Annotated in this window: 59 protein-coding genes and 1 tRNA gene (2 of these 60 only partly in view); 26 read left to right on the top strand and 34 right to left on the bottom strand. The window is 55.9% G+C overall.

The window, feature by feature from the left end; translation table 11 throughout:
* The 3 genes from ACR0B8_RS05065 to ACR0B8_RS05055 all read right to left on the bottom strand — a co-directional run.
* A protein-coding gene (locus ACR0B8_RS05065) for a branched-chain amino acid ABC transporter permease (protein WP_170358509.1) crosses the window boundary here: on the bottom strand, window positions 1-226 show its 5' portion. The gene continues 1,088 nt to the left of window position 1, outside the view; 226 of the gene's 1,314 nt are visible here — the first part of the coding sequence; its start codon is at window positions 224-226; its stop codon lies off the left edge, out of view.
* Window positions 223-1,233, bottom strand: a complete 1,011-nt coding sequence (locus tag ACR0B8_RS05060; RefSeq protein ID WP_170348734.1) for a branched-chain amino acid ABC transporter permease — start codon at window positions 1,231-1,233, stop codon at window positions 223-225. Before ACR0B8_RS05060 ends, ACR0B8_RS05065 begins: the two co-directional genes overlap by 4 nt.
* A 206-nt stretch (window positions 1,234-1,439) precedes the next feature.
* A complete protein-coding gene (locus ACR0B8_RS05055; protein ID WP_170348733.1) occupies window positions 1,440-1,817 on the bottom strand; it encodes a hypothetical protein in 378 nt (125 codons plus the stop codon).
* Between the two features lie 422 nt (window positions 1,818-2,239).
* Between ACR0B8_RS05055 and ACR0B8_RS05050 the strand changes: the two genes are divergently transcribed.
* Complete coding sequence (locus ACR0B8_RS05050; protein ID WP_170375373.1) at window positions 2,240-2,593, top strand: hypothetical protein; 354 nt, start codon at window positions 2,240-2,242, stop codon at window positions 2,591-2,593.
* A 195-nt stretch (window positions 2,594-2,788) separates the two neighbouring features.
* On the opposite strand, the gene ACR0B8_RS05045 is transcribed toward ACR0B8_RS05050, so the two are convergent.
* The 4 genes from ACR0B8_RS05045 to ACR0B8_RS05030 all read right to left on the bottom strand — a co-directional run bounded on the left by ACR0B8_RS05045 (window position 2,789) and on the right by ACR0B8_RS05030 (window position 6,077).
* Window positions 2,789-3,160 (bottom strand): hypothetical protein, encoded by a 372-nt coding sequence (locus ACR0B8_RS05045; RefSeq protein ID WP_170375371.1) that lies wholly within the window; start codon window positions 3,158-3,160, stop codon window positions 2,789-2,791.
* A 1-nt stretch (window position 3,161) separates the two neighbouring features.
* Complete coding sequence (locus ACR0B8_RS05040; protein ID WP_425080628.1) at window positions 3,162-4,004, bottom strand: ABC transporter ATP-binding protein; 843 nt, start codon at window positions 4,002-4,004, stop codon at window positions 3,162-3,164.
* The gene (locus ACR0B8_RS05035) at window positions 4,001-4,789 is read right to left on the bottom strand and encodes an ABC transporter ATP-binding protein (RefSeq protein ID WP_480657612.1); all 789 of its coding nucleotides are present in this window, start codon (window positions 4,787-4,789) and stop codon (window positions 4,001-4,003) included. The genes ACR0B8_RS05040 and ACR0B8_RS05035 overlap by 4 nt, the downstream gene beginning before the upstream one ends.
* Window positions 4,790-4,895: 106 nt before the next feature.
* Window positions 4,896-6,077, bottom strand: coding sequence for an ABC transporter substrate-binding protein (locus ACR0B8_RS05030; protein WP_170348728.1), 1,182 nt, complete (start codon window positions 6,075-6,077; stop codon window positions 4,896-4,898).
* A gap of 166 nt (window positions 6,078-6,243) precedes the next feature.
* Between ACR0B8_RS05030 and ACR0B8_RS05025 the strand changes: the two genes are divergently transcribed.
* Window positions 6,244-7,338 (top strand): PQQ-dependent sugar dehydrogenase, encoded by a 1,095-nt coding sequence (locus ACR0B8_RS05025; protein WP_226688442.1) that lies wholly within the window; start codon window positions 6,244-6,246, stop codon window positions 7,336-7,338.
* Between the two features lies 1 nt (window position 7,339).
* Here ACR0B8_RS05025 and ACR0B8_RS05020 read toward each other — a convergent pair whose 3' ends face one another.
* Window positions 7,340-8,344 (bottom strand): GlxA family transcriptional regulator, encoded by a 1,005-nt coding sequence (locus tag ACR0B8_RS05020; protein WP_170348726.1) that lies wholly within the window; start codon window positions 8,342-8,344, stop codon window positions 7,340-7,342.
* A 169-nt stretch (window positions 8,345-8,513) separates the two neighbouring features.
* Here ACR0B8_RS05020 and ACR0B8_RS05015 point away from each other — a divergent pair, with 169 nt between their 5' ends.
* On the top strand, window positions 8,514-9,884 hold the full coding sequence (locus ACR0B8_RS05015) for a class II 3-deoxy-7-phosphoheptulonate synthase (protein ID WP_170348725.1): 1,371 nt from the start codon (window positions 8,514-8,516) through the stop codon (window positions 9,882-9,884).
* Window positions 9,885-9,936: 52 nt separating this feature from the next.
* On the opposite strand, the gene ACR0B8_RS05010 is transcribed toward ACR0B8_RS05015, so the two are convergent.
* Entirely contained in the window at window positions 9,937-10,611 is a 675-nt protein-coding gene (locus ACR0B8_RS05010; RefSeq protein WP_226688443.1) for a PAS domain-containing protein, read from the bottom strand.
* Window positions 10,612-10,842: 231 nt separating this feature from the next.
* On the opposite strand from ACR0B8_RS05010, the gene ACR0B8_RS05005 reads away from it, so the two are divergent.
* From ACR0B8_RS05005 to ACR0B8_RS04950, 12 genes are all read left to right on the top strand, one after another.
* Window positions 10,843-11,733: a YicC/YloC family endoribonuclease gene (locus ACR0B8_RS05005; protein WP_480657615.1), complete on the top strand. Its 891-nt coding sequence runs from the start codon at window positions 10,843-10,845 to the stop codon at window positions 11,731-11,733.
* A 17-nt stretch (window positions 11,734-11,750) separates the two neighbouring features.
* Window positions 11,751-12,392 (top strand): guanylate kinase, encoded by a 642-nt coding sequence (gmk, locus tag ACR0B8_RS05000; RefSeq protein WP_170348722.1) that lies wholly within the window; start codon window positions 11,751-11,753, stop codon window positions 12,390-12,392.
* Window positions 12,389-12,913 carry a gamma carbonic anhydrase family protein gene (locus ACR0B8_RS04995; protein WP_226688445.1) on the top strand — a complete coding sequence of 175 codons (525 nt, stop codon included), beginning with the start codon at window positions 12,389-12,391 and terminating at the stop codon, window positions 12,911-12,913. Before gmk ends, ACR0B8_RS04995 begins: the two co-directional genes overlap by 4 nt.
* 22 nt (window positions 12,914-12,935) lie before the next feature.
* Window positions 12,936-13,982, top strand: coding sequence for a sensor histidine kinase (locus ACR0B8_RS04990; protein WP_480657618.1), 1,047 nt, complete (start codon window positions 12,936-12,938; stop codon window positions 13,980-13,982).
* A 194-nt stretch (window positions 13,983-14,176) separates the two neighbouring features.
* Window positions 14,177-15,217 carry a substrate-binding domain-containing protein gene (locus ACR0B8_RS04985; RefSeq protein ID WP_170348719.1) on the top strand — a complete coding sequence of 347 codons (1,041 nt, stop codon included), beginning with the start codon at window positions 14,177-14,179 and terminating at the stop codon, window positions 15,215-15,217.
* An 84-nt stretch (window positions 15,218-15,301) separates the two neighbouring features.
* Window positions 15,302-16,774: a phosphate ABC transporter permease subunit PstC gene (gene pstC, locus ACR0B8_RS04980; RefSeq protein WP_170358486.1), complete on the top strand. Its 1,473-nt coding sequence runs from the start codon at window positions 15,302-15,304 to the stop codon at window positions 16,772-16,774.
* On the top strand, window positions 16,771-18,132 hold the full coding sequence (gene pstA / locus ACR0B8_RS04975; protein ID WP_170348717.1) for a phosphate ABC transporter permease PstA: 1,362 nt from the start codon (window positions 16,771-16,773) through the stop codon (window positions 18,130-18,132). The genes pstC and pstA overlap by 4 nt, the downstream gene beginning before the upstream one ends.
* Window positions 18,133-18,144: 12 nt before the next feature.
* The gene (gene pstB / locus ACR0B8_RS04970) at window positions 18,145-18,942 is read left to right on the top strand and encodes a phosphate ABC transporter ATP-binding protein PstB (protein ID WP_170375357.1); all 798 of its coding nucleotides are present in this window, start codon (window positions 18,145-18,147) and stop codon (window positions 18,940-18,942) included.
* A gap of 16 nt (window positions 18,943-18,958) precedes the next feature.
* The gene (gene phoU, locus ACR0B8_RS04965) at window positions 18,959-19,660 is read left to right on the top strand and encodes a phosphate signaling complex protein PhoU (protein ID WP_058281268.1); all 702 of its coding nucleotides are present in this window, start codon (window positions 18,959-18,961) and stop codon (window positions 19,658-19,660) included.
* A 12-nt stretch (window positions 19,661-19,672) separates the two neighbouring features.
* Complete coding sequence (gene phoB / locus ACR0B8_RS04960; protein WP_170348715.1) at window positions 19,673-20,362, top strand: phosphate regulon transcriptional regulator PhoB; 690 nt, start codon at window positions 19,673-19,675, stop codon at window positions 20,360-20,362.
* Window positions 20,363-20,472: 110 nt separating this feature from the next.
* A complete protein-coding gene (locus tag ACR0B8_RS04955) occupies window positions 20,473-21,702 on the top strand; it encodes an acyl-CoA dehydrogenase (protein ID WP_170394102.1) in 1,230 nt (409 codons plus the stop codon).
* 112 nt (window positions 21,703-21,814) lie between these two features.
* Window positions 21,815-22,582, top strand: a complete 768-nt coding sequence (locus tag ACR0B8_RS04950; RefSeq protein ID WP_480657621.1) for an SDR family oxidoreductase — start codon at window positions 21,815-21,817, stop codon at window positions 22,580-22,582.
* Here the strand turns inward: ACR0B8_RS04950 and ACR0B8_RS04945 are convergent.
* Both ACR0B8_RS04945 and ACR0B8_RS04940 read right to left on the bottom strand, forming a co-directional pair.
* The gene (locus ACR0B8_RS04945) at window positions 22,579-23,448 is read right to left on the bottom strand and encodes an acyl-CoA thioesterase (protein WP_170394098.1); all 870 of its coding nucleotides are present in this window, start codon (window positions 23,446-23,448) and stop codon (window positions 22,579-22,581) included. The two genes, ACR0B8_RS04950 and ACR0B8_RS04945, sit on opposite strands and share 4 nt — an antisense overlap.
* A 48-nt stretch (window positions 23,449-23,496) precedes the next feature.
* Window positions 23,497-24,717, bottom strand: a complete 1,221-nt coding sequence (locus tag ACR0B8_RS04940; RefSeq protein ID WP_226688448.1) for a serine hydrolase domain-containing protein — start codon at window positions 24,715-24,717, stop codon at window positions 23,497-23,499.
* A gap of 164 nt (window positions 24,718-24,881) precedes the next feature.
* Here ACR0B8_RS04940 and ACR0B8_RS04935 point away from each other — a divergent pair, with 164 nt between their 5' ends.
* Window positions 24,882-25,487: a 2-hydroxychromene-2-carboxylate isomerase gene (locus ACR0B8_RS04935; RefSeq protein ID WP_226688449.1), complete on the top strand. Its 606-nt coding sequence runs from the start codon at window positions 24,882-24,884 to the stop codon at window positions 25,485-25,487.
* Here the strand turns inward: ACR0B8_RS04935 and ACR0B8_RS04930 are convergent.
* Window positions 25,484-26,506 (bottom strand): phosphotransferase family protein, encoded by a 1,023-nt coding sequence (locus ACR0B8_RS04930; RefSeq protein WP_226688450.1) that lies wholly within the window; start codon window positions 26,504-26,506, stop codon window positions 25,484-25,486. The genes ACR0B8_RS04935 and ACR0B8_RS04930 overlap by 4 nt on opposite strands.
* Before the next feature lie 14 nt (window positions 26,507-26,520).
* A complete protein-coding gene (locus tag ACR0B8_RS04925) occupies window positions 26,521-27,339 on the bottom strand; it encodes an SDR family oxidoreductase (RefSeq protein WP_170358469.1) in 819 nt (272 codons plus the stop codon).
* A 117-nt stretch (window positions 27,340-27,456) separates the two neighbouring features.
* Here ACR0B8_RS04925 and ACR0B8_RS04920 point away from each other — a divergent pair, with 117 nt between their 5' ends.
* The 3 genes from ACR0B8_RS04920 to ACR0B8_RS04910 all read left to right on the top strand — a co-directional run bounded on the left by ACR0B8_RS04920 (window position 27,457) and on the right by ACR0B8_RS04910 (window position 29,765).
* Window positions 27,457-28,470 (top strand): NADPH:quinone oxidoreductase family protein, encoded by a 1,014-nt coding sequence (locus ACR0B8_RS04920; RefSeq protein WP_170375342.1) that lies wholly within the window; start codon window positions 27,457-27,459, stop codon window positions 28,468-28,470.
* A gap of 93 nt (window positions 28,471-28,563) precedes the next feature.
* The gene (aroQ, locus tag ACR0B8_RS04915) at window positions 28,564-29,013 is read left to right on the top strand and encodes a type II 3-dehydroquinate dehydratase (protein WP_170505288.1); all 450 of its coding nucleotides are present in this window, start codon (window positions 28,564-28,566) and stop codon (window positions 29,011-29,013) included.
* Window positions 29,010-29,765 (top strand): helix-turn-helix transcriptional regulator, encoded by a 756-nt coding sequence (locus ACR0B8_RS04910; RefSeq protein ID WP_170358465.1) that lies wholly within the window; start codon window positions 29,010-29,012, stop codon window positions 29,763-29,765. The genes aroQ and ACR0B8_RS04910 overlap by 4 nt, the downstream gene beginning before the upstream one ends.
* A gap of 402 nt (window positions 29,766-30,167) precedes the next feature.
* Here the strand turns inward: ACR0B8_RS04910 and tsf are convergent, their stop codons facing one another.
* From tsf to ACR0B8_RS04885, 5 genes are all read right to left on the bottom strand, one after another.
* A complete protein-coding gene (gene tsf / locus ACR0B8_RS04905) occupies window positions 30,168-31,043 on the bottom strand; it encodes a translation elongation factor Ts (RefSeq protein ID WP_170348704.1) in 876 nt (291 codons plus the stop codon).
* A gap of 76 nt (window positions 31,044-31,119) precedes the next feature.
* Window positions 31,120-31,920, bottom strand: a complete 801-nt coding sequence (gene rpsB / locus ACR0B8_RS04900; protein WP_170348703.1) for a 30S ribosomal protein S2 — start codon at window positions 31,918-31,920, stop codon at window positions 31,120-31,122.
* 165 nt (window positions 31,921-32,085) lie between these two features.
* Window positions 32,086-32,940 carry a lyso-ornithine lipid O-acyltransferase gene (gene olsA, locus ACR0B8_RS04895; protein ID WP_170394088.1) on the bottom strand — a complete coding sequence of 285 codons (855 nt, stop codon included), beginning with the start codon at window positions 32,938-32,940 and terminating at the stop codon, window positions 32,086-32,088.
* Entirely contained in the window at window positions 32,927-33,682 is a 756-nt protein-coding gene (olsB, locus tag ACR0B8_RS04890) for an L-ornithine N(alpha)-acyltransferase (protein WP_226688451.1), read from the bottom strand. Before olsB ends, olsA begins: the two co-directional genes overlap by 14 nt.
* Window positions 33,683-33,780: 98 nt before the next feature.
* On the bottom strand, window positions 33,781-33,963 hold the full coding sequence (locus ACR0B8_RS04885) for a DUF3553 domain-containing protein (protein WP_170348700.1): 183 nt from the start codon (window positions 33,961-33,963) through the stop codon (window positions 33,781-33,783).
* A 42-nt stretch (window positions 33,964-34,005) separates the two neighbouring features.
* On the opposite strand from ACR0B8_RS04885, the gene ACR0B8_RS04880 reads away from it, so the two are divergent.
* Window positions 34,006-34,602, top strand: coding sequence for a histidine phosphotransferase family protein (locus ACR0B8_RS04880; RefSeq protein ID WP_226688452.1), 597 nt, complete (start codon window positions 34,006-34,008; stop codon window positions 34,600-34,602).
* On the opposite strand, the gene ACR0B8_RS04875 is transcribed toward ACR0B8_RS04880, so the two are convergent.
* The 9 genes from ACR0B8_RS04875 to ACR0B8_RS04835 form a co-directional block, all read right to left on the bottom strand.
* Window positions 34,599-35,861, bottom strand: a complete 1,263-nt coding sequence (locus tag ACR0B8_RS04875) for a glutamate-5-semialdehyde dehydrogenase (protein WP_170358456.1) — start codon at window positions 35,859-35,861, stop codon at window positions 34,599-34,601. The two genes, ACR0B8_RS04880 and ACR0B8_RS04875, sit on opposite strands and share 4 nt — an antisense overlap.
* A gap of 46 nt (window positions 35,862-35,907) precedes the next feature.
* A complete protein-coding gene (gene proB, locus ACR0B8_RS04870) occupies window positions 35,908-37,014 on the bottom strand; it encodes a glutamate 5-kinase (protein WP_170358454.1) in 1,107 nt (368 codons plus the stop codon).
* Window positions 37,002-38,036, bottom strand: coding sequence for a GTPase ObgE (gene obgE / locus ACR0B8_RS04865; RefSeq protein ID WP_226688453.1), 1,035 nt, complete (start codon window positions 38,034-38,036; stop codon window positions 37,002-37,004). The genes proB and obgE overlap by 13 nt, the downstream gene beginning before the upstream one ends.
* Window positions 38,037-38,073: 37 nt before the next feature.
* Window positions 38,074-38,610 (bottom strand): GNAT family N-acetyltransferase, encoded by a 537-nt coding sequence (locus ACR0B8_RS04860; protein WP_170358452.1) that lies wholly within the window; start codon window positions 38,608-38,610, stop codon window positions 38,074-38,076.
* Complete coding sequence (locus ACR0B8_RS04855; protein ID WP_480657626.1) at window positions 38,607-39,215, bottom strand: LysE family translocator; 609 nt, start codon at window positions 39,213-39,215, stop codon at window positions 38,607-38,609. Before ACR0B8_RS04855 ends, ACR0B8_RS04860 begins: the two co-directional genes overlap by 4 nt.
* 93 nt (window positions 39,216-39,308) lie before the next feature.
* Window positions 39,309-39,578, bottom strand: coding sequence for a 50S ribosomal protein L27 (rpmA, locus tag ACR0B8_RS04850; RefSeq protein ID WP_010440093.1), 270 nt, complete (start codon window positions 39,576-39,578; stop codon window positions 39,309-39,311).
* 11 nt (window positions 39,579-39,589) lie between these two features.
* Complete coding sequence (locus ACR0B8_RS04845; protein WP_170375320.1) at window positions 39,590-40,210, bottom strand: 50S ribosomal protein L21; 621 nt, start codon at window positions 40,208-40,210, stop codon at window positions 39,590-39,592.
* 210 nt (window positions 40,211-40,420) lie between these two features.
* On the bottom strand, window positions 40,421-41,221 hold the full coding sequence (locus ACR0B8_RS04840; RefSeq protein ID WP_480657629.1) for a DUF2059 domain-containing protein: 801 nt from the start codon (window positions 41,219-41,221) through the stop codon (window positions 40,421-40,423).
* The gene (locus ACR0B8_RS04835; RefSeq protein ID WP_480657631.1) at window positions 41,221-42,063 is read right to left on the bottom strand and encodes a DUF2059 domain-containing protein; all 843 of its coding nucleotides are present in this window, start codon (window positions 42,061-42,063) and stop codon (window positions 41,221-41,223) included. The genes ACR0B8_RS04840 and ACR0B8_RS04835 overlap by 1 nt, the downstream gene beginning before the upstream one ends.
* A gap of 123 nt (window positions 42,064-42,186) precedes the next feature.
* On the opposite strand from ACR0B8_RS04835, the gene ACR0B8_RS04830 reads away from it, so the two are divergent.
* The 5 genes from ACR0B8_RS04830 (at window position 42,187) to ACR0B8_RS04810 (ending at window position 47,201) form a co-directional block, all read left to right on the top strand.
* A tRNA-Ser gene (locus ACR0B8_RS04830) sits at window positions 42,187-42,276 on the top strand.
* Between the two features lie 1,034 nt (window positions 42,277-43,310).
* Complete coding sequence (locus tag ACR0B8_RS04825; RefSeq protein ID WP_226688455.1) at window positions 43,311-44,402, top strand: ABC transporter ATP-binding protein; 1,092 nt, start codon at window positions 43,311-43,313, stop codon at window positions 44,400-44,402.
* Window positions 44,402-45,331 carry an ABC transporter permease gene (locus ACR0B8_RS04820; protein WP_170348689.1) on the top strand — a complete coding sequence of 310 codons (930 nt, stop codon included), beginning with the start codon at window positions 44,402-44,404 and terminating at the stop codon, window positions 45,329-45,331. The genes ACR0B8_RS04825 and ACR0B8_RS04820 overlap by 1 nt, the downstream gene beginning before the upstream one ends.
* A gap of 3 nt (window positions 45,332-45,334) precedes the next feature.
* Window positions 45,335-46,144, top strand: a complete 810-nt coding sequence (locus ACR0B8_RS04815; RefSeq protein ID WP_170348688.1) for an ABC transporter permease — start codon at window positions 45,335-45,337, stop codon at window positions 46,142-46,144.
* Window positions 46,145-46,163: 19 nt separating this feature from the next.
* Window positions 46,164-47,201 carry an extracellular solute-binding protein gene (locus tag ACR0B8_RS04810; RefSeq protein WP_170348687.1) on the top strand — a complete coding sequence of 346 codons (1,038 nt, stop codon included), beginning with the start codon at window positions 46,164-46,166 and terminating at the stop codon, window positions 47,199-47,201.
* 74 nt (window positions 47,202-47,275) lie between these two features.
* On the opposite strand, the gene argE is transcribed toward ACR0B8_RS04810, so the two are convergent.
* From argE to ACR0B8_RS04775, 7 genes are all read right to left on the bottom strand, one after another.
* The gene (gene argE / locus ACR0B8_RS04805) at window positions 47,276-48,424 is read right to left on the bottom strand and encodes an acetylornithine deacetylase (RefSeq protein ID WP_170577565.1); all 1,149 of its coding nucleotides are present in this window, start codon (window positions 48,422-48,424) and stop codon (window positions 47,276-47,278) included.
* Between the two features lie 141 nt (window positions 48,425-48,565).
* Entirely contained in the window at window positions 48,566-49,504 is a 939-nt protein-coding gene (locus tag ACR0B8_RS04800) for a LysR substrate-binding domain-containing protein (RefSeq protein ID WP_226688456.1), read from the bottom strand.
* Window positions 49,505-49,529: 25 nt separating this feature from the next.
* Entirely contained in the window at window positions 49,530-51,026 is a 1,497-nt protein-coding gene (locus ACR0B8_RS04795; protein WP_170358441.1) for an aldehyde dehydrogenase, read from the bottom strand.
* A gap of 15 nt (window positions 51,027-51,041) precedes the next feature.
* Window positions 51,042-51,716, bottom strand: coding sequence for a DUF1028 domain-containing protein (locus ACR0B8_RS04790; protein ID WP_425080652.1), 675 nt, complete (start codon window positions 51,714-51,716; stop codon window positions 51,042-51,044).
* An 89-nt stretch (window positions 51,717-51,805) separates the two neighbouring features.
* Entirely contained in the window at window positions 51,806-52,222 is a 417-nt protein-coding gene (locus tag ACR0B8_RS04785; RefSeq protein ID WP_170330089.1) for a RidA family protein, read from the bottom strand.
* A 17-nt stretch (window positions 52,223-52,239) separates the two neighbouring features.
* Complete coding sequence (locus tag ACR0B8_RS04780; RefSeq protein ID WP_226688457.1) at window positions 52,240-53,520, bottom strand: flavin-containing monooxygenase; 1,281 nt, start codon at window positions 53,518-53,520, stop codon at window positions 52,240-52,242.
* Between the two features lie 287 nt (window positions 53,521-53,807).
* On the bottom strand, window positions 53,808-54,635 hold the full coding sequence (locus tag ACR0B8_RS04775; RefSeq protein WP_226688458.1) for a helix-turn-helix transcriptional regulator: 828 nt from the start codon (window positions 54,633-54,635) through the stop codon (window positions 53,808-53,810).
* Between the two features lie 153 nt (window positions 54,636-54,788).
* Here ACR0B8_RS04775 and ACR0B8_RS04770 point away from each other — a divergent pair, with 153 nt between their 5' ends.
* Window positions 54,789-55,287: the start of an aminotransferase class III-fold pyridoxal phosphate-dependent enzyme gene (locus ACR0B8_RS04770; RefSeq protein ID WP_226688459.1), read on the top strand. 854 nt of this gene lie beyond the right edge of the window; 499 of the gene's 1,353 nt are visible here — the first part of the coding sequence; it begins with the start codon at window positions 54,789-54,791; the stop codon falls past the right edge of the window.

Here is a 55,287-nt window from a genome sequence, read left to right as displayed (position 1 = left end):
AGACCAGCACAACGGCAAGCCCGCCCAACGCAACAAAGCCCATGACCCCGACGTTGAACAAACCGGCGAAACCCCATTGCAGGTTCACCCCAAGCGCCATGATGGCCGAGATCAGTCCCATGTTCAGGATCAATATCGCGGCGTTCCAGCTTTGCGTGAATCCGGTCAGCAGGATCAGGCCACCAACAACAGCGAAAAGCAGCGTATTTTTGACAGGCTCGGTCATACCGCTTTCCCTTTAAACAGACCCGTAGGTTTGAACAGAAGCACGATCAGCAAAATGACAAAACTTACGGCGAATTTGTAATCGGTGGACAGGAATTGCACCAATCCCGACGGCTCCAGGTTTTCCGGGGCAAGATAGGTCAGCACCTTTTTCCAGGCGTAAGTGATCGTGACTTCGGAAAAGGCGATGATGAACCCGCCGGCAATGGCACCCACAGGGCTGCCTAACCCGCCGACGATGGCCGAGGCGAAAATCGGCAGAAGCAGCTGGAAATAAACGAAAGGTTTAAAGCTCTTGTCCAGCCCGTACAGGACCCCGGCCGTGGTCGCGAGCGCCGCCACGATGATCCATGTAATCATCACCACCCGCTCGGGGTTGATACCGGACAGCAGGGCGAGATCTTCGTTATCCGAATACGCACGCATCGATTTGCCAGTGCGGGTTTTGTTGAGGAACCAGAACAACAGCACAACGGCAACAACTGCAACGATGACGGTAATGCCCTGAGATGTCTTGATCGCCAGCCCCTCATTCAGCCCGGTCATGGCCTTGAATTCACGTGCGGAGATCACAAACCGCTGACCGTCCGAAAACCTCTGATCGTCCGGGCCGATGATGAACCGCACCAGACCGTTCATGATGAACATCACGCCCATCGACACAATAACCAGAATGACCGGCTTGGCCTTTTGCTCGCGATAAAATCGATAGACCATTCGGTCGGTGATCAGCACCAGAACGATACAGCCCAATATGGCAAAGGGCAGGGCCAAAAGGGCGGTCGGCAGCGGACCAAAACTGACCCCAACGGCCTGCAGCCCCCAGGTGACCAGAACCGCGATCATCGCGCCAAAGGCCATCGTGTCGCCATGCGCAAAGTTGGAAAACCGCAGGATACCGTAGATCAGCGTGACCCCCAGCGCCCCCAGTGCCAGCTGGCTGCCATAAGCAATTGCAGGCACCAACACAAAATTCGCAAGCGCGACAAGCGCGTTCAGTATGTCCATCTCACCTTCTCATTCCGCCGGGTGCGGCCTTATGGCATACCCGCGCGCAAAGACACAATATTTCAACGGTTATGGACGGTCGAATTCCGAAGAAAAACTGCATATGGGCAGCGTTCCTTTCGGGCAATCAAGGCGCGCCTGACAGGATCATGTCCGTCAGACGCGTCGCTGGTTCAGCTTTGCTGTTCTTGCGATAGTAAATGTGGTCAATTTTTGAGCGTACAGACCCCGCGTTCGTTGCGCTGTTGCCCGCCAGAGGCGCGAACTTCAAGGTGGCCGGTCTCTGATGCAACCGTGTATCCCACACTTCCGTTGCTTAGAATTTGTAGAAATTCCTGCGCGCCGAGGCCGGGGATCACAAGGACTTCATGCTCTTGACCCTCGGCCAGCAGCAAGCCCTTGGATTGCCCTTCGATCTGTTTCAGCACGACCTGGTGGGCTGGTTCAATTGGATTGCACCCACCGGGGTTGCAGGTTTCGGTAATCTGGCACTCGTAAACAAATTCACCTTGCGCGGGGGCTTGCGACACGGCCTGCGCGGTCGCAGGCAGAACGATGGCGGCAAGCGCAGCCAGATATTTCATAATATGTCTCCTGAAGGGGGCACTTGCCCGAAATATTTGAGAATCCAATCAGGATTCCCGCTGTTCGCGCGTTCGTGATTAGGCGCGGATCGTGGCGGAAATTGAGCCGAGACAGGGCGGAATTCTGAACGGGCTGATTTTTCCATTCCGCGCGTGAAAGAAGTAACCAGCCGGGAACAAACCGTTTTATTGGAGGTTGTTTATCCGACCAGTGGCGCAAAGCTGCAAACGCCATTTTCTCGCCACGATTGATTGCCTGAAAGCACGCGGTTTAACCGTGTCAAAGAGGCGTTGACACGCGATCACAGCCTTTCACCTGGGATCAACTGAAAGTGAGGGCCGTCGTGCAGCCTGTTGAAGTTATTGAGCTAATTGATGATCTTGCCCTGTGCCCGAGGGCGCTGAATAAAGGGAGGTACATCATGAAATTCTACGCAGCAGTGATATTGAGCGCGGTTTTGCCGGCAATAGCGTATGCCGCATCAAGCGACCCTCTGGACGGGGCGGATTTCGTCGTTAATTGCGTATCGGACAATACTGGCGGCGCGGTGACATTGGCGAGGTCCGGAGCCACGGATAAGGGATTTATCGTCACTGATGACATCCGCGGAGAGGCCACGATCATTGCCGGTCTGAACTCACTGACATTCCTGCACATCATGGACCAAGACGTTGTGACTTTTGTCGTGGATTTCGAGGACCTGAACTACGACATGTCGATCAAAGGCCCGCATGCCGCACAGGATTTCGGGTCTTGTGGTGATCCGATTGGGTGAACGATACTAGGAGTTCAGTGGTTATATACGCGCAAGTCTATGCATTCCTTTCTCGACAAATCAACGCGTAAGAATGTCAAACATGCGAGGCTACCGAAGCGAAATCAGGTGGCCTTGTTGCGATTTTGCTGGAGTGAATCTGCAATTTAACAGGATCAATAAAAGTAATCGGCGCGGAATTTAATCTAACCCAGTTTAGTTTGAACAATTGCCGTGCCATTGCGCGACAACGAAGTCTCCCATTATCGCCGTATGCCGAGAGTGGACTGCCGTCCCGTCTGTCAACACTGTTGTGGATTGAACTACTCCGGACTCAAGTGGCTCCACGAAGGAAAATGCTTGAGTGCCGGCGACGGGAACAACTTGGACTAGCCCTACATTTCCCTGCATGAACGCCTTGCCTTGCCCGTCCAAAAAGAAGGTCAGGTCCATTTCTTTTTTTTGACAACCTTCATTGGGCGAGCATTCAATGTCGAATTTACAAACATATGAAGATACTTGCGCTGCCAAGCTTTGAGGCGCCAACAAAAATGCCGCAACAAGAATCTTGGTGGCTAGGTTTTTCATTCTACCCCCCCAAGAAACTCTTCCGCACCTCAGGATCAGCCAGCAATTCCTTACCCGTGCCGGTATAGGCATTCCGTCCCTGCACCAGAACATATCCCTTATCCGCAATCTCAAGCGCCTGACGGGCGTTCTGTTCGACCATCAGGATAGGTAACCCGGTGCGGGATACCTCGATAATCCGATCAAACAGCTCATCCATCACGATGGGTGAGACACCGGCGGTGGGTTCGTCCAGCATTAGCACTTTGGGTTGGGTCATCAGCGCTCGGCCCACGGCAACCTGCTGGCGTTGACCGCCCGACAGCTCTCCGGCCGCCTGATTGCGCTTGTCGCGCAGGATCGGGAAGAGGTCATAGACCTGCTCCATCGTCTGGCTGATATCGTCGCGGCGGATGAAGGCACCCATTTCTAGGTTTTCCTCGACCGTCATGGACGTGAAGATATTTGACGTTTGCGGCACAAAGCCCATCCCCCTGATCACACGATCCTGCGGTGAAAGCTTGGTAATGTCCTCTCCGTCCAGTCGGACTGCGCCGGCGCGCACGTCCAGCATTCCGAACACGGCCTTCATCGCGGTGGACTTACCCGCGCCGTTGGGGCCGACAATCACGGCAATTTCGCCCTTGTCCACGGCGATGGTACAGTCGTGCAGAATGTCGGGACCCTTGCCGTAGCCACCGGTCATGGTGTCACCGATCAGGAAGGGGCCGCCGCTGACCTTGTGGGTTTCTCCGCTGGTTGGATGCGCGGGGGTCATTGTGCCAATGCCCTTGGTATTGGCAATTGTTGCGTCCTTGTTGCCGTGATCGTCCTGATAAGGGTTGTCGCTTGCGCCCGCGGTCATGTCTGGGCCTCCAGCTTGTCTTTGTTCTTCAAGCCGGTGCCCAGATAAGCCTCGATCACGTGTTCGTTGGCCTTGATCTCGTCCAGAGTGCCCTCGGCCAGCACTTTGCCCTCGGCCATGCAGATCACCGGGTCGCAAATTTTGCCGATGAAATCCATGTCATGCTCGATGACGACAAAGGTATAGCCGCGTTCTTTGTTCAGGCGCAGGATGGTGTCGCCGATGGTCATCAGCAGGGTGCGGTTCACGCCTGCGCCGACCTCGTCCAGAAACACGATCTTGGCGTCGACCATCATGGTGCGGCCAAGTTCCAACAGTTTCTTTTGCCCGCCCGAAACCTGACCTGCCTTGTGGTCGGCCAGGTGTTCGATGGTCAGGAACTCCAACACCTCGTCCGCCTTGGCGCGCAGGGCGCGTTCCTCGTCGGCGATGCGTTTGCGGCCAAACCAGGTGTTCCACAGTGATTCACCCGATTGCGCGCCGGGCACCATCATCAGGTTCTCGCGGCAGCTCATTGACGAAAACTCATGCGCGATCTGGAACGTGCGCAGCAGCCCTTTGTGAAACAGCTCATGCGGGGGCAGGCCAGTGATGTCTTCGCCATCCATGGAGACCTTGCCGCTGGTCGGCGGCAGTACACCCGCGATCACGTTGAACAGGGTTGTCTTGCCCGCACCGTTCGGTCCGATCAGGCCGGTGATCGAGCCCTTTTGGATTTCCAGCGAAGCACCGTCCACCGCGTGGAACCCGCTAAAATGCTTATGCACGTCCTCAACGACGATCATGGTTTTCCCTTGCCTTTTCCCCGAAAACAGAGGTGCAGCCTTTTGTCACTGAAACAGCCCGGACACAAGGCCCGGGCTGTTCGGTTTTGCTCTGTCAGATGAGGATTTAACGGTAGTTAACCGTCTTCATCTCACCATCGATGACTTCGATTTCGCGGTATGCACCGGCGCTTTCGCCGGGGCCGATCAGCTCAACACCCGAGGCGCCGACATAGTCGATGTCTTGGCCCGCTGCGAGCAGCTCCAGACCCTTGGCCAGCTCACCCGGATAGATCTTTTCACCCGGTTCGTTGGCAACATCCATGATCTTGCCGCCATAGTCCGCCGGGTTACTGGAACCCGCGGCCTGCATGGCCAGCAGGAACAGCGCCGCTGCGTCATAGGATTCGGGTACAAAGATCGACGAGCCGTCAAAACCTTCGGCTTCGGCCATGGCAAAGAACGAATCCGCAGCTTCGCTTTTCGATCCCGGGGCCTGACCATACGAGCCGTTCAGATCCGGACCGACGTTTTCAGGCAGCGAGTCACCGATCATGCCACCCGGCAGACCAAAGGTGTCAAATGCGCCGCTGTCCAGCGAGGACTGGATGATGCCCAGACCGCCCTGATCCAGATAGCCCGCAACGACCAGAATGTCGCCACCTGCCGATGCCAGCGCGCCGACTTCGGCCGAATAGTCGGCTTTGCCGTCTTCATGCGCGGCAACGATGGTTACCTCACCGCCCAGCGCCTCGAACGAGGATTTGATCGCCTCGGACAGGCCCTTGCCGTAGTCGTTGTTGGTATAGGTCAGAGCGATCGAGTTGACGCCGCGCTCTTTCAGGATGTCGGCCATGATTTCGCCTTCGCGCGCATCCGATGGGGACGTGCGGAAGAACAGGCCGTTATCTTCCATAACTGACAGGCCCGGAGAGGTGGCCGAAGGTGAGATCATGACCATACCGTTCGGCACGGCGACGTTTTGCAGAATGGCACCGGTTACGCCCGAACAGTCTCCGCCAACAAGGCCGTTGATGCCTTCGGCAACCAGACGTTCCGCATTAGCGGTGGCCAGAGCATTGTCAGCGCAGCCCGTATCAGCACGTACGGGCGTTACGGTGGACCCGTCCAGCAGTTTGCCGGATTCCGAAACCTCTTTCATCGCCAGCTCAGCGCCGGACGCCATTGCTGGCGAAAGCGATTCAATCGGGCCGGTGAAACCGAACATAATGCCCAGTTTAACGTCTTCGGCCATGGCGGTGCCGGCCAACAGTGCGGTTGCTGCGGTTGCAGTAAGCAGCTTTTTCATGTGGTTACTCCCAAATTGGAACGTGTTCGTTCTGGGCACGACCCTAGGCAAGCTGTTCGGAAAAGAAAAGTCCTCACGCAATTGTGTGGTTGCCACCTGAAGTTCTGATTGTTTTGTTGGGTTTGTCCCGTTTCTGGCGGCTGGCATGCTGCAGGTGGAGAGCTGAATGTTGAGAGTTTTCACGATTCTGTTTCTTGTCTTCAAGGCGGGGCTGCTCAGTGCCGACGTACTGCAAACTTCTTCTGGCCCTGTGCGAGTGACGCCGATGGTCGAAGGATTGGATGCCCCGTGGGCAATTGGTATTTTGCCGAACCAGGGGGTTTTGATCACCGAACGGGATGGCAAACTGCTTTATGTTGCGGATGGGAAAGCCAAATCCGTCAAAGGTGTGCCCGACGTTTTGGCCAAAGGGCAGGGCGGTTTGTTGGACGTGACGGTCGCCCGTGATTTTAGCCAAACACGCGAGATATTCCTGACCTTTTCCAAACCACAGCGCGGTGGTGCTGGAACTGCCCTTGCGGTGGCCCGATTGTCTGAACGCGGTGATCGGCTGACCAACCTGCGTGTGATCTTCGAGGCTGTCCCGGGTGGTTCATCAGGGCGTCACTACGGTTCCCGCGTGGTGGAAGCTAAGGACGGAACTTTGTTCGTCACAATCGGCGACAGGGGGGAACGCCCCAAGGCGCAAGACAGGTCCAATCATAATGGCACGGTGATCCGCGTGAACCGTGACGGATCGGTTCCCGGTGACAATCCCTTTGTTCAGGCAAGCGGTGTGCGGCCTGAGATCTGGTCCTATGGCCATCGCAATCCGCAAGGGGCCGGTTTGGACGCAAGGGGCCGCCTTTGGATATCGGAGCACGGGGCAAAAGGTGGGGATGAGGTCAATCTGGTTCAGCCAGGGTCGAACTACGGTTGGCCAGTCATCTCCTTTGGCGTGCATTATTCCGGCGACAAAATAGGAGAAGGCACCGCGAAGCCGGGTATGGAACAACCAGAGCATTATTGGGACCCTTCCATCGCCCCTTCGGGTCTGATGGTTTATTCCGGCAAGCTTTGGTCGGACTGGAAAGGGGATATCTTCGTTGGGTCGCTCAAATTCGACTATATCGCGCGGCTGGCGGGATCGCCGCTGCGCGAGGTTGAACAGATCAAGGGCCCTGAAACGAATCGGGTGCGCGACATAGTCGAGGCCCCTGACGGGTCAATCTGGTTCATTTCCGTGGGTGAAGGGGCCGTCTATCGTATGACCCCTGAGTAACTTACACCGACAACCGGTCGCCCTGCGCTCCACGCTCGCGATAAGGCGTGGTATTGTAATGCGCCCGGTAGCATTTTGAGAAATGGCTGGGCGAGGCAAACCCGCAGGCCAGCGCCACATTGATCACACTCATATCGGTTTGCATCAACAAGTTGCGGGCTTTGTGCAGGCGCAGCTCCATGTAATACCGTTTAGGCGAACGGCTCAGGTAGCGGCGGAACAGACGTTCCAACTGCCGCGTCGACATGCCGACATCCTTGGCCAGAATCGAGGGTGAGATCGGTTCCTCGATGTTCTTTTCCATCATCAGGATGACCTGGCTCAGTTTCGGGTGGCGCACGCCAATCCGAGTTGGTGTCGATAGACGCTGGGTGTCTTGGTCGGTGCGGATCGAGGAATAGATCATCTGATCCGCAACGGCATTCGCCAAATCCTCGCCGAAGTCATCAGCAATGATTTTAAGCAGCAGGTCGATGGAAGACGTGCCGCCTGCCGTCGTCATCCGGTTGCCGTCGACGATAAAGACGGACTTGGTCAGTTCAACCTCGTCGAATTCCTCGACAAAGCTGTCGGAGTTTTCCCAGTGAATGGTTGCGCGTTTGCCATCCAACAGCCCGGCCTTGGCCAAAGTATAGGCCGCTGTGCATAGGCCACCGATGCGCAAGCCGCGCCTTGCCTCGCGGCGCACCCAGTTCAACACCTTCTTTGTGGTCGCCGCCTGAACGTCGACCCCACCGCAGATCATGACAACATCGTCGCGCTGCAGCTCAACCAGGTCTGAATCCAGCGCAAAGGTAGTTCCGGCCGAACAGCTGACTGTTTCGCCACCTTCACCCATCAATGTCCACGTATACAGCGTTTTGTCCGCCATACGGTTGGCTATGCGCAGGCTGTCCAATGCCGAAGCAAACGACAGCAGAGAAAATTTGTCCAAAAGGACAAATACGAAATTGCGGGAGTTGGCCGCAGTGTCTTCCACCGTGACAACTTGGCGTTGCTCTTGCATGGCGAGGTGTCCTTGATTCGGCGCCCGGCGACTTTTTGTCCGACGTCAGATTTGGCAGCCACCTTGATCAAAGCTTGTTTGCTGCGTCAAGAGGGCCAAATCGTATATGGTCAGTCTTCAATGCATTTTGTATAGAAGCAACCTGAATACTTCAGCGGAGATCAAAGCTATGACTGAATGGCAAAAAACGAACTGGCGCAACAAGCCCCGGGTTCAAATGCCAGACTATACCGACGCGGCCGCGCTGGCCAAAGTCGAGGCTCAGCTTTCACAGTATCCCCCGCTGGTCTTTGCGGGCGAAGCGCGGCGTCTGAAGCAACATCTTGGCGCCGCCGGTCGCGGAGAGGCCTTCCTGTTGCAGGGCGGGGATTGTGCGGAAAGCTTTGAACAATTCAGCGCGGATGCGATCCGTGATACGTTCAAGGTGATGCTGCAGATGGCAATGGTTCTGACCTATGGTGCCAAGGTACCAGTGGTCAAAGTGGGCCGCATGGCCGGCCAATTCGCCAAACCGCGCAGCGCCCCGACCGAGGTGGTGGATGGCGTTGAGCTGCCCAGCTACCGTGGTGACATCATCAACGAACTGGCCTTCACACCCGAAGCACGGATTCCGAATCCGGGCAAGATGCTGCAGGCCTACACTCAGGCGGCTGCGACCCTGAACCTTTTGCGCGCTTTCTCGACCGGTGGTTTTGCCGATATGAGCATGGTGCATTCCTGGACTTTGGGCTTCACCGATGTACAGGACGTACAGAAATACTCGGAAATCGCCGACCGTATTCAGGACACTATCGACTTCATGGGCGCGGCGGGGATCACGGCGGACACAACGCATGAGTTCTCGACCGTTGAGTTCTACACCAGCCATGAAAGCCTGCTGCTGGAATACGAAGAGGCGCTGACCCGTCTTGATTCCACCTCTGGCAACTGGCTGGCCGGTTCGGGCCATATGATCTGGATCGGTGATCGCACCCGTCAGCCGGACGGGGCGCATGTAGAATTCTGCCGCGGCGTCCTGAACCCGATTGGTCTGAAATGTGGTCCCTCGACCACGGCAGAAGACCTCAAGGTTCTGATGTCCAAGTTGAACCCGGAAAACGAGGAAGGTCGCCTGACCCTGATCGCGCGCTTTGGTGCGGGCAAGGCGGGTGAGCATCTGCCGCGTCTGGTCAAGGCCGTCAAGGAAGAGGGCGCCAAGGTCACATGGGTCTGCGACCCGATGCACGGCAACACGATCAAATCGGCGACGGGCTACAAAACCCGTCCGTTTGATTCAGTCCTGCGCGAGGTGCGCGACTTCTTTGGTGTGCATCAGGCCGAAGGCACCATCCCTGGGGGCGTGCATTTTGAGATGACCGGTTTGGACGTGACCGAATGCACCGGTGGGGTGCGTGCCGTGACCGAAGAGGACCTCTCGGATCGTTACCACACTGCGTGCGACCCGCGACTGAACGCGACGCAATCGCTGGAACTGGCCTTTTTGGTTGCCGAAGAACTGACCAACCTGCGCCGCGATCGCAACAAACGTGAAGCCAGCTAAGACTTGCTGTCTTTAAGGTTAAAAGGCGGGCTGCACTGGCCCGCCTTTTTTGTCAGTCGTCCCGTGACGCAACCAGTCGTAGATGTGATCCGGGTTTCTTGAATTCTGCTTGCTCTTCCGCAAACCCGGCCGAGATTTGCTGCGCCGGTTGTTGCGGTGCCTGAACGTCTGAAACAGCCCGCACTCTGGTGTCGGGGATTGAGAAACGGCGAGGCGTCGCGCCGAGTGCGCCGTCGGACATCATGACACCCAACACACGGCTGACATCGCCAAGATCGCTTTTCAGGGGCAACAGGATCATACGTGCCTGCAACTGGCTGCGGCCCAGTTTACCGGCGGCGACCAATCCAAGCTCGGCAATTGCCGGCTGGGCAAAGACCTGCTCCAATACGTCCGATATCTGGCCACGAGCGCTGGGTTCGAAAAACGCGGTTAACGGCATGCCGCGCACTTCCATGCCTGCCAGCTGTGTTAGGTGGCTTCCAGCCAGACGAAACCGGGCCAGACCGGGCGCGATACGTTCCAGAATGAACGTGTATTCCAGAACGTTCTCAAGCCCGCGCGGATCTATCTGCGCACGTTTGGGGACACCGTCGCCGGTTAACAGCGCGGTCCAGTACGCCTCGACCTGTCGGATGGGCGAGAGGCTGCGCCCGCTGTCAAAACGATCCATTGCGACGATCTTTCCAGAGTTCGATCCGAACCTGTTACCGAAAAACGTTTTCATTTACACCACCCTAGCGTCAATCGCCCGTCATTTATCTAAAATTCCAGATATCGGGACCCTTCAGGTCCGATCATCCCTGACCAAAGCCAAATTGACACGAGTTGAGTCAATTTTGGAGGAATTCTTTAACGAATGGTTAACTTCTGGACGAAGGCCGAAAACCAGCAAACTCTTGCCCTGCGCCCGCCGATGGCATTAGGTGCGACAACCGAGCAGACAAGGACAGCCAACATGATCAGATCCATGACCGGATTCGCCGCAGGCAAAGGGGCGTATGGACCGCATAGCTGGACGTGGGACCTGCGCAGCGTGAACGGCAAGGGTCTGGACATACGGCTGCGCATGCCCGAGTGGCTGACCGGGCTTGAAACCGCCTTGCGCGGCCAGCTGTCCAAATCACTGAGCCGGGGAAATGTCACCTTGTCCTTACGGTTAAACCGCGAAGAAACTGCCCCTGATCTGGTTCTGAATGAAGACGCCATGGGCGCGGCACTTGCTGCGCTGGCCCGTACGCAGGAAATGGCGGCAGAAAGCGGCGTCGCGCTGGCACCTTCGACCGCGGCGGACCTGATAGGGCTGAGAGGAATGTTGGAGGCTGGCAGTGAAGTGGACGACCCCGCGCCTCTGGTCAAGGAATTGACGAACGAATTTGCTGACCTGTTGGCGGCTTTCGTCGACATGCGCCAGACAGAAGGCAATGCTCTGGCAGACATTCTGGACGGGCAGCTTGCTCAGGTCGCCGACTTAACGGCGCAAGCGGCCGAGCTTGCAGAACAACGCAAGGACAAGACCGCCGAGGCACTGCGCGAAAATCTGGCCCGTGTGCTGGACAATGCGCAAGGGGCTGACCCGGACCGGGTCGCGCAGGAATTGGCGCTGATCGCGGTCAAATCCGATATCACCGAAGAAATTGACCGCCTGAAAACGCATGTGAACGCCGCACGCGATCTGCTGTCGCAGGATGGGGCCGTGGGGCGCAAGCTGGATTTCCTGATGCAGGAGTTTAATCGCGAAGCCAACACGCTGTGTTCAAAGGCACAAAGCGCCGAGCTGACCTCGGTTGGGCTTGAGCTGAAGGCCGTAATAGATCAGATGCGCGAACAGGTGCAAAATGTTGAATGACGATGGGAACAACTGACATGGCAGATCGCCGCGGCCTACTTATCATCCTGTCTTCGCCTTCCGGGGCGGGGAAGTCCACTTTGGCCCGCAGGCTTATGGCCTGGGATGAAGGTCTGGAGTTCTCGGTTTCGGCCACGACCCGCGCACCTCGTCCGGGCGAAGAACACGGACGGGAATATTACTTTCTGTCAGAGGATGAATTCAGACAGCAGGTTGCCAAGGGTCAGATGCTGGAACATGCGCACGTGTTTGGGAATTTCTATGGTTCTCCGGCAGGCCCGGTGCAGGACTCGATAAATGCGGGCCGCGATGTTCTTTTTGACGTGGATTGGCAGGGTGAGGTTCAGATCCGCAATTCGGATCTGGGTAAGCACGCATTGTCGATTTTCATCCTGCCACCCTCGATCCCTGAATTGCGCCGCCGCCTGGAAACCCGCGGGCAGGACAGCGAGGACGTGATCGCCAAGCGGATGCTCAAAAGCTGGGATGAAATCAGCCACTGGGGCTATTACGACTATGTGCTGGTCAACGATGACCTGGATACAACCGAGGAAAAGCTGAAAACCATCGTCAGCGCGGAGCGTATGCGCCGTATCCAACAACCAAGACTGCAAGACCACGTACGCACCTTACAGAACGAATTTGAAGGTTTGTCATGATCATCTATGCCTTGGGCGAACACGCACCACAGATCCACGACGATACTTGGGTTGCACCCGATGCCAACTTGATTGGCAAAGTAGTGCTGGAAGAAGGGTCCTCGGTTTGGTTCGGCTGCACCATCCGCGCTGATCATGAAGAGATTCGCGTGGGCGAAGGCAGCAATGTGCAGGAAGATTGCATCATGCATATCGACGCCGGTTATCCTCTGACCATCGGTAAGAATTGTACCATCGGCCACAAGGTGATGCTGCATGGGTGTACGATCGGGGAAAACACGCTGATCGGCATGGGAGCCATCGTGTTGAACGGGGCAAAGATTGGTAAGAATTGTCTGATCGGGGCAGGGGCCTTGATCACTGAAGGCAAGGAAATCCCCGACAACTCGCTGGTCATGGGAACGCCGGGCAAGGTCGTGCGGGAACTGGACGAAGCCGCGGCGCAGAAAATCACGCTCAGCGCGTTATATTATCAACAGAATATGCGCCGGTTCCGTGACGAGATGAAGCCTGTGTCCTAACTTGCCGGGAAGGGTCTGAAGAATGTCAGACGACCTGCTTGCCGAATTTGTCTCGGCCATTCCGATGCCGGCTTTGATGGTCGACCAGACCGAACGGATCATTGCCGCCAATGACGATGCCAAAACCCTGCTGACGCAGAATATCGTCGGTCGGCATTTCGCGACGATTTTGCGGCAACCTGGCGTGATTGACGCAATTGAACAGTGCCTGCATACCAATGGTCCGGCAAAGGCGCGCCACCTGTCCAATGACGGAGCGCAGGACACCACGTTCGAGGTCGAATGCCGTTATCTGAACGGTGTAGGGGCGGTGTCCGGCGGTGCCATGCTGGCGACTTTCCAAGATGTCTCGCATGTCGAGCAGGCCAGCCAGATGCGGCGGGATTTCGTGGCGAATGTCAGTCATGAGTTGCGCACACCACTGACAGCGTTGATGGGCTTCATCGAAACGTTGCGTGGTCCGGCGCGTGATGACGCCGCCGCGCGCGCGCGGTTTCTTGAGATCATGGCCGACGAAGCCAATCGTATGAACCGATTGGTGGGGGATCTGCTGTCACTGAACCGTGTCGAAAGCGAAGAACGTGTGCGGCCCAAAGATCAGCTTGAATTGACGGGGCTGTTGCAATCAACGCTGAACTCACTGCGCCCGCTGGCCGAGAGTGCCAACGTCGAGGTGAGCTTGAACGCGCCAGAAGGGCCTGTCTCGCTGATCGGGGATGGCGACCAGCTGCGTCAGGTCTTCACCAACCTTATCGAGAACGCCATCAAATACGGTGGCAGTGGGGGCAGCGTCGACATTAGCGTGGAATCATCCGAACGCGATTCCGTCATGCGTGGCCCGGCTGTCAGGGTATTGGTCAGTGACAAGGGGCCCGGCATTGACGCGATACACCTGCCCCGCCTGACCGAGCGATTCTACCGTGCCGACAGCCACAGATCGCGACAACTGGGCGGAACCGGGCTGGGCCTTGCGATTGTAAAACACATAATCAACCGCCATCGCGGGCGTTTGCGGATGCAAAGCGAAGTTGGAAAGGGTTCAACCTTTACCGTAATATTGCCGCGATAACAAAAGCTTGCCAGACGTGGTCTGCCTGTCATGTAAAAAGCGCATTGCAGCTTTGCGTTCCAACGTCCTGTTTTCATGCGATCTGTCATAAAGCTGTTACATACCTGTCACAAAAGGCTTACGCGCGACTTTTAGACGTTGGCGCAAGATCATCATGGGGATGATCACAAACTGATATGATCAAGGAGACTGGAATGTCCTTTGTAAAACTGTCGGCTTCGGCGCTTGCTATCGCTGCCGTATCGGCCACCGCTGCTGCTGCGCGTGACCAGGTTCAGGTTGCGGGTTCTTCGACCGTGCTGCCCTATGCTTCGATCGTTGCAGAAGCCTTCGGTGAAAACTTTGACTTCCCGACACCAGTAGTCGAGTCGGGTGGTTCGTCTGCGGGCCTCAAGCGGTTCTGCGAAGGTGTTGGCGAAAACACCATCGACGTGGCAAACGCATCGCGCGCGATCCGTGAAAAAGAGATCAAAGCCTGTGCCGAAAACGGTGTGACCGACATCATCGAAGTGCAGATCGGTTATGATGGCATCGTGTTCGCCTCGGACATTAACGGCAACACGTTCGAGTTCACGCCGGAAGATTGGTACAAAGCCCTGTCCGCGCAGATCGTTGTGGACGGTGAGCTGGTCGACAACCCGAACAAAACCTGGGCCGACGTGAACCCGGATTTCCCGGCGCAACCCATCGCAGCCTTCATCCCGGGCACCAAGCACGGCACCCGTGAAGTGTTCGAAGATAAGGTGATCCTGGCCGGTTGTGAGCATCTGGGCGACTTTGACGTCTACAAAGCGGCCAACGGCGACGACAAAAAGGCGGCTGAGAAAGCCTGTATCGCTCTGCGCACCGACGGCGTTTCGGTCGACATCGACGGCGACTATACCGAGACCCTGGCGCGCATCGATAGCAATAAGGACGGCATCGGCGTCTTTGGTCTGGCGTTCTACGAAAACAACACTGACAAGCTGCAGGTTGCGACCATGTCAGACGTTGTTCCGTCGACCGAATCCATCGCATCGGGCGAATACCCGGTGTCGCGCCCGCTGTTCTTCTACGTGAAAAAAGCGCATATCGGCGTGGTTCCCGGCCTGAAAGAATATGCTGAGTTCTTTGTCGCGGATGAGATTGCAGGCCCCGATGGCCCGCTGGCCGAGTACGGCCTGGTCTCTGACCCGGAGCTGGGCAAGGTTCAGGAAACCGTTGCAAACGAAGCCGTTCTGGGCGGTGGTTCCTAATCCATATCGAAAACCGAACCGGGGCGTTTTCTTCACGCCCCGGTTCTTTTTGACTCAACTCACTGCCATCCTCACGGAGTTCTCATGGCGTTATCCTGGCTGTTGCTAATCCTGCTTGCGCTGGCAGTGATCGGATATTTCACGGGCCGTTCCCGAGCCCTGGCTAGCGCGGGGGGTAACGCCCGCGAACTGCATTCGTTGCCGTCTTATTACGGCTACAATGTTGCCTTTACGGCGCTTGTACCGGCCTTGGGCGTACTGATCATCTGGCTTTTGGTGCAGCCAATGATCATCGACAACGCAATATCCGGTTTGATCCCTGACAACGCGATCGCCGAAGGGTCGGATCGCGGCCTTGTTATGAGCGAGGTGCGCCGCGTGGCTGACGGCCTGAACGGTGCTGTTACCGCTGGCACGATGACCGAGGCACAAGCGCAGAACGCGAATGCGGATATTGATACACTGACCGCGGCCCTGAAGGACGCGGGCCAGGTTCTGACGCAAGATATCACCCAGCCAATCTTGATGGCCGCTCAGAAATACCGCAGCATGACCAGCAGCGGGTCTGTGGCGATGCAGGTCGTAGTACTGGCGCTGGCCTTGTTGGGTGCGGCCTTTGCTTATGTTAGCACGAATAAGGAATTCCGCGCGCGCAACGTGGTCGAGCAAGGCGTTCTGGCCTTGCTGCTACTGGCCGCGTCGATTGCTATTCTGACCACCGTAGGCATCGTCTTGTCGATGTTCTTCGAGACGCTGAACTTCTTCCAACTACACTCGTGGAAAGACTTTTTCTTCGGCAGCACCTGGGCCCCGAATTTCCGCGGTGGGAGTGAGCTGTCGATCCTGCCGCTTTTGTGGGGTACGCTCTATATCTCGGTGATTGCCCTGTTGGTGGCGGTGCCGATTGGCCTGTTTGCGGCTGTGTATCTGTCAGAATATGCCTCGACCGTGACGCGGTCGGTCGCGAAACCTTTGCTGGAAATCCTCGCGGGTATTCCAACCATCGTTTACGGCCTGTTTGCCTTGCTGACCGTGGGGCCTGCGCTGGTGTCCCTATTCGGAAATGGCGGCGCGTTGGGGCTGGGGTGGATGGCAAGTTCCAATGCCGTTCTGACCGCTGGTTTGGTGATGGGCATCATGCTAATCCCGTTTGTCTCATCACTGTCTGATGACATCATCAACGCGGTGCCACAGTCGATCCGCGATGGCTCGCTTGGACTGGGCGCGACGAAATCTGAAACCGTGCGTCAGGTGGTTCTGCCCGCCGCGCTGCCGGGGATCGTGGGCGCGATCCTGTTGGCCGCCAGCCGCGCCATTGGTGAGACGATGATCGTGGTGATGGCCGCCGGTGCAATCGCCAAATTCTCGGGCAACCCGTTCGAGGCAATGACCACCATTACAACCCGGATCGTCAGCCAGCTGACCGGCGACACCGACTTTGCCAGCCCCGAGACTCTGGTGGCCTTCGCACTGGGTCTGACACTGTTCATCATTACGCTGGGGCTGAACATCTTTGCCCTCTACATCGTACGCAAATACCGGGAGCAGTACGAATGACCGATATTTCCCAAACACCTGGCGCTGCTCCTGCGGCGAAACCCAAGGGCGGTTCGCTGTTTGAAAAGGACGCGCGCACCAAGCGGCGCAATGCGGCTGAAAGTCGGTTCAAGATGTACGGTGTCGCCGCAATCGGTATCGGGTTGCTGATGCTGGTCGTGCTGGTCACGAATATTGTGACCGCTGGGACAGGGGCCTTCCAGCAGACCTATCTTGAACTGAATGTCGAGCTAAAGGCCGACAAGCTTGATAAGAAGGGCAACCGCAATATTGAGGACATCAAGAAGGTTTCGACCTTCGGTTACGCGCCCCTTATTGCATCGGCTCTGGAAGCCGAAGTTCAAGAGCTGGGCATTCAGACTGATCTGAAACCCAAGGCAATGGGTAAAATCCTGTCCAAGGCAGCGCAAGCCGAGCTGCGCAATTACGTCATCGCCAACCCAGATGAGATCGGCAAAACGGTCAGTTTCCGCTTTTTGACCAACAGCCGCGTCGATGGCTATTTGAAGGGCCGCGTCACACGTGAGTCGATTGCCAACGATAAGAGCATCACGGTCGAACAACTTGATTTCGTTGATCAGTTGCGGGATGCGGGCGTGCTGTACAAAGCCTTCAACCCTGATTTCATCTTTGGCTCGGACGCATCTGATCAGCGGCCCGAGGCTGCGGGGATCGGTGTATCGATGCTGGGTTCGCTGTTCATGATGTTCGTGGTGCTTGCGCTAGCGCTTCCGATTGGCGTTGCGGCCTCAATCTATCTTGAGGAATTCGCACCGCAGAACCGACTGACTGATATCATTGAGGTAAACATTTCGAACCTCGCTGCCGTGCCGTCCATCGTGTTTGGTATTCTGGGTCTGGCCGTGTTCATCAACTATATGCACCTGCCGACATCCGCTCCTCTGGTCGGTGGTCTGGTGCTGACGCTGATGACCTTGCCGACGATCATCATATCGACCCGCGCGTCGCTGAAGGCGGTTCCGCCGTCGATCCGTGATGCAGCGTTGGGGGTAGGGGCCTCGAAAATGCAGGCGGTGTTCCATCACGTTCTGCCTCTGGCCGCGCCCGGCATCTTGACTGGCACGATCATCGGCCTGGCGCAGGCGCTGGGGGAAACCGCACCCCTACTGCTGATCGGAATGGTGGGCTTTATCGCCTCGAACCCACCGGATGGCATCGTCGCGGGCTTCCTGTCGCCAAACTCGGCCATGCCGGCGCAGATCTATGAATGGTCCAAGCGCGCCGACCCGGCCTTTTATGAACGCGCATGGGGGGGCATCATCATTCTGTTGATCTTCCTTGTGACAATGAACACCATCGCGGTACTTCTGCGCCGCCGCTTTGAACGCCGCTGGTAAAAGGGGCCCAAGATGAACCAGATGACAAGTGTGGAGAGAACCGTGGACTCCAAAAACATCAAGATCGCCGCGAATAACGTTCAGGTCCATTACGGCGATACGCACGCCATCAAAGACGTGAATGTTGAAATCGAGGACAAAACCGTCACGGCATTCATCGGGCCGTCGGGCTGCGGCAAGTCCACTTTTCTGCGGTGCTTGAACCGGATGAACGACACGATCGACATTTGCCGGGTGCAGGGCGATATCCTGCTGGATGGCGAGGATATCTATGACAAGCGCGTCGACCCAGTACAACTGCGTGCAAAAGTGGGCATGGTGTTTCAGAAACCCAATCCGTTCCCAAAGTCGATCTATGACAACGTGGCCTACGGTCCGCGCATTCACGGTCTTGCGAAAAACAAGGCGGAACTGGATGAAATCGTGGAAAAATCTCTGCGCCGCGGAGCGATCTGGGACGAGGTAAAGGACCGCCTGGACGCCCCTGGCACCGGTCTGTCCGGCGGTCAGCAACAGCGCCTGTGCATCGCCCGCGCTGTGGCGACGGAGCCCGAAGTTCTGCTGATGGACGAGCCATGCTCGGCCCTGGACCCGATTGCAACAGCACAGGTCGAAGAACTGATCGACGACCTGCGCGCGCGCTATTCAGTGGTGATCGTCACACACTCGATGCAGCAGGCCGCGCGGGTCAGCCAGAAGACTGCGTTTTTCCATCTGGGTAATTTGGTGGAATTTGGGGAAACCGGACAAATCTTTACCAATCCCGTCGATCCCCGCACGGAAAGCTACATCACCGGCCGGATCGGCTGAACACAGGTATTCAGATATGAGCGAACAACATATTGCATCCGCCTTCGACCGCGACCTAGAAGCCATTCAGGCCCATATCATGAAGATGGGCGGTCTGGTCGAAGCCGCCATCATGAACTCGGCCCGGTCCCTTGAAACACGAGACGAGGAACTGGCCCAGCAGGTCCGTCAGGGTGACAAGGCCATCGACGCTCTGGAAGAGTTGATCAACGAAGAAACCGCCCGCCTGATCGCGCTGCGTGCGCCGACCGCCAGCGATTTACGTCTGGTGCTGTCAGTTCTGAAGGTATCTGCCAACCTGGAACGCATCGGCGACTATTCCAAAAACATCGCCAAGCGCACCACGGTTCTGGCCAGTGGGGGGGATATCAACGGCAGCGCGGCTGCCTTGCGTCGTATGGCGCGCGAGGTTGAACGCATGCTGCGCGACGCACTGGACGCATATATTCAGCGTGATGCCGAACTGGCCGCCGAGGTGATCGACCGCGATGAAGAGGTCGACCAGATGTATAACGGTCTGTTCCGCGAATTGCTGACTTTCATGGCCGAGGACCCGCGCAATATCTCGTCCTGTATGCACCTGCATTTCATCGCCAAGAACATCGAGCGTATGGGCGACCATGTCACCGCGATTGCAGAACAGGTCGTGTATTTCGTCACCGGCGAGCGCCCGACCGAGGCGCGCCCGAAAGCCGATATAACCTCTCAATCCGCCTAGGAGTTCAGACGAATGTCCGCTGATCAACCAACCGTTCTGGTGGTCGAGGATGAACCGGCCCAGCGTGAAGTGCTGGCCTATAACCTCGAAGCTGAAGGGTTCCGCGTATCCAAGGCCGCCAATGGCGACGAAGCCATGCTGTTGGTCGATGAGGAACAGCCTGACATCATCGTATTGGATTGGATGATGCCGAATCTCAGCGGGATTGAGGTCTGTCGCCGTCTGAAGATGCGCCCTGATACACGCGCTATTCCGATCATTATGCTGTCGGCGCGCACGGAAGAGATCGATAAGGTGCGCGGTCTGGAAACCGGCGCAGATGATTACGTTGTCAAACCGTATTCAGTGGTAGAACTAATGGCGCGGGTGCGCACGCAACTGCGCCGGGTCCGCCCGGCAACGGTTGGTATACGTCTTGAATTTGACGACATCATTCTGGACGCGGAAACGCACAAGGTGAGCCGTAACAGCAAACCATTAAAGCTTGGCCCGACCGAGTTTCGCCTGCTGAGCACATTCATGGAAAAACCCGGCCGCGTCTGGAGCCGCGAGCAACTGCTTGACCGGGTTTGGGGCCGCGATATCTATGTCGATACGCGCACCGTAGACGTCCATATCGGTCGGTTGCGAAAAGCGCTGACGCAGCATGGCGGCAAGGACCCGGTTCGAACCGTTCGCGGCGCCGGTTACGCTCTGGGTTGAAGGCCGGGCAGGGGTATGAGTTTTGCTCATAGTCAGATGCCAAACTCTTACTGTCTTTTGCTGAAAGGCCGGGTTAGTTTGCCGCGAAGCTGATTGAGCGGAGAAGCACCATGAACGCCCCTGACACCAAGCCAACTCTGCGCGCCAAAGATGCGCCTGATATGGGTAAATTCACATGGGATGATCCTTTTCGTTTGTCCGATCAACTGACGGAAGACGAACGTATGATCGCCGCCAGCGCCAACGCTTATGCGCAGGAAAAGCTGCAACCAAGGGTGACCAAGGCCTATCAGAACGAAGAAACCGACCCCGAGATATTCCGCGAAATGGGTGAAATGGGCCTGCTGGGCACCACGATCCCCGAGGAATACGGCGGACTGGGGGCAGGGTACGTGTCCTACGGTCTGGTCGCGCGCGAAGTTGAGCGTGTAGATTCGGGCTATCGCTCGATGATGTCAGTGCAAAGCTCATTGGTGATGTACCCGATTTATGCCTATGGCAGCGAAGAACAGCGCCGGAAATACCTGCCGAAACTGGCCAGCGGTGAATGGATCGGGTGTTTCGGTCTGACCGAGGCTGATGCAGGATCGGATCCGGCCGGTATGAAAACCCGGGCCGAGAAAATTGATGGCGGATACCGTTTGACCGGCAGCAAGATGTGGATCTCGAACTCTCCGATTGCGGATGTGTTCGTGATTTGGGCCAAGTCTGATGCCCATGACGGTAAGATCCGTGGCTTTGTCTTGGACAAAGGTCTTAAGGGACTGAGCGCTCCGAAAATTCAGAACAAGCTGAGCCTACGGGCGTCGATCACCGGCGAAATCGTTTTGGACGGCGTCGAGGTCGACGAAAACGCGCTGTTGCCGCATGTACAGGGGCTGAAAGGTCCGTTTGGTTGTTTAAACCGTGCGCGTTATGGCATCAGCTGGGGCGTGATGGGGGCGGCTGAAAACTGCTGGCACGCCGCGCGCGAATACGGGTTGGATCGAAAACAATTCAATCGTCCGCTAGCGCAGACGCAGTTGTTTCAACGCAAGCTGGCAGATATGCAGACCGAAATCTCATTGGGTTTGCAGGCAAGCCTGCGCGTTGGCCGTCTGATGGACGAAGCGAATGCCGCACCCGAGATGATTTCGATCGTCAAGCGCAACAACTGCGGCAAAGCGCTGGATATCGCGCGGATGTCGCGGGATATGCACGGCGGTAACGGTATCTCGCTGGAGTTCCATGTCATTCGCCACATGGTCAATCTTGAGACTGTGAATACCTATGAAGGGACCCATGATGTGCATGCGCTGATCCTGGGGCGGGCTCAAACCGGGTTGCAGGCATTCTATTAAGGTTATCGTGTAATTGGTATTATGTTAATAAGATGATATGCCTGATATGCAAATTACACCATTTTAACAATGGATTACGACGGTTCACTGAACCGTCGTTTGAATAAGCTGAATGGAACTGCGCGGAAAAACTGTGGTTGTCACCGGTGCCGCTCAGGGTATTGGCAAAGGTCTGGCTGAGCGGTTCGCCAAAGACGGTGCCACTGTTGTCTGTTCAGATATCGACCAGCGCGGCGCAAAATCCGTGGCCTCACAGATCGGAGGTCACGGACTGGCATGCGATGTGTCGAGCGAAGACGATATCAAAACTCAGATCAACACTGTTGAAAACGAAATTGGACCCATTGATCTTTTCTGTGCCAATGCCGGTATTCTGACACTTGGCGGTCTGGATGTTCATGACCAGGATTGGGATCGCATCTGGAAAATCAATGTCATGTCCCACGTCTGGACCGCGCGCCATATGGTGCCGCGTATGGTTGCGCGTGGTGGTGGTTATATCATGATCACGGCGTCTGCGGCTGGCTTGCTAAATCAACCAGGCGCCGCACCGTATGCCGTCACAAAGCATGCGGCAGTCGGATTTGCCGAGTGGCTGTCAATTACATACGGCCAGAAAGGTTTGCGTGTGTCCGTTCTATGCCCACAGGCGGTTCGCTCCGAAATGACGCGCGGGCATGAAACTTCGGTCGCTGCAATAGACGGCATGTTAGAGCCTGAAGAAGTGGCTGATGCCTGTCTTTCAGCTATTCAGTCCGAGCAATTTCTGGTCCTGCCGCATCCCGAGGTTCGGGATTACATGCAACTTAAAGCTGGTGACTACGATCGCTGGCTGTCCGGAATGCAAAAGCTAAATCAGCGGTTTATCGAAGACACCTAAGGTTTGTGCCGCACCTTGCGCATCAAACCTTCTTGCGCCACCGAAGCGACCAGTGTGCCGTCTTGGGCATAAATGGACCCACGATTGAAATTACGTCCCTGCCCGCTCCAGGGAGAATCCATTGCGTATAGATGCCAGTTTTCGAAATGTATCGGCGCGTGGAACCACAAAGCGTGATCCAGGCTTGCTCCGTTGACGTCTCCGGCAAACCAACTAAGCCCATGCGGGCGCAGGCCGGACGTCATCAGGTACATGTCAGACGCATAAGCCAGAATCAGATGTTGCGTCACCGGATCAGTTCCGGCGGCAGCTTTCATGCGAAACCAGATCTGGTTTCGGTCGTCTGATTTTTCGGGGGAAAATGGATTTTGGTGATCCACTTCGCGCACCTCGATTGGACGTTCTCGCAGCAGTTCGTCGCGTAATTTTTCGGGAACCTGGTCCACGTATCTTTGGCGCAATTCCTCGCGGGCCGGATAAGCTTCGGGTGCTTTGGTCTGCGGCATGGCGTGCTGGTGATCCCATCCTTCGTCCTGAACATGAAACGAGGCTGACATGTTGAGGATTTGTTTGCCGTGTTGGATCGCAACGACGCGACGTGTGGTCATGGAACCTCCATCACGCGCTCTATCAACTTGATAAATAACAGGAATAGACGGATCACCAGCGCGAATGAAATAAGCGTGCAGTGAGTGGCACAGGCGATCTTCGACAGTTCGATAAGCCGCTGCTAGGGCCTGAGCGATCACCTGACCTCCGAATATGCGCGTTGGTGTTTCACCTCCGGATCCTGTGCCACGGAACAGATCAACCTCAAGCCTTTCGATGTCCAAAAGGTCAAGAAGAATACGTTCTGCTTCGGTCATGTTGCGGTCTCCGGGTGTTTTAAGTCTTGGGTATCAGCGGTCAGAACGTCATTCAATCAATGCCCCGAGGACAAGCGCCTTTAGCTCTGCCCGCGATGGGTATGAACTGGAGGGTGACAACTGGGTGAAGAAGACTGTGGTCAGGTCGTTGACCCGGTCGATCCAAAAGTATGTCGACGCCATGCCGCCCCAGCCAAAATCCCCCAATGAGCCTGGCACTCGGGTTCGACCGGGGTTTATCACCACAGCACCGCCCAAGCCGAATCCTGTACCCTCCATGGGCTGTTCTGCGAAACTTTGCGGACCCATCGCGGCGATGTCGCCTGGCAAATGGTTGCGCAGCATGTAGTCGACGTTTTTAGGACCTAAAAAGCGATGGCCCGCGCCCTGCCCGCGATTTCGCAACATCTCCGCAAACCGTGAATAGTCGTCGATCGTGCCAACCAAGCCGCCACCACCCGAAAACGTCGTGGCGTTTTCGAACGGAGACCCTTTGGCCTGATCAACCAGCCGCAGGGTCTCGGCACCGGTTTGTGCCGAATTCAAGGCCATCGCGTCCCCGGCCAACGGAGTGTACAGCGACGCAAACCGATCCCCTGCCCCTTTTGGCACTGAAAATCCGGTGTCCTTCATTTCAAGCGGTTCAAGAACTTCCGTCGCGAAAAACTGATCCAGGGTTTGGCCCGAAACAACCTCGATCACGCGGCCAATAACGTCGATGCCCACGGAGTATTCCCAGCGAGCCCCCGGTTGGAACGCCAGAGGCAGAGCAGCGAGGTCGCAAACGCGGTCGGCCAAAAGACCCTGATCTGGTTTGAACATAAGGTCCTGTTCATCCATCGCTTGTGGCAGCACTCCGGGGTTGAAGGGATAGCTGAACCCACTTGTATGCGTCAGGAGTTGATGCAGCGTCGGCGTAGGTGCGTCTTCGGTTTGATCTAGCCGCGCGGCCCCCGGAATCAGTGCCTGCATTTTGGAAAATTCTGGCAGAAATTCTGATAGTTGCGCATCGAGGTGAAACAAACCCCGCTCGGCCAGCATCATCAGAGCGACAGTGGTGATCGGTTTGGTCATTGAATAAATGCGCACAACTGTATCGCGCTGAAAATCCAGATCATCTTCAAGGCTTCTTTTGCCGCAGGCGTTGAAAAACACCTCGGAGCCTTTGTGTTTCACCAACAGGGAGTTGCCCGCGTATTTTCGCTCATCGACATAACGCTGCATCCAGTCGGCAATGCGGCTCAGGCGGTTCGCGTCGAAGTTTGTCATTGATGATTAACCCTTTGGTACATGGGCGCGATCTTGCGGGCTTACGTGCTGAATTGACAGGGAAATCGACCACACGGACTGCAAGCCTGATACACTAGGGTCGTAGCGGATTCGCTTGTCACGAGTTGGTTCATTTCCAGTGTTCAAATTCTCGGAGGAGCAACATGGCGCAACATATAGATTTCGTTTATGATTTTTGTAGTCCCAATGCATTTTTGGCGTTTAAGACCTTGCCGGATTTGGCAAGCGAATACGGTGTGCAGGTGAACAATGTGCCGGTCCTGCTGTCGACGGTTTTCAAGGTGACCAACAACCAAAGCCCGTTTCAGGCTTTTTCGGAAAACCGTCAGAAATCGGCCTATCTGACTCATGATCTGCATCGATTTGCGCGCACGCGGGGCCTGAGCTTTCACATGAGTCCTCATTTTCCGATTAACACCAAATTTGCCATGCGTGGGGCTGTGTTTGCGTCCGGAAAACCCTGGGAAGACAAATATATGAACGCTGTTTTCGATGCGATTTGGGTGCATGGTCAGAAGGTCGATGAACTGGGTGTTCTGTCGGAAATCATGCAAGAGAACGATCTGCCAGCGCGTAAAATACGCGAGGCGATGACCAGCGTCGACATCAAGCAACAACTGAAAGACCAGACCAAGGCTGCCGTAAAACGCGGTGTGTTCGGCGTTCCCAGCATGTTTGCGGGGTCCGAAATGTTCTTTGGCAAGAATAGTCTGGGAAATCTAGGGTTGGAGCTGTCAAAGACCCCTTAGCTTTCTATGGCTTCCAGCCCGTGGCGTGCGAATATTGGAACATACGAACCAAGTATCATCGCCCGTTCCGGGTCGGAAGCATTTCCGTCCTGCGCGCGTTTAAAGACCCCCTGCAAAATCGCGGCCATACGAAAGAAGTTGAAGGCTAGATAAAACCCGAAATTGTCGATCCCGGAAAGGCCACGACGCTGGCAATACTGATCGATAAATGCCTGATCTGAGGGCAGGCCTAGACTTGCCCGATCAATTCCGGCCAGACCCCTGCCCTCGGCACCCGGCGGCATCTGCCACTGCATGATCACTGCCGCCAAATCTGCATACGGATGCCCGATCGTCGACAATTCCCAATCCAGAACCCCGATGCACTGTGTGCCGTCTTTCTCAAACATCAGATTGTCGATACGGTAATCACCATGCACCAGCGTTCTTTGGCCGTCATCTACGGGTATCGAACCTTCAAGGGCGGTCATCAGCGCATCCATCTCGGGGATATTTGCGGTCTCAGAGGCGCGGTACTGTTTGATCCAGCGCGCAATCTGGCGTTCAAAGTAGTTTCCGGGCGGGCCATAGTCAGATAGTCCGGCGGCATCGATATCCACCTCGTGGAGGTCAGCCAGTACACGGTTCACTTCATCCAGCACGGCGGAGCGGGTGGCATCGGTTTCCCCGCTCAATGTAGGTTCTAGAAATACGCGCCCTTCCAGATGCTCCATAACATAAAAAACCGACCCGATGACATCACCATCCTCGCACAGCAGGTACATTTTGGGGACCGGTACGGCACTGTTGGCCAACGCGCTTTGAACACGGAATTCCCGATCCACCGCATGGGCAGATTTCAATAACGCACCCGGAGGCTTGCGACGCAGAACATAAGACTGATCGGGGGTCCTCAGCAAAAAGGTCGGGTTGGATTGTCCTATCGCAAACTTTCTCGCCTGCAACGGCCCACAATAGCCCGGAAGATGCGACTTGAGGTACGCATCCACAGCCGTCAGATCCAAACTCGTACTGTCCATCTACGCCTGAATCCTCACAAAGCTTCGGCAAATATGTTCCCGGCCGTCTCGACGTTGATCCCACCGGACACCGGGATCACTGCACCGGTGACATAGCTGCCGCCACGACCGCATAGGAATAGCATACAGCCGGCAATATCCTCATCACGCCCAACCCGACCCAAAGGAACCGAGTTACCAACCCTTTCGCGTGTCTCTTCATCGGCCGTGGCAAAGGCAGTCATCTTCGAGACGAACGGCCCCGGTGCCAGCGCGTTGACCGTGATGTGGTAGGGCGAAAACTCCTTGGCCATGATCTTGGTCAGGTGCAGCACTGCCGCTTTCGAAGCCGAGTAGCTATAGGCCCCATCGCCCATTGGCACCTCACCCATGACCGAACCGACATTGACCACTCGCGCCGGGTCGTCAACTAAGCCAGACTGCATCAGCATCGGCAACAGTTTTTGGGTCAGCTCGAACAAACCCGCGACATTGACCGTCATAACTTTATCCCAGGCCTCATGTGGGAATTGTCCCATCGGCGCACCCCAGGTTACGCCTGCATTATTCATCAGGATATCAAGGCGATCTGTTCGCTTGTTAACCTCGGATACAAGCGCCGCGATTCCATCTTTGGTTGCAACATCACCGCCGAACCCTTCGGCATGACCGAGCGCATCCAAAGCGTTCAGCTCAGCCGCAACGGCTTCGCAGGCGTCTGCTTTGCGGGATGCGATCAGAACACGCGCCCCTGCCCGCACCAATGCCTCGGCCGCCATTCGCCCGATGCCTGTTGCGCCACCGGTGACCAGTGCGGTTTTGCCTTGCAATGAGAATAACGTGTCGGGGGTCATGGTCTGCTCCTCGGTAAAGTGGCTATAGGCACGTCTGGGAAATGGTTGATTTCTTGACAACTCATTGGTCCGCGCCAAAGCTCCTCATATCCGAATAACAGGGATAACGGGATTAATATGCAAGCTTTACTCAGCGTCGCGCCGGGCGGGCCAGATACACTAGAGCTGACCAGCCTGCCTGATCCAGTACCGGGTAAAGGCGAATTGCTGATCGGGGTTAGGGCCGCAGGCGTTAATTTCCCCGACACACTGATCATTCAGGACCTCTATCAGATCAAGCCACCCCGCCCCTTTGCGCCGGGCGGTGAAATCGCCGGGGACGTTCTGGCCATTGGCGAAGGTGTGACCGGTTTCAACGTTGGAGACCGTGTTCTGGCGCTGACCGGGCATGGCGGGTTTTCAACACATCTAACAATCCCCGCTGCAACCGCCATTAAATTCCCAGGCTCGATGCCATACGAGGATGCGGCCTGCTTTGTCTTTACCTACGGCACGTCCTATCACGCGTTGAAAGACCGCGCTGCCCTGCAGCCCGGGGAAACCCTGTTGGTGCTGGGCGCTGCTGGAGGGGTCGGGTCTGCCGCGATCGAGCTGGGCAAGGCCATGGGTGCACGTGTGATTGCCGCAGTCTCATCGCCAGACAAAGCGGATTTTTGCCGAGATTTGGGGGCGGATGAAACGCTTATCTACTCCCGTGAGATGAACAAAGAGGCACAAAAAGAATTCTCATCGGGAATCAAAGATTTGGCAGGGCCGTTAGGTGTAAATGTCGTTTATGATGCTGTAGGTGGAGATTATGCGGAACCTGCGCTGCGTAGTATGGCCTGGGCCGGGCGATATCTTGTGATCGGTTTCCCGGCGGGCATTCCCAAAATACCTCTGAACCTGCCATTGCTGAAAAGCTGCCAAATTGTAGGGGTTTTTTGGGGCGCATCGGTGCTACGTGATCCTGTAGGGCATTCTAAAAATGTGAATGATTTGTTCAAGTTATACGTCGATGCTCGTATAAAACCGCGGATCAGCGCCAAATATCCGTTCGACCTTGCCTCCAAAGCTCTGACTCATCTGGCCAACCGTTCTGCCCTTGGTAAAATCGTGGTGACAATGCCTGCAAGGGCTGAACATGATTGACGGTTTCTTTAATCGCTCGCCCTATACGCGCGTTGGCCGGTGGACATTCCCACCTGTTCGCGTTTAAGAAACTGGTATGGGAACAGTGAAATAATGCACAAAGCTCTGATTTTGAATGGTCCGAACCTGAACCTTTTGGGCACCCGACAACCTGAGGTTTATGGAAGCACCACGCTGGAGATGGTTGAGAATCTGTGCGTCAGCCACGGATCTTCCATCGGTCTGGACGTGTCGTGCTTTCAGTCAAACCACGAAGGTGCCCTGATTGATGCCATCCACGCGGCCAAGGGGGATCAGGACGGTATTGTTCTGAACGCAGGTGCTTATACGCATACCTCAATCGCCCTGATGGATGCGATTGCTTCCGTTGAACTTCCAATGATCGAGGTCCACCTGTCCAACATCCATGCCCGCGAAGAATTCCGGCACGTTTCGTATATCTCGAAGGTGGCGATCGGCCAGATTTGTGGCTTTGGCCCGCAAGGCTATGTGATGGCTCTGGACGGATTGGCGACGCATCTGAAAGGCGGGTCGACTGCATGAAGCTGAGCGAATACCTGCACTTTCTCAGCTATACCAAAACTTTGGAAGAGCTTTGGGACGCCCATTGCCGTCAGATGGCCGAATACGGGTTTGATCGGCTGATCTATGGCTACACCCAATACCGCACCGAGACATCGCTGGGTGATCCAGAGGATTTCGTGATTCTGACCAATCATGGAAAGTCCTATCTGGATGGATTCCTGCGTGGTGGCCTGTATTTTCATGCTCCGATGTTGAAATGGGCGCTAAGCAACGAAGGTGCCGCCAGTTGGAATATTGCCCAGGATTTGGTGTCCAACCGCGGATTAACACAGCAAGAACTGGACGTTCTGGAATTCAATCGAAAGCACGGCGTTGCGTTCGGATATACGGTCAGTTTCACCTCGGTTTCGATGCGTTCCAAGGGGGCGATTTCCCTTTCCGCCGGAAATGCGACCAGCCAGGACGAAGTGGATGCGATGTGGGATGAGCATGGTGACGATATCCTGCTGATGAACAATGTTGCGCATCTTAAAATCCTCACCCTGCCCTATAACGCGCCGAACCGAGCGCTGACCAAGCGCCAGCGTGAAGCGTTGCAATGGGTCGGTGACGGCAAGACCACCCAGGACATTGCCCTATTGATGGGGCTGACATCGGCTACGGTCGAAAAACATCTGCGATTGGCGCGCGAGGCGCTGTCGGTGGAAACCACAGCTCAGGCCGTTCTGAAGGCGTCACTACAGAATCAGATGTTCGTTATGGAGGCCTAAGGTATGGAGGCCTAAGGTCCGAAAATTGACGCTGAGGGGCGTCAATTTACCCTAGGTAAGGAAATCATGACTTTCCAATCTGGGGGGCTGGTTGCAAAGTGAGAGTGTTCCGTGAGTGGTGGCTTTAGCCAGGGAACATTTGGTTGGATCTTTGTAATACCAAGGCTCTCCAATCGCTCTGACATAAAGGCGCCTATTTGTCCGCGTCAGTTTGTCGGAATTTTGAGGGGCCTCGACCATCCCCATCATGCGGGGCCCCTCATACCTTTTCAGAAAGGTTCAGGACGCGAGTGCGTCCTTTTTTATTGGCTAATGGCTTGAGTGGCCTAAAAAAAACCGGCCACGACTTGCGCGACCGGTATCTTTGGCTCCCCGAACTCTGCAGAGTTTGGGAGTGCTTTTTTAGCCTTGTGCGGCTTTAGCAACTTCTGCTGCGAAGTCTTCTTTTTCGACAACGATGCCTTCGCCAACTTCCAGACGGACAAAGCCGGTGATGGTTGCGCCTGCCTCTTTCGCCGCTGCTTCAACGGTCAGGTCAGGGTTCACAACGAAAGACTGGTTCAGCAATGTGGATTCAGCGACGAATTTCTTCATGCGACCAACGATCATCTTTTCGATCACCTGCTCCGGCTTGCCGGATTCGCGGGCAATGTCCATCTGAACCTGCTTTTCTTTTTCAACAACAGCCGGGTCCATGTCTGCCTCGGACAGGGCCGCCGGGTTCACAGCTGCGATGTGCATTGCAACTTGTTTGCCGATGGCTTCATCGCCGCCAGACAGAGCAACCAGAACACCGATTTTGCCCATGCCGTTGGTGGCCGCATTGTGGACATAGGACACAACAGTGTCGCCCGACAGCTTGGCCATACGACGGACCGACATGTTCTCACCAATGGTGGCGATTTTGTCGGTCAGGGTGTCCGCAACATTCTTGCCACCTAGATCAGCAGCCAGCAGCGCCTCGACATTGTCGACGCCTTCTGCGGCATACGCGATCTTGCCAACCATTTCCTGGAACTCGGCGTTTTTCGCGACAAAGTCGGTTTCCGAGTTCACTTCGACAGCAACACCGTTGCCACCGTTGACGTGAACAGCGACCAGACCTTCTGCAGCGGTACGGCCCGATTTCTTGGCCGCCTTGGCCAGGCCCTTGGTGCGCAGCCAGTCAACGGCTTCGTCCATGTTACCTTCGGTTTCGGTCAGCGCTTTTTTCGCGTCCATCATGCCTGCGCCGGTCGAGTCGCGCAGTTCTTTAACCATTGCTGCTGTGATTGCCATCTCTTGGCTCTCCTCAATTCAAACGGAATTGGGGCAGGTCTACCCTGCCCCATATGTCATTTAGGTGACGGGCAGCTTACGCTTCGGCTTTGGCTTCCGGCGCGGCTTCTTCTGCGGGTGCTTCTTCCGCAACGGCTTCTTCAACCGGAGCTTCTTCGAACGCACCCAGATCAACGCCTGCTGCACCCATCTGCGCGGTCATACCGTCCAGAGCGGCCCGTGCGGCCAGATCGCAGTACAGCGCAATCGCGCGCGCCGCGTCGTCGTTGCCGGGAATGATGTAATCAACACCGTCGGGCGAGCAGTTGGTGTCGACAACGGCCACAACCGGGATACCCAGTTTGTTGGCTTCGGCGATGGCCAGTGCTTCTTTTTTGACGTCGATGACGAACAGCAGATCAGGAACACCGCCCATTTCGCGGATACCGCCCAGCGAAGCCTGCAATTTGCCCTGGTCACGTTCCATGCCCAGACGCTCTTTCTTGGTCAGGCCCTCGGCGCCCGATTCCATGGCTTCGTCGATCTGGTTCAGACGGTTGATCGACTGAGAAACGGTTTTCCAGTTGGTCAGCGTGCCGCCCAGCCAGCGGTGGTTCATGTAGTACTGAGCCGACTTTTCAGCTGCTTCAGCGACGGGCTGAGCTGCCTGACGCTTGGTGCCGACAAAAAGAACGCGGCCACCTTTTGCGACGGTGTCACGAACGGCTTGCAGAGCCTGATCCAGCATCGGAACGGTCTGAGTCAGGTCCATGATGTGGATACCATTGCGCGAGCCGTAGATGAACGGGCCCATGCGGGGATTCCAACGCTGTGTCTGGTGACCAAAGTGAACGCCAGCTTCCAGCAGCTGACGCATGGTGAACTCGGGAAGAGCCATGCTATTTTCCTTTTCCGGTTTACGCCTGGGCGGGGGTGAAAGAAGCGGATGCTCCAACCGGCGGTCTTAATGAGGATGTCTCCCTCAAAAAGCCCAAACCCCGCCTGCGGGTTTGAATGGCGCGCGTATACGGCAGGTTTTCAGGTAGTGCAAGGGCTTTCGCCCTTATTTTTCAAGCCGCGCGAGTGCGTGCGCGTGGCGTACAGCTTCTTCGCAATGCGCCGCCAGCGTCTTGCGACTTTCAAAATCGCTGACCTTGGCAGGGGCGTGATAGATCAGTTCGACCGCCCCTTGCTTGCGCGCACCCAGCGTTTTCAAAAGGTGTGGGGCGAAATCCATATCTCCCCACCAGCCATAAAACCGGTCGGGTTGCCCTTTAGGCGCGTGATACACAACCGAGACTGGCTGCACATACATGAAATCTCGCAATTCATCTGCGAAGAACGCGGCGAAAAGAGTTGTTTTAAAAGGTAAAACGCGCTGCCCGTCGGTCGAGGTTCCTTCGGGGAAAAACAGCAGCTTATGACCAGCTTTCAAGCGAGTTTCGAATATTCTTGTCTGTTCTCTTGCTTTCTTGCGGTCCCGCTCGATGAACACGGTTCCTGTTGCACGGGCAAGCCAGCCGATACCGGGCCATTTGGCCACCTCGGCCTTGGACACGAAATAGACGCGCTTGCGTGCATTCAAGGCGAAAATGTCCAGCCATGACGTGTGATTTGCAACCACAGCGCCGCGCTGTTGCATCAATTCGCCCGAGGTTCGAAACCGTATCCCGAGGATCCGAAACGCATTGCGGCAGACAAATTGCGAAATAAACGGCGTTACGGGGCGGCGCACGCCGTACAACGGACGCTCGATCAAGCGCACCACTAATAGAACTAGCAAACCTCCAAACACCAATACGGCCAGTGGTAATCCGCGGAGAAAAACCAACATCCACCCCACCAACCCCAGTTTGATGGGGTCTGGTTCATCCTCGCTGTTCCAAAGCGGTTCGTTCACCAATTTATGCCCCGCCATAGATGCGTTTCTGCCGCTCGTTCATGCGGGCCGTATCGAGGATCAGGCAAACATCAGTGGTGTTGAATGAATGGTCGATGAACGCGCCTTCTCCCACGAAACCTCCTAGGCGAAGATAGGCCTTGATCAATGCCGGAACCTGAACTATCGCAGCTCGGCGATCCAGATCGGCGGGCGCAACAAGATCCATGGATTCAAATACTTCTGGTTGTGCCCTCACCCTCAAATCAGGCGGCGCGAGATGGTTGTGATGCAGCATCGACAAGGGCTGCGCCAATTCCTGAACATCCGTTCCGTGAAAGCTGGCGACACCGAACAGAACTTCGATATCACGCTCGTTTACATAGGCCGCCAATCCGTTCCACAGGTGATACATCGCAGTGCCCCCGCGATAGTCACGGTGGACGCATGAACGGCCGAGTTCCAACAGCTTGCGACCGCTTTGCTTCAAAACAGTCAGATCGTATTCATCTTCGGAATAAAACTGCCCCAGTTCTACAGCACGTTCGCCCGGTAATAGCCTGTAAACGCCAACAACTTCGCCTGTCAGGTCGTCTATCGCCAGCATGTGATCAAAATACGGATCGAACTTGTCGCGCTCCAGTCCGGCGTCATGATCCACCATCTCTCCGCCACCGCCCAGTTCGCGAACAAACACGTCATAGCGCAGCCGTTGGGCAGCGCGCAGTTCGTCCTCGGTCTGTGCAAGTTTGATGGTAAAGGAAGGGCCTGCGTCCGGCATTGATGGTTCCGTTCTTGTTTGCGCGCTGATACCGCAGTTTCCGTAGGGATGGCAACAAGAGCGGATTTGCGGGGCCGTTAACCTTTCCTAAACCAGTTTCACAGATCAAAGACCGGCATCAGGGCGATGCGCGTTCCGTCAATCACCACTTTCCCCTGCTCGCGAAAGTTCACGGTGATCTTGCCCCCGATGTTGGACTGCACCTGTCCAACGCCCCAATCGGGGTAATCGGGGTGGCGGACGTACATGCCCGGTGCAAGAATAGCATTAAGGTCTGTCATGCGAGGGCTCCGGTCCGGCGGCAGATGCAGCAGGAGGTACGCATGAGCGACACCACAGTCAACCTGGCCGAGTTGATCGGGTCCCGGATCTGTCACGATTTGATCAGCCCCATCGGGGCGATCACCAACGGTCTGGAGCTGCTTGAGATGGTTGGCGCAGTCCAGGGGCCTGAGATGGAACTTATCTCGGGCAGTGTTGGCAGTGCCGGGGCGCGGATTCGGTTTTTCCGCGTGGCGTTTGGTTCAGCCAGCGATCAGCCCTTGGGCCGAACCGAGGTCTCGGAACTGTTAAAGGATGTCGAACGCGCAGGCCGCGTGCGCGTCAACTGGCACCTGACCGAGGCGGTGCCGCGTAATCAGGTCAAACTGGCATTTCTGGCGTTGATGTGCTGCGAAAACGCCATGCCTTTTGGGGGCGAAGTGACCATCGGTCAAAATGGTGAAAGCTGGACGGTCACAGGATCAGCCGACAAGCTGAATGTGGATAATGACCTTTGGAAAAACCTGCCGACCGGGCGATACCCCAATAAAGTCACGCCCGCACAGGTGCAGTTTGCTCTTTTGCCAAAGACTGCCACGTCGGTGGGGCGGCGGGTTGTGGCGGAAACCACCTCAACCCGCGTTGTGATCCGGTTTTAAGACCGGGTCGTTCCATTCCCGCGCACAAGATACTGAAAGCTGGTCAGCTGCGCCGCACCCACCGGGCCACGCGCATGCATCTTACCGGTCGCAATGCCGATCTCAGCGCCCATACCAAACTCACCCCCATCGGCAAATTGGGTTGAGGCATTGTGCATCAGGATTGCACTGTCGAGCCGTTCGAAGAACCGTGCAGCGGCGGTCTCGTCCTCGGTCATGATGCAGTCGGTATGGTCCGAGCCATTGAGGCGGATATGCGCGATGGCTTCGTCAATATCAGCGACCGGTCTCGCCGCGATGATACTGTCGAGGAATTCCTTTCCCCAATCATCGGCCGTCGCAGCCACGGTGCCATTCTGGGCCAGCGCGCCTTCGGCGTGAACCTCAACACCTGCGGCCATTAGCGCAGCGATGACGTCGCGTCCCAGTGTTTCCACCACATCCTGATGGATCAACAGGCATTCGGCTGCGCCGCAGATTCCGGTCCGCCGGGTTTTGGCGTTCATCACCACGTTCAGCGTTTTCTGCGGATCGGCGGCTTTGTCGATGTAGATATGCACGATGCCTTCAAGATGCGCGAAAACAGGCACGCGCGCCTCGCGCTGCACCAGCCCCACCAGGCCTTTACCTCCGCGCGGGACGATAACATCGACATAATCCGTCAGGGTAAGCAATTCCTGAACCGCGGCGCGGTCTCGCGTCGGCACCAGTTGGATGGAATCCTCGGGCAGGTTGGCGGCCTTTAGCCCTTGGACTAGACAAGCGTGGATGGCGCCCGAAGAATGAAAGCTCTCGGACCCGCCACGAAGGATCACCGCGTTGCCCGATTTCAGGCACAGCGCGCCGGCATCTGCTGTCACATTGGGGCGGCTTTCATAGATCACACCGATCACACCCAAAGGCGTGCGCACACGCTGGATATGCAAACCCGAGGGCATGTCCCATTCGGTCAGCACCTCGCCCACAGGATCAGCCTGATCCGCGACCGTGCGCAGCCCGTCAACCATGCCCTGAATGCGCGCCTCGTCCAGCATCAGGCGATCCATCATTGCCGGGCTCAGACCTTTTTCACGACCGAATTCCAGGTCTTTCTTGTTGGCCTCGATGATTCTGGCACGGTTGGCCCAAACCGCATCAGCGGCGGCGATCAGGGCTGCATGTTTCCGTTCGGCGCTGGCAAAAGCCAATTCGGCCGAGGCTTTCTTGGCGCGTTTTCCAAGATCGGCCATCAGTGTGGGGATGCTGTCGAAATCCTTCATCTCAGATGCCTTTCAGTCGGTCTTTTGGTGTTCTAACATCGCTCGGCTACCGCGCCAAATCGTCTCGGTGGATCAGCACGGCCCTGCCCGGATAACCCAGAGTCGCCTCGATTTCCGAGGACTTTCGCCCCTTGATCGCGTCTGCTTCTTGCGCGGTGTAGCGGCTGAGGCCCTGTGCCAAGCGCCGCGCTTCTGGGTCCAGAATGGCCACAGGATCGCCACGGCCAAAGTCTCCGGTCACTTCGACGATCCCGGCAGGCAACAGGCTTTTACCGTTGCCAAGTGCCCGGGCTGCGCCGGCGTCCACCACGATTTCACCACGCGGTTTCATCGCTGAGATCCACCGTTTCCGGGCCGCATGTGGGTCCAGGGTCGCGGTGAACCAAGTGCAATTCGCGCCGTTTTCAAGTGATTTCAGAGGGTTAAGCGGCGATCCTTCAGTAATCGCCATATCACACCCTGCGGCTGTCGCCATCTTAGCAGCCAGCAGCTTTGTCTTCATTCCGCCTTTGGACAGGCCTGACCCAGCGTCACCCGCCATCTGTTCGATCTTAGGCGTAATTTCTTCGATCACGTCGTAACGGGTGGCCGAGGCGTCCTCATTCGGGTTGCCGGTATAGAAACCGTCCACGTCGGATAGCAGGATCAACTGATCCGCGCCCACCGTGACAGCGATTTGTGCCGCAAGGCGGTCATTGTCGCCATAGCGGATTTCATCCGTTGCGACCGTATCGTTTTCGTTGACGATAGGCACGACACCCAAACCCAGCAAAGTTTCAAGCGTCGCGCGTGAGTTGAGATAGCGGCGGCGGTCGGCGCTGTCCTCCAACGTCACTAAGACCTGCGCGGTAGTAATCTTGTGCGGCGTTAACGCCTCCTCGTACGCGCGAGCCAGCCGGATCTGACCTACAGCAGCGGCAGCCTGAGATTTCTCCAGCGGCAATGCCTCCATCGGCAACCCCAAGACCCCGCGACCCAACGCGATAGACCCGGATGACACCAAAATGACGTCCGTTCCCTGCCCCTTTAACCAAGCTACGTCCTGCGCCAAGGAGTGCAGCCAGTCCGAGCGCAAAAGGCCCGTGTCCCGATCCACCAGCAAGGCGGACCCGATCTTGACCACCAGACGCTTGGCTGAGGTCAGGGTTGCCACGTCTTCGCCTCCTCAACGGGCTTTTGCCGCAGGCGGTTTTCGTCAATCTGGGTACGCAATGCGCGCAGAACCTCGGTCACGCCCAGATGCGCCACACCGGACATTGTCATGACGGGGCCGCCGACGGCCTCTTCCAGCTCGGCCTTAGCCGCTTCGCGTTCTTCGTCATCCAGTGCGTCGACCTTGTTCAGCACCGTAATACGAGGTTTCTCAGCCAGTTCGCCGCCATAAGCCTCAAGCTCGTGAATAATGGTCCGGTAGTCATCAGCCACGGTCTCAGACGTTCCATCGACCAGATGCAGCAGAACGGCGCAGCGTTCCACGTGACCGAGAAAACGATCTCCGATCCCGCGGCCTTCGTGGGCGCCTTCGATCAGGCCGGGAATGTCAGCCACGACAAACTCGACGTTATCAACGCCGACCACACCCAGGTTCGGGTGCAGCGTGGTAAAGGGATAATCCGCAATTTTCGGACGGGCGTTGGATGTTGCGGCCAGAAAGGTCGACTTTCCAGCATTGGGCATGCCCAGCAAGCCCACATCGGCGATCAGTTTCAGCCGTAGCCAGATCGTACGGTCGATCCCCGCCTGCCCCGGATTGGCCCGGCGCGGGGCCTGGTTGGTGGCAGATTTGAAGTGCAGGTTGCCGAAGCCGCCATTGCCGCCTTTGGCCAGCAAAACCCGCTGACCGACCTCAGTCAGATCGCAGATGATGGTTTCTTCGTCTTCGTCCAGAATCTCGGTACCAACCGGCACCCGCAAGACAATGTCGTCGCCGTCCTTGCCGGTGCGCTGCTGACCCCGACCGGGTTGACCGTTTTTGGCAAAGAAATGCTGCTGATAGCGGAAATCGATCAGGGTGTTCAACCCGTCAACGACCTCGGCCCAGACAGACCCGCCCTTACCGCCGTCGCCGCCATCGGGACCGCCGTATTCGATGTACTTTTCGCGCCGAAAGCTGACGCAGCCGCCACCTCCGGCACCGGACCGGATGTAGACCTTTGCAAGATCGAGAAATTTCATGTGTGTCCCCTACTGCAAAGGCCCCATCGGCCACAAGTCAGAGTTTCTTAGTATACGTCCAGGTGGGCACATTCGCATCACGCGCCACCGAATAGGTTTCGGCATCACCCAGATATTCAAACCCGCAATGGGTCAACACCCGCGCCGAGGCCGGATTGTCCTGAAAAACGCTGGCAAACATGGTGGCGTTTTCCAAGGGGTTGGCATTGACCAGCGCTTCGACCGCCATCGAGGCAACGCCCGTGTTCCAATAGACCGGCGCGACCCAATAGCCCACCTCGGACTGGTTGCGATCCAGGCGCGTCAGCGAGATCAGGCCGATCAGCTCGGGACCGCCATCTTTGGTGGCATCCATTGCCCAGACGTCTTCATCGCGTTCTTCGGACATCGCGCGCGTCACAAAAGCTTCGGTCGAACCCGGTGGCAGCGGATGTGGAATTGCTGTGGTCATGCGCGCCACGCGCTCATCACCTGCATAATGTTCAATGAGACCCAAATCCGACCGGCGCAATGGTCGTAGATCGAACCGCTCGGTTTCAATGACCGGCTGGTTTATTATTGCCTCAAGCTTCATGAGTGCGTTCCTCCTCCGAACAACACGAATAATACGGACGCAACGGTGAGACTGGCTAACGTCCACATCAGATATTTTTCAATTGGCCGTCCTTCAACCGCGTGGGCAATTCTATCGCCCGCAAATGTCCAGATTGGATGAAGAACCAGCTGACAAAACAACAAACAGAGAGCAATTGTTACTGTCGCCTCAATACTGGGCGTACCTGCCGCCACAAACCCGGTAAACCCTGCAACAATCATCGCCCAAGCCTTTGGGTTTAAGGGATGAACGATCAAACCAGCCAAGAACCCGGGTGCATTGCCATCTGCCTGCTGGCGCGACAGGCGAGTATTGGCGATCTTCCAGGCCAGCCACATGATATAAGCCGCCGACGCGTATTTCAGCGCCGTAAATACCCCGGGCGCCTGATCAGCCAGTTGCAGCAGGCCAAAGCCTACAGGCCAGATGATCAACTGCTTACCCAGAATGACGCCTCCGACAAATGGAAGCGCCGCCCGAAAACCATAGCGCGCACCAGTTCCCAGCAGGACCATATTGGCTGGTCCTGGGGTGCCGACCTGACTGGCGGCGAAAATCAGGAAACTTGTGGTTGCGACGGGCATAGGTGCGTTCAATCAAAACTACGTTAAAACGAGAAAGGGGACCGGCATTTTCTGCCGGTCCCCCAAGAATTTTCAAACCTTATGGGTTTCGGCTTACTCTGCGGCCTCCGCCACTGGCAGGACCGAAATAAAGGTGCGGTTTTTGAGGCCTTTGTGGAACTTCACAGCGCCGTCGACAGTTGCAAAGATTGTATGATCTTTGCCCATGCCTACGCCTTCGCCCGGCCAGAACTTGGTGCCGCGCTGACGCACGATGATGTTACCTGCGATGGCGGCCTGGCCACCATACAGTTTCACGCCAAGGCGGCGACCAGCTGAGTCGCGACCGTTACGGGAGGAACCGCCAGCTTTTTTATGTGCCATTCTCTCTCTCCTTAGCCTTTAGCCAGTTCTTTGGCCTGCTCAACCCATTCGGGTTTCACTTTGATGGTGTCGATAGCAGCAATCTGCTCGTCCGACAAGGCGGCCAGAGCGGCAAAGCTCTCGATACCGGCGTCGGCCAGCTTTTTGGCGGCGGCGGGACCGACACCGTTCAGGGCTGTCAGATCATCAGCGGCAGCAGCAGCAGCAGCAGGTGCCTCTGCTTTGGCTTCAGCTTTCTTGGCAGGCTTTTTCGCTGCCGGAGCAGCTTCGCCAGCAGGTGCCGAACCAGTTGCAGCTTTGATGCCCGATTTGTCAGCGCCCGATGCCAGGATGTCAGTGATTTTGACCAGAGTCAGTTTCTGACGGTGGCCAACGGTACGCTTCGAGCTGTGCTTACGACGACGCTTGACGAAGTTGATGACCTTGTCACCTTTGATCTGTTCGATCACTTCGGCCTGAACGCCTGCGCCTTCAACGAAGGGTGCGCCAACAACCGGTGCGTCACCGCCCAGCATCAGAACATCGTTGAATTGAACTTTTTCACCTGCGTCGGCAGCCAGCTTTTCAACACGGAGCACATCGCCCGCCTGAACCTTGTACTGCTTGCCGCCAGTCTTGAGGACCGCAAACATGCGTCTTTCCTTTTCCAAACCGCGTTCTGTGGTCCCCGTTTGGGTGTTTTGGCTTTCGCCACCTCGAACAGCGCGCCCTTTTTCCGGGCTGTGTGACGACCCGTGGGAAAAGCCCTTTGGGTCAATAATAACGAGACCCGGCGCGGAAGAACCGGCCGGGATGCGCGCTTATCCAAAGATTGCGGGGGAAAGTCAACATCAAATGCGACGCTAAAGGTCCGATCCTTTCAGCACCTGAGCGACCGCCTGACCCAGCTGATAATAGATCGTGTCGAACATCCGGTTAAAGCTTTCAAACAGGGCCGTATTGATCGCTTTGCCCGTTTCAGTGCGTGAAAAGGCGATGTTCTCGCGCATTTGACTGTCGGTCAGTGGCTTGTATGCCAGCAGAAAAAAGGAATACAGCCACATTCGTGTGTCTTCGGTCATGCTATCTTTTTCCTCAAGCAGCTGTGCCAGAAGCTCCCCGTCGTCCCCACCAACCCCCAGGCTCATCCCACGGAAAAAATTGTAATCTGCACTGATGGAGTTATGCACATTCTCGTCAATCAGGTTGTTGACCTGAATATACTCGTCGACCAGCCGGTATAGCTCCGTGCTGCGATCACCGTTTTTGTAGGCGTCCTGAGCCATTTCTTCGATGGCTTCATCTGCCAAGGCGACACGGGCGGATAATTCCAGCGAGGTGATAGCCTGCCCCAAATCGCTTTCGAAAAACAGGATGGCGCGGTCCATCTGGCTTTCGGTCAGGGTTTCCGCGAATACACTTTCGACCTGATCACGCATTCTGTCCGCGTCGTAAATCCGGTCTACCTGATCCAGAAAGACCGAGCCACCATTGTTGTTCAGAAAGGTTTGCTGAAGGTCCTGCCCAAGTGTACTGCCTTCGTCCCGCAGGATGTCGATGACCGCGTCCACTTGCAGGGCCTGCATAAGTTGTTCGACCTTTTCCTCGGCCTGCAAAGGCGTGGTCCAAACGAACAACGCCAGGAACGTCGCGATAAAACGCATCAGATATCCTGTGCCGGGTGCAAGTCCGCCATCCGAGTGGCAAGAATTTCGAATTTCATGGCCATGATTTCATATTGAACGGCATTCAGCAGTTCATAGACCTCTTGCATCAGCGGCTGCTCTAGCGCATCGGCATAAGCGTTCACATCGGCATCGGAAAAATTCTGATACGTATAGGCAGCCCCGGCCAGGGCCGATAACTGCAACGCCTGTCGCATGCCTGTTTCGTTCTGGCGCATCATGAGGCGCAGTTGATCAGCATCCAACTGAAGATCAATTACCCCCGAAGCACTGGCGGCCAGCAGAAACCGCAGTTGAATCTCTTGCAGGGCTCGCAAGGCGGTCCCGCTTGAATCAATGGCCCTATTCATGCGTTTGAGGCTTTCAACACGGTGCGAGCCGTCTTTGATCAACTCAGCCACAATCTCTTGCCCCTGCTGCTGCTTGGCCTCGTCATCTTCTAGCATATGCGAGGCGTTTTCCGCTTCGACCAGACGCTGCCCCAGGTCCGAGGCATAAAATTCCACTGCATGAAGCAGCGCCTCGTCTCTGAGTGTCTGCTCCAGAATCGACACGGCGGTTTCATGCATGTCGTCAGTGTCGAATACTTCTTCGGTCAGTCGGGCCCAATCGGAGCCGAAACCATCCGGGTCTATGCCCAGCATCTGCGGCGCCGACGCAGAAGAGAGCGCGATACTTTCCAGCGCCACGTCAAAACCAGTTGTGGTCAGAAACGCTTCGATCCTGTCTCGCCCGGCGGCAAAGGACGACACAGGCGCCATGGCCAGTGTCAGAAGCAATAAGAATAGGGTCAGAGCGGAGCGGCGAAGAGAATAAGTCATACTTCAAAGCCTAGGCGTTTTGTGCCGTCTGGCAATGGAAAATCCCGTCATAGTGAATTTCGGGAATTTTCTGCTTGCACCCCCGCGCGTTCCTCACTAAATCCCCCCCTCACAGACCCCCGCGGAGAGGTGCCGGAGTGGTCGAACGGGGCGGTCTCGAAAACCGTTGTGGGTGCAAGCCCACCCAGGGTTCGAATCCCTGTCTCTCCGCCACTATCTTCTTGAAATTGAAAGCTAGTAATAGAAATTCAGGGTGTAGTGTGCTTTCTGCCCTAGTCGACAGGTACGGCCATTGGTGTCCTACTGCGCCCCATTTTAGGACTTCCGGCTATGCCAATTACGGCCCTTTAGCGCAGACTATGACACATTGACACCCTTCCAAGCTGCAATCAGGCAAACGAAATAGGGATCCTGCGTCTGCGGGATCCCTTTTGAATGTTGCGGGGTTAAAGGCTTCAGCGAAAGCCGTTGTCGCTGTTCTGCCTTAACCTGAGCGACTTTTTCCTGTGTCAGGTATCTCAGGTAGTAACGGCCTGTGGTAATTCGTTTGTGACCGCTGCAGTAAGACATGCCTCGCGTAGAGCGGTCTGAGTTGTCTCTCTTTACGAAGGATCCGATATAGACACCAAAATCCTGTCAAGCTCGCTGTGAACTGGCTCCCATCCCGTGGCTAGTTTAAGAGCGCTGACATCCGCACAGAACTTTGCGATGTCACCAATACGTCTGGGCGCGTAGACCGGTGTGATCGAAGGCGCATGGCGGGCGTTACTTATTGAACTCCCCTTCCCGACCAATATTAGTTAAGGGAACCTTGGCAACCGCCAGAAATGTTCTGAAAGCTAATTTGCCAGACAGTTCATAAAACTACGTTTAGGTGCGTGAAACGCTCTGCCCCAAGCCGCAGGTTACGCACCAATCAGACAAACTACTTTCAGCCATCAGACGCGAAATTGAAGGTGGAAAACAAAAGTTCTGAAATTTAGGACACTGAAAATCTCTCGCGTTAAATAGCGGTTGCTCCCATTTTTGACGAGATCACCGCAGGAAAAAATGCGACACTTCACATATGTTCACTGAGCTTTTCTTTTTGCTGAAAAGCTGCTGAACCACGATAGCGCATTGATTTATAAGCGATAATAGAAATGATTAGGCAAATCCTAATGTTTAGTGAGGAAGTCAATTCTTAGGACGGCAACGCAGCCCGTATATACCTGAATGGAATTTCGCGATGCTCAGGGGAGGCGCAATTGTCTGGCAAAGAAAATACCGCGATTGACGTGCGGGACGCGGTAAAACGTTATGGCGATTTTACGGCGCTCAAAAAGATCTCGCTGTCGATCATGGACAATGAGTTCTTTACCCTTCTGGGTCCGTCTGGCTGCGGCAAGACAACTCTCCTCAGAATGATCGCCGGGTTCGAGGCCGTAACCGAAGGTGCGATCTACCTATACGGAGATGAAATCGAGAACCTGCCTCCCAACAAGCGCCCGGTGAACACAGTTTTCCAAAACTATGCTTTGTTTCCGCATATGACCATTTTGGACAATGTTGCATTCGGCTTGGAAATGCGTGGGGCCTCGAAATCCGAAGCGCGTAAGAAAGCGGGTGAGATGCTGGAATTGGTACAGCTCTCTCAATTCTCGGCCCGCAAGCCCAGCCAGTTGTCAGGTGGCCAGCAACAGCGTGTTGCGCTGGCACGTGCCCTGGCGCCTCAGCCCAAGGTTTTGTTGTTAGACGAACCCCTGTCTGCACTGGATTTGAAGCTCCGCAAAGCAATGCAGCTTGAGCTGAAGCATCTGCAACGTGAAACCGGGATCACCTTTATCTTCGTGACCCACGACCAAGAAGAAGCGTTGACCATGTCCGATCGCATCGCGGTTATGTCCGCTGGCGAGCTGCAGCAACTGGGGTCTCCGACGGACATTTACGAGCGTCCGCACAACATGTTTGTGGCCGATTTTATTGGCGAGACCAACCTATTGGAGGTTTCCGTTGACGATATCTCGAATGGCCGTGCGACCTGCCACCTTGGCGGCGGGCATGAGTTGACCTGTAACTCGGTTGAGGGGGTTGGCGTCGGCTCCAAGGTTCACATGTCAATCCGGCCAGAACGGTTGTTTATGTCGGACAGCCCTGCCGAAACCGAAAGCCTGAAAGGGCGGATCAAGGAAAACATCTTTGTCGGCACAGATATCACAACCATCGTGGATTTGCAGGATGGCCCAGATTTTGTCGTACGCACCTCAAACTCAGACCGCGGCAACAAGCGGATTTTTGAGCCGGGCACCGAAATGTATGTCAACATGGAGCTGGGGGCTGGTCGCCTCCTGGTCGACTAATGGCGGCGGGTGCGGCAAGCGGCGGCAGCGCAACGACAGATACCTATAAAGAGGCGCGAACATGGCTTCTGCTGCCCGCATGGGTGACACTGGCCATTCTGGTTCTGGCGCCGGTCATCATGATGCTGATCTACTCTTTCCTGACAAAAGAGTTCCGGGGCGGCGTCATTTGGGAATTCTCGCTGGCGGCTTATGATCAGTTCTTCTTTGATCGAGGATTGTTCGGTGACGACCCCCCTAAGATAGAATGGACCTATATCACGATTTTCTGGCGCTCGATTTGGCAGGCAGGTGCTGCTACATTGCTCAGCCTCGTTATTGGCTTTCCAACGGCCTATTTCATCGCCACCCGATCCGAAAGCATGCGTCCGGTTTGGGTGTTCCTGATTACCATCCCCTATTGGGTGAACCTGTTGATCAGGACTGTGTCGATGAAATTCCTTCTGCGCGATCAGGGGCCGTTGAACGACTTTCTGATGAATATCGGCCTGATCGACAGCCCCCTGCATATCGTTAACACCAATTTTGCGGTGCAGCTCGGCCTGTTCTATTCATACCTGCCCTTCATGGTGTTGCCGATCTATGCAGCGGTAGAGCGGTACAACTTTGCCCTGTCCGAAGCCGCGGCCGACCTATACGCGTCGAAATGGACCACACTGCGCCGCGTGCTGCTTCCTGCGGTCAAACCAGGCGTATTTGCGGGTTGTATTTTGGTGTTTGTTCCGTCGATGGGGTCGTTTCTTGCACCCGACCTTCTGGGTGGCGCCAAAAACTTTATGATCGGCTCGCTGATTGAGGAGCAGTTCAAAGGCAACGCCGGCAACTGGCCGTTTGGCGCGGCCGCGTCGATGATCCTGCTGACAATGGTTTTGATCATCCTGATGTTCTCGGCCCGCCAGCAGGCCAAAGCCGACAAGGCGGGGGGCTGACCAATGGCAAGCAAGCAATTCGACATCAAGTCTTACACTGGCTTCAAGGGGATCACCCTGCTGTGTCTGGTCATTCTCTATGCGCCGCTGGTTGTGGTCACGATCTACAGCTTCAACGCGTCCCAATCACTGACCAACTGGGAAGGCGTTTCGCTCCGTTGGTATGCGGATGTTTTCACCGGGCCTGAAAGCGGTAAGTTCAAGACGGCTGCCAGGAACAGCTTTATCATTGCGATCATTGCCTCAACCACGGCAACCGCAATTGCAACGTTGGCCGCAACTGGCATGGTTCGAGGTGGCAAGTTCCGCTTTCGCACATTGTCCTTTGGGTTGATCAGCCTGCCGCTGATGGTGCCCGAGATCGTTCTGGCCGTCGCGACCCTGATCTTCTTCAATTCGATCGGATTCGAACGCGGGCTACTTACCATCCTACTTGCCCATATCGCCTTTTGTATTCCGTTTGCCTATCTGCCGATCTCGGCCCGTATGCAGGGGATCGAGGACAGTTATGAGCAGGCCGCACTGGATCTCTATGCTACTAAACGGCAAGCATTCACTAAGATCCTCCTCCCGCTAATGATGCCCGGCATCATATCAGGTTTTCTGCTGGCCTTCATCGTCAGCCTGGATGACTTCATCATCACCAACTTTGTGAAAGGTGCCGGGGTCGAGACTTTGCCAACGGCGATCTTTGGCTCGGTCAAACAAGGGATCAAACCGAATATCATGGCGATTTCGACCATGTTGCTGAGTGTGTCCATTCTCATGGTCACGATCAGCTATTTCGTCAGCAAGTCTGACAACACAAAATAACCAACAGATGGAGAGACACATGAAACATATGATGAGAAGCGGCGTTGCTGCCATTGCTTTGGCTATCGGCGCGAACGCTGCCGCCGCCGATGGTGAACTGGTTCTGTACCATTGGTTTGAGTACATCCCGCAAGAGCTGCTGGACAAGTTCACCGAAGAAACCGGCATCAATGTCACCATGGACACCTACGACTCGAACGAGGCGATGCTGGCCTCGCTCAAGGCCGGTGGTATCGGGACCTATGACGTATCGGTTCCCGGCGATTACATGGTGTCGATTATGGCAGGCGAAGGCATGTTGGACACAATCGCCGACGGTGAATTGAAGAACAAGGGCAACATCGCCGAGGAATGGGCCGATCCCGGTTTTGATCCCGGTCGGCAGTCCTCGATCCCGTATCAGTGGGGCTCGACCAGTTTTGCAGTCAGCCGTGATGCGTTTGACGGCGATATTCAAACCACCGATATTCTGTTCAATCCGCCAGCTGAGCTGCAAGGTCGTATCAACATGTTGGACAGCCAGGGCGAAGTGATGGCCATGGCCGCGTTGCATATGGGTATCCCGCAATGTTCCACTGACCGCGAGCAGTTGAAAGCGCTGAATGCCATGCTGCAAGAAGCTAAGCAGCACTGGGCGTCGTTCAATTCGGATACCGCGAAGGAGGTTCTGGTTTCCGGTGACGCAGCCGTAGGCCAGATCTATGACGGGTTCTCTGCCAAGGCGCGCGAGGAAGGCGCCAATGTGGAATACGCCTTTCCGACACAAGGTTACATCGCCTGGATGGACAATGTCGTTCTGCTAAAAGACGCCCCCAACCGCGAGAACGCGCTGATATTCATGGATTTTCTGCTGGAGCCCGAGAATATCGCAGCAGTGTCCAATTTTGCGCAGTACAACGCCGGTGTGAACGGTGTGGGTGAATTCCTAGACCCGAAGCTGGCTGAACAACCCGAAAAGAACCCTCATGCCAATGCAGGCTCGGGCGTGTTCATCGAAGTATGTGATGAGGAAACCCAGGCGGTCTATGACCAAATCTGGACCAACTTGAAGAAGTAATTCAGGCCCTATTCCTGACGCGAAAGCCCCCGTTTTTTCCGGGGGCTTTTTCGGTTTCATTAACTGGCTGTTGTTTAGCGGCTGATGTCTTCGAGGATGCGATCCATCATCACGTCGCACGCGTTCAGCTGCTCGATTTCAAGGTATTCATCCGGCTTGTGTCCCTGACGTTCCATGGAACCCGGCCCGCAGACAACAGTTGGAATCCCCAACTCGCTGAAAAACCCAGCCTCGGTGCCAAAGGCGACTTTGGTGGTTGCGTTACTTTGCGCAAGTTTCTGGGCGTAAGCGATGACACCCTCGGTCTCGACAACATCCAGTCCGGGATAGGCGTTATACTGTTCGACCTCAATGCGCGCCTCCGAACATAGGGCCTGATACCGGGCCCCTACCCTGACCGCTGCGTCTTGGATCTGTGACAGAATATCCTTGCCATGATCCAAAGCAAGATGACGGTATTCAAAGGTCAACTCAGCGCGGTCGGGCACAATATTCAGGGCTCTGCCGCCCGACAGTATACCCACGTGGAAGGTCGTATAGGGCACCGAGTAAGCCGGGTCGCTGTTACCACTCTTGGCGTAAACGTCTTGTAGCGCACGCAACTCGGCGACAAAATCGGTTGCAAGATGCAGTGCATTGACAAATTTAGGGGCCAGCGCGGAATGCCCGCTTTGACCGTGGCAAACAGCGCGCAGCGCAGCTTTGCCTTTGTGCCCGATAGCGACCTGCATTTCTGTCGGTTCGCCGACGAAACACGCGCGGGGCTGACCCAGCATTGGGGCGAGCCGATCCAGCATGTGTTGAATACCGACGCATCCCACCTCTTCGTCATAGGACAACGCGATCTTAAGCGGTTCTCGCAGGTCAACCCCGGCAGTCCGGTCTGCCAAAGCCATAACCGACGCCACATAACCCTTCATATCTGTGGTGCCACGACCGTAAACACGGTTACCTTCTTGCGTCAGGCAAAACGGGTCTTTGGTCCAGCTTTGGCCTTCGACTGGGACAACATCCGTGTGCGCAGACAGCAGAACTCCGTCACCGTCAGGGCCTTTTTCCGCGTAGAGCCCAGTTTTGTCGCCGCCGGGATCGGTGATGCGATGAACCGCAAAGCCGCGCGCCTCTAGAAACTCTTCGACATAAGCGGCAAGTTCGAGGTTCGAGTTCTTGCTGACAGTATCGAAGCCAACCAGTTTATCGAGAATACCCAGTGTAGACGTCATGCGACTTGAACCTGCTTTTCGGATTGCCGACCGGTTTGATCCCCTCTGCGTTCGGGATTGTAGATTAGCCTATACGACAGGCAGAATACTTAAATCTGGGAATGACGAAGCAGAGGTTAGGAGAATTCTAAGGACCTGCGATCACTCGTTCTCTGGAATGCACAAACCCGGGAGGGTTCCCGATTTCACGGCGTGCGCACAATGATCGACAAAGGTTTTCAGAGTGTTTGTTTCATTCTCGGCCCGGGCGCGCAGCAGACCAAGGCGCATGGGGCGCACCTCTCCAGCCAAAGGCACAAAAATCAGTTTCTTTCCGTCCGGTGACAAGCTGTTCAAGGGGCGAATATTTGCAATGGAAAAGCCGAATCCGTTGGCAACCAGTGAACGCATCACCGACATATCTGCGGTGCGTTCCGCGATATTGGGCTTTATGTTGGCCTCGCGGAAAAACGACAAGAAGTACTCACCGCTGAATGGAAGGTCCAACAGAACCATCGGGCTGTCCTGCAGGTCTGGAATCGTTAATTCGACCTGCTTCGCCAAGGGATGGTCTTCTCCCAAAACCACATAGGGCGGGAGCGCGTGCAGAGGTTGGAATTCAAGATCAGTGGGAATGTCCAGATCGTATGTCAGTGCAATGTCCAGCTCGGCCCGGCGCAATTGGCTGAAGATGTCAGCCTGATTCAATTCACGTTGTTCAATATATACATTAGGGTAGCTGTCCTCGAATTCGCGCCGCAAGCCCGGCAAGACGATCTGAGCGAATGTCACAAGACACCCTACGGACAGAATGCCCTGAACCTTACCCGTGATTTCCCCAGCAAGCGTGGCCAGCAGTTCGGCTTCACGCAGAACGAACTCGGTTCGTTCCATGATCTTGTGTCCCGCCTTCGTCAGCGACAGACCGCGCGCATGTTCGCGCACAAACAACGTAACGCCGAATTCGACCTCAAGCTGAGTTATCGCCGCCGAAATCGACGGCGACGACACGTTCAGCTTGTCGCTGGCCGCAGCGATACTGCCCGCCTTCCCGACTGCAACAAAATACTCAAGCTGTCGCAGCGTGTATCTGAAAGGCAATGGTACATCTCCGCTTGGCCGTGGATTAAGCCTTATACTTGATCCACGTGGTCTTCAAAGCAGTATACTTTTCAAGTGAGTGCAATGACAAATCGCGTCCAAAACCTGACTGTTTCATGCCTCCGAATGGTGTCATGGCTGACAATGCATCCACCGTGTTGACCGAGACGGTTCCCGCCATCAGCTTGTCAGACACCCGACAAGCGCGAGACAGGTTGTCAGTCCAGACTGACGCGGCCAACCCATAGATCGAGTCATTTGCCATCGTGACCGCCTGCTCTTCTGTGTCAAACGGGATCACCGACAAGACGGGGCCGAAAATCTCATCCCGAGCCAATGGGTTGTCATGGGTCACGTCGTCAAAGATGGTCGGTTGAACAAAACAACCTTTACCGTCCACGGTGACACGTTCACCCCCTGTCACCAGATTGGCCGTGTTCTTACCTTCGTCCACAACGCGCATGATGCCTTGTGTTTGCTTCTCATCGACGATCGCTCCCATCTTCGATGCCGGGTCTAGCGGGTCGCCAGGCTGCATTGCTTGCGCGCGGGCTATCAGCTTTTCAACAAACGCATCCTTGATCGAGCGCTCCACATAAAGCCGAGAGTTGGCCGAACACACTTCGCCCTGATTGAAAAAGATGCCAAAGGCAGCCATGTCCGCGGCGGCTTCCAGATCATCGCAGTCGGCGAAGACCAGATTGGGGCTTTTACCGCCCGTTTCCGGCCAGACCTGTTTCAGGTTCGACTGGCCCGAATATTGCATGAACATTTTACCAATTGCGGTAGAACCAGTGAAGGCCAGGCAGTCGACATCCATATGCAGGCCAAGTGCCCTGCCCGCAGTCACCCCAAAACCGGGAACAACGTTGAATACACCATCCGGAACACCGGCTTCAGCCGCCAGCTCTGCCAGGCGAAGTGCTGACAGGGGCGATTGTTCTGCGGGTTTTAGCACAACCGAGTTTCCCGCAGCCAGCGCTGCCGCGGCTTTCCAAGTCGCCATGTCCAGCGGAAAGTTCCAAGGGGTCACGGCACCAACAACGCCCAGCGGCACGCGACTGACCAACGCCACATCGCCAGGGCCGGTTGGGGCCACTTCATCATAGACCTTGTCGATGGCCTCGGCGTACCACTGAAAGAAATGAGCCGAGCCCGGCGCGTCGATAGTCGCCGCATCAGTTACCAGCTTGCCCATATCAAGGCTGTCCAGCAGCGCCATCTCCTCCAGATTTTCTCGGATCAAGTCAGCCAGCTTCAGCATCACCGCCTTACGGTCACCCGGAGCCATACGCGACCAGCGGCCATCCTCAAAGGCAACACGACCTGCGGAAACGGCACGATTGACGTCTTCTTCGTCACATTCGGCGACCGGTGTCAGAACCGCACCTGTGGCCGGGTTTATACTGTCAAAAGTCTTGCCTGACACGGCATCGGTGAATTTACCGTCGATAAAGGCTTGATCCCGGAACGACAGACCGGCGGCGAGGCTTTTCCAATCCGCGTGGGTATTGTCCAACATTTTGTTTCTCCCTGATTATTCGTCGCCGGGGACGCCATAAGACGGTGCCTCGCGCGGGTCGAGCGCACGCTGGACATAGGCGTCAAGTTGCGGCTTATAGATGTCCCAGGCGGTCGCGATGGCCTCAATGGGGCAATCCTCGGTCCAGTCACAGCGAAGATCGGCGACGGGCCAACTGACTTTGTCGACAATCTTCATGCCTGCGGAATGCACCGGGCCAGCCTCGCCCCCTGCGGCCAATCCGGCGCGCATGGCGGCGATCAGACGGTCGCCGATATGGCCCGAGGCCGACAGAAAGCCATCGACGATGGCCTGCGGGACCCCGTCATTGGCCAAAAGGTTGCCGCCCGAGGCAACATTTTCAGCCTGTGCTTGCGTCCAGATACCAAGGCTGTTGGGACCGGAATGGATCGCCGTGCGCCCGGCGGTATCCACCGCCAGAACCTGCCGGTATTCGATGAATTTTGCCTTTGCGGTCATGGCCTCGATTGCTTGAGGTGCTGTCTTGCCCTGCTCCATCAGGTCCAGCGTCAACGGACCGAGGCTTGGGTCTGTAACGTTCTGCGATGCAACCGCGCCAACACCTGCCCGCACAAAAGAACAGCGCGCAGCCACGGCGGGTGACGATGACGAAATCGCCAAACCGAACATACCGGTTTCAGCGCAGCGGGCGACCAGTGAAAAAGTCATTCGGATCTCCTGAAAATAGAAAGTCCGGACCGCGCCTGTTTGGAGGAGAACAGGTGGCGCGGTCCGGCTAAGGTGGTTGATCTGGTGGATCAATCGGGAATAACGGCGGTTCCGTCGATTTCAACCAACCAGTCGGGACGCGCCAGTGCCTGAACGACCAGCCCTGTCGAAACAGGATGAACACCTTTGATGTACTCGCCCATAGTGCGGTAAACAGCCTCACGGTGGCGCACATCGGTGATGTAGACGACCACCTTGACCAGATGCTCCATCGAGCCGCCGGCCTCTTCGATCAACTGTTTGATGTTCTGCATCACTTTGTGGGTCTGTTCGACCGGATCATGACTGTCGATATTTACCGCATCATCCAGATTTTGCGGGCACTGACCGCGCAAGTAAACCGTTTTGCCGCCCTGTGTCACAACGGCCTGACACAGATCGTTGTCCAGGTTTTGCTCAGGATAGGTTTCTTTGGTGTTGAATTTGCGAATGCGTGTATGGGCCATTTCGAAGTCCTGACTACTTATTCCGCCGCGGCGGGGGCGATGATCGCAGCTTCGCCGTCGTATTCGGCATAAGCGCGTTGAATAGCGATCTGATCGGCGATGTATTTCGCGTCGTGCCAGACACCCCAAATGAAGGTTGAACCGCGTCGCGATTGCCATGGCAGGCCCAGAAAATAGATGTCGGGCTCGACAGAAACGCCTCGCTGATGGATCGGTGCGCCTTTGGCGTCAAATGCGTCGGCCTTGATCCAACTGAAATCCTGACGGAAGCCTGTCGCCCAGATAATTGTCGTGATGCCTTCCTTAGCAAAATCGACTGAAGTCAGAGGATTGGTTAGGCTATCGGGATCAGCAAACCGCTCTCGTGCCTCTGGCTCTTCGGGCAAATCAATACCAGTACGAGCGATATAGGCGTCCGCCATGTCCAGCATTTCAAGGTAGTTGGCATCGCCCGCAGCGACGTTGCCTTGGAGATCATCGGCAAAGCTGAGAATACCGTTCTCGAAGCTTTTGGTCATCCCGGTAAGGGTCACCCCTTCATTTCCCAAGCGGCGGAAATCCATCGTGTGGCCGCCATTCGCGCCGCTGACCGAGATCGTGACGTGTTCAGTACCTGGTTTCTGTGCAGCCATATCCCAGAGTCCCAGAACGCCCAGCCACCAAACATTATCGCGGCTACGATAGCGACGCGGGGGGCGGTCATGAGGACCAACAGACAGGAACACCTTGCGACCGGCGCGATTTAACTCATCCGCAATCTGAGCACCGGACGAGCCGGCGCCCACAACCATCACCGCCCCTTCGGGCAGTTGCTCGGGGTTTTTGTAGTAAAAGGAATGAAATTGCTCGACGCCAGCCGTTTCCGGCACAATGGGCGGAATAACCGGGTGCTGGAAAGCGCCTGTTGCGGCGACAATGCGCTTGGCATGGATTTCACCGGCGGTCGTCTCAACACGGAACCCACCTTCGCCGGGCAACCGTTCAGCGTTCAGCGCCTCAACACCCTCGCGGATTGGGGCGTTCACCATTTCTGCGTATTCTACCAGGTATTCGGCGACACGGTCCTTTGGCACAAACGCATCCGGGTCATCCCCGTTGAACTGGAGGCTGGGAAAACGGTCATGCCAGCATGGTCCATTCGCAACCAATGCATCCCAACGGCCGGTGCGCCACGCCTCGGCAGTTCGGTTCTTTTCCAGAATGATATGGGGCACATCGTTGTTTCCAAGGTGCTCGCTTAGCGCGATACCCGCCTGCCCGCCGCCAACAACCAGCGTATCCGTTTTCTCAATGGACATGTGTCGGTTCCCTATTACTGCGTCTCGAATTGACCTGAAAAGGTCGTTGTGCGCGTGCATCTTGCGCTGCCTGGATGGACGAACGACCACAACCGGCCGAAGACCTTGCACATTCAAAACAGAAGACATCAGAGCGGAGCCATCGCATCGGCCAACACCGAACAAGGGCCGCTTTGGCGTTCCGTTTCCTGTGCCATTCCAGCACGTTTTGCACGTTTCCGGGTAAAGGTTTCACAAGTTGGGAACAGACGAAATTACTGTCTAACTTACTCTTAATTAGGCTTTGACTAACCCGTCGGGAATTGCCCCTGTTTCCCAGCCGGTTGTCCGCTTTCCGACAGATACGGCGCGATCAGATAATATAGTTCACCCTGCGAAGAGATATGACATTTCCGGTAGAGTTGCTTACGCAAAACCTTGACGGTCTGAGGGCTGATACCCAGTGTCAGGCCAATGGAAATCGATGAATGACCCTGCAGGATTAACAACGCCACCTGCGCCTGCCTCGGACTTAAACCGATATCTTGTTCAACAGACAAACGCTGACGCAGTTGCGCGACGATATCTTCCGGCTTTTTTTCATTCGAGGGCTCCAGATCGGGCCAATTCCTTCTCACCAGCGCATTGACGATCGGCGCGACATTTTTTGCGATGGCAAAATCCTTGCTGGAAAAACGCGACGCGGTGGTTGCGTCCCTGCCGAGACAAACAGTGATCGAACTCATGGGGTTGAGACCGGCGTAAAAGGCCAGCTCGTCCGTCAGCGTCGTGTTTGTGTAATAGGATTTAAAGTACTCGTTCCGTTGAAACTGATCTGGGGCAACTTCGGTCAATCTGTAAAGACCGTCCGCCGCGCGGCTTTGATGCAGGCCATAAAACGGATCCAACAGATAAGCGCCTTTGACATAGTGGCTGTCGATCCGTTCAAAAACGCGGCTGTCGCGGGCATGGGTCATTAGTACCATCGGGCTACTGCGCCGAAAAAATGCGATGATTGCGAAGTTGTCGAAGGAACAGGTTGCATCCAGCCACCTGTAGAGCGCATCGCCGAACCCTTCTGATCCTATTGCCATTATAGCGGCTGATAGAGCGTCTGGTGCTTCAACAGTTGACATTTCGAATACCCCCCTGGGGGTATATACCCCTCAAATGAGCGAAAGTAACCTTTGAAATGAATATAGGTGGTATGCAATCGCCAACACGTTCGTGGTTTCTAACAAGCCTCACCGGATCAGCGAAATTGCATCGCGAAAACAAAGGGGTTGATCATGGCCAAAGATACACTCGACATTCTTGCACAGGACGAACACCTGATTCAGTCCTTCGCTGATCTAAACGCACTTAAGCAACAAGGCGCGCGCACCGTGATCTCGCGCGCAAAGGGCGCATATGTTTACGACAGCGATGGCAATGAACTGATCGACGGCATCGGCGGGTTGTGGTGTGTCAATATCGGCCACGGCAATGATGAAATGGTTGAGGCGATTTCCAATCAGCTGAAAACGCTGGACTATTATTCGACCTTTTACAATTTCACGCACCCGGCAGCGGCAGCACTGGCTGATAAGATTGCGCAACTTGCACCGGGTCATTTGAATGCCGTGTATTTTGGCAATTCCGGTTCCGTCGCCAATGACAGTGCCATTCGGATGCTGCATCACTACAATATCCGCAAAGGGAAGCCGGAAAAGAAACTGGTTCTGTCAAGGCACGGGGCCTATCACGGCTCGACCCATCTGGCGATGGCGATGACCACGCCCGGTTATT

Source organism: Ruegeria sp. BH6, from assembly GCF_056538105.1.
This window is presented reverse-complemented; position numbering and strand designations above follow the sequence as displayed.

Excerpts from the sequence above, each read along its gene's own strand:
- obgE (WP_226688453.1), bottom strand. The coding sequence starts at position 38,036 with ATGAAATTTCTCGATCTTGCAAAGGTCTACATCCGGTCCGGTGCCGGA.
- ACR0B8_RS05005 (WP_480657615.1), top strand. The coding sequence starts at position 10,843 with ATGATCAGATCCATGACCGGATTCGCCGCAGGCAAAGGGGCGTATGGA.
- ACR0B8_RS05020 (WP_170348726.1), bottom strand. The coding sequence starts at position 8,344 with ATGCAAGAGCAACGCCAAGTTGTCACGGTGGAAGACACTGCGGCCAAC.
- ACR0B8_RS04775 (WP_226688458.1), bottom strand. The coding sequence starts at position 54,635 with ATGTCAACTGTTGAAGCACCAGACGCTCTATCAGCCGCTATAATGGCA.
- pstA (WP_170348717.1), top strand. The coding sequence starts at position 16,771 with ATGACCGATATTTCCCAAACACCTGGCGCTGCTCCTGCGGCGAAACCC.
- ACR0B8_RS04810 (WP_170348687.1), top strand. The coding sequence starts at position 46,164 with ATGAAACATATGATGAGAAGCGGCGTTGCTGCCATTGCTTTGGCTATC.
- ACR0B8_RS05025 (WP_226688442.1), top strand. The coding sequence starts at position 6,244 with ATGTTGAGAGTTTTCACGATTCTGTTTCTTGTCTTCAAGGCGGGGCTG.
- ACR0B8_RS04780 (WP_226688457.1), bottom strand. The coding sequence starts at position 53,520 with ATGTCCATTGAGAAAACGGATACGCTGGTTGTTGGCGGCGGGCAGGCG.
- ACR0B8_RS05045 (WP_170375371.1), bottom strand. The coding sequence starts at position 3,160 with ATGAAAAACCTAGCCACCAAGATTCTTGTTGCGGCATTTTTGTTGGCG.
- ACR0B8_RS05055 (WP_170348733.1), bottom strand. The coding sequence starts at position 1,817 with ATGAAATATCTGGCTGCGCTTGCCGCCATCGTTCTGCCTGCGACCGCG.
- ACR0B8_RS04930 (WP_226688450.1), bottom strand. The coding sequence starts at position 26,506 with ATGGACAGTACGAGTTTGGATCTGACGGCTGTGGATGCGTACCTCAAG.
- ACR0B8_RS04920 (WP_170375342.1), top strand. The coding sequence starts at position 27,457 with ATGCAAGCTTTACTCAGCGTCGCGCCGGGCGGGCCAGATACACTAGAG.
- ACR0B8_RS04925 (WP_170358469.1), bottom strand. The coding sequence starts at position 27,339 with ATGACCCCCGACACGTTATTCTCATTGCAAGGCAAAACCGCACTGGTC.
- ACR0B8_RS04940 (WP_226688448.1), bottom strand. The coding sequence starts at position 24,717 with ATGACAAACTTCGACGCGAACCGCCTGAGCCGCATTGCCGACTGGATG.
- ACR0B8_RS04995 (WP_226688445.1), top strand. The coding sequence starts at position 12,389 with ATGATCATCTATGCCTTGGGCGAACACGCACCACAGATCCACGACGAT.
- olsB (WP_226688451.1), bottom strand. The coding sequence starts at position 33,682 with ATGCCGGACGCAGGCCCTTCCTTTACCATCAAACTTGCACAGACCGAG.
- ACR0B8_RS04790 (WP_425080652.1), bottom strand. The coding sequence starts at position 51,716 with ATGACTTTTTCACTGGTCGCCCGCTGCGCTGAAACCGGTATGTTCGGT.
- gmk (WP_170348722.1), top strand. The coding sequence starts at position 11,751 with ATGGCAGATCGCCGCGGCCTACTTATCATCCTGTCTTCGCCTTCCGGG.
- ACR0B8_RS04845 (WP_170375320.1), bottom strand. The coding sequence starts at position 40,210 with ATGTTTGCGGTCCTCAAGACTGGCGGCAAGCAGTACAAGGTTCAGGCG.
- ACR0B8_RS05010 (WP_226688443.1), bottom strand. The coding sequence starts at position 10,611 with ATGAAAACGTTTTTCGGTAACAGGTTCGGATCGAACTCTGGAAAGATC.
- ACR0B8_RS04950 (WP_480657621.1), top strand. The coding sequence starts at position 21,815 with ATGGAACTGCGCGGAAAAACTGTGGTTGTCACCGGTGCCGCTCAGGGT.
- ACR0B8_RS05060 (WP_170348734.1), bottom strand. The coding sequence starts at position 1,233 with ATGGACATACTGAACGCGCTTGTCGCGCTTGCGAATTTTGTGTTGGTG.
- ACR0B8_RS04855 (WP_480657626.1), bottom strand. The coding sequence starts at position 39,215 with ATGCCCGTCGCAACCACAAGTTTCCTGATTTTCGCCGCCAGTCAGGTC.
- ACR0B8_RS04955 (WP_170394102.1), top strand. The coding sequence starts at position 20,473 with ATGAACGCCCCTGACACCAAGCCAACTCTGCGCGCCAAAGATGCGCCT.
- ACR0B8_RS05050 (WP_170375373.1), top strand. The coding sequence starts at position 2,240 with ATGAAATTCTACGCAGCAGTGATATTGAGCGCGGTTTTGCCGGCAATA.
- ACR0B8_RS05035 (WP_480657612.1), bottom strand. The coding sequence starts at position 4,789 with ATGATCGTCGTTGAGGACGTGCATAAGCATTTTAGCGGGTTCCACGCG.
- ACR0B8_RS04785 (WP_170330089.1), bottom strand. The coding sequence starts at position 52,222 with ATGGCCCATACACGCATTCGCAAATTCAACACCAAAGAAACCTATCCT.
- ACR0B8_RS04840 (WP_480657629.1), bottom strand. The coding sequence starts at position 41,221 with ATGCGTTTTATCGCGACGTTCCTGGCGTTGTTCGTTTGGACCACGCCT.
- ACR0B8_RS04860 (WP_170358452.1), bottom strand. The coding sequence starts at position 38,610 with ATGAAGCTTGAGGCAATAATAAACCAGCCGGTCATTGAAACCGAGCGG.
- ACR0B8_RS05040 (WP_425080628.1), bottom strand. The coding sequence starts at position 4,004 with ATGACCGCGGGCGCAAGCGACAACCCTTATCAGGACGATCACGGCAAC.
- ACR0B8_RS04795 (WP_170358441.1), bottom strand. The coding sequence starts at position 51,026 with ATGTTGGACAATACCCACGCGGATTGGAAAAGCCTCGCCGCCGGTCTG.
- tsf (WP_170348704.1), bottom strand. The coding sequence starts at position 31,043 with ATGGCAATCACAGCAGCAATGGTTAAAGAACTGCGCGACTCGACCGGC.
- phoB (WP_170348715.1), top strand. The coding sequence starts at position 19,673 with ATGTCCGCTGATCAACCAACCGTTCTGGTGGTCGAGGATGAACCGGCC.
- pstB (WP_170375357.1), top strand. The coding sequence starts at position 18,145 with ATGAACCAGATGACAAGTGTGGAGAGAACCGTGGACTCCAAAAACATC.
- ACR0B8_RS04910 (WP_170358465.1), top strand. The coding sequence starts at position 29,010 with ATGAAGCTGAGCGAATACCTGCACTTTCTCAGCTATACCAAAACTTTG.
- rpmA (WP_010440093.1), bottom strand. The coding sequence starts at position 39,578 with ATGGCACATAAAAAAGCTGGCGGTTCCTCCCGTAACGGTCGCGACTCA.
- ACR0B8_RS04820 (WP_170348689.1), top strand. The coding sequence starts at position 44,402 with ATGGCGGCGGGTGCGGCAAGCGGCGGCAGCGCAACGACAGATACCTAT.
- ACR0B8_RS04875 (WP_170358456.1), bottom strand. The coding sequence starts at position 35,861 with ATGAAGGATTTCGACAGCATCCCCACACTGATGGCCGATCTTGGAAAA.
- rpsB (WP_170348703.1), bottom strand. The coding sequence starts at position 31,920 with ATGGCTCTTCCCGAGTTCACCATGCGTCAGCTGCTGGAAGCTGGCGTT.
- ACR0B8_RS04815 (WP_170348688.1), top strand. The coding sequence starts at position 45,335 with ATGGCAAGCAAGCAATTCGACATCAAGTCTTACACTGGCTTCAAGGGG.
- aroQ (WP_170505288.1), top strand. The coding sequence starts at position 28,564 with ATGCACAAAGCTCTGATTTTGAATGGTCCGAACCTGAACCTTTTGGGC.
- olsA (WP_170394088.1), bottom strand. The coding sequence starts at position 32,940 with ATGGCGGGGCATAAATTGGTGAACGAACCGCTTTGGAACAGCGAGGAT.
- argE (WP_170577565.1), bottom strand. The coding sequence starts at position 48,424 with ATGACGTCTACACTGGGTATTCTCGATAAACTGGTTGGCTTCGATACT.
- ACR0B8_RS05015 (WP_170348725.1), top strand. The coding sequence starts at position 8,514 with ATGACTGAATGGCAAAAAACGAACTGGCGCAACAAGCCCCGGGTTCAA.
- ACR0B8_RS04935 (WP_226688449.1), top strand. The coding sequence starts at position 24,882 with ATGGCGCAACATATAGATTTCGTTTATGATTTTTGTAGTCCCAATGCA.
- phoU (WP_058281268.1), top strand. The coding sequence starts at position 18,959 with ATGAGCGAACAACATATTGCATCCGCCTTCGACCGCGACCTAGAAGCC.
- ACR0B8_RS04990 (WP_480657618.1), top strand. The coding sequence starts at position 12,936 with ATGTCAGACGACCTGCTTGCCGAATTTGTCTCGGCCATTCCGATGCCG.
- ACR0B8_RS05030 (WP_170348728.1), bottom strand. The coding sequence starts at position 6,077 with ATGAAAAAGCTGCTTACTGCAACCGCAGCAACCGCACTGTTGGCCGGC.
- pstC (WP_170358486.1), top strand. The coding sequence starts at position 15,302 with ATGGCGTTATCCTGGCTGTTGCTAATCCTGCTTGCGCTGGCAGTGATC.
- ACR0B8_RS04985 (WP_170348719.1), top strand. The coding sequence starts at position 14,177 with ATGTCCTTTGTAAAACTGTCGGCTTCGGCGCTTGCTATCGCTGCCGTA.
- ACR0B8_RS04835 (WP_480657631.1), bottom strand. The coding sequence starts at position 42,063 with ATGACTTATTCTCTTCGCCGCTCCGCTCTGACCCTATTCTTATTGCTT.
- ACR0B8_RS04880 (WP_226688452.1), top strand. The coding sequence starts at position 34,006 with ATGAGCGACACCACAGTCAACCTGGCCGAGTTGATCGGGTCCCGGATC.
- ACR0B8_RS04945 (WP_170394098.1), bottom strand. The coding sequence starts at position 23,448 with ATGACCGAAGCAGAACGTATTCTTCTTGACCTTTTGGACATCGAAAGG.
- ACR0B8_RS04885 (WP_170348700.1), bottom strand. The coding sequence starts at position 33,963 with ATGACAGACCTTAATGCTATTCTTGCACCGGGCATGTACGTCCGCCAC.